Origin of the sequence: Prevotella sp. tf2-5, assembly GCF_900115435.1 — a bacterium.
Lineage (GTDB): Bacteria > Bacteroidota > Bacteroidia > Bacteroidales > Bacteroidaceae > Prevotella.
On the sequence record NZ_FOWK01000016.1, the window covers coordinates 1 to 56,395 of the forward strand.

General features: G+C 43.6%; 50 protein-coding genes and 1 rRNA gene. 8 read left to right on the top strand and 43 right to left on the bottom strand.

What is annotated here, in order from left to right:
• The 7 genes from BM257_RS13770 to BM257_RS13800 form a co-directional block, all read right to left on the bottom strand.
• A 16S ribosomal RNA gene (locus tag BM257_RS13770) occupies positions 1–155 on the bottom strand; the annotation flags it as partial.
• A 406-nt stretch (positions 156–561) separates the two neighbouring features.
• Positions 562–855 (bottom strand): nucleotidyltransferase family protein, encoded by a 294-nt coding sequence (locus tag BM257_RS13775; RefSeq protein ID WP_369821332.1) that lies wholly within the window; start codon positions 853–855, stop codon positions 562–564.
• Positions 856–1,106: 251 nt separating this feature from the next.
• Positions 1,107–1,550, bottom strand: coding sequence for a hypothetical protein (locus BM257_RS13780; protein ID WP_092073877.1), 444 nt, complete (start codon positions 1,548–1,550; stop codon positions 1,107–1,109).
• Positions 1,551–1,600: 50 nt separating this feature from the next.
• Positions 1,601–7,594, bottom strand: a complete 5,994-nt coding sequence (locus BM257_RS13785) for an FG-GAP-like repeat-containing protein (protein ID WP_177216136.1) — start codon at positions 7,592–7,594, stop codon at positions 1,601–1,603.
• Between the two features lie 7 nt (positions 7,595–7,601).
• Positions 7,602–8,000: a T9SS type A sorting domain-containing protein gene (locus BM257_RS13790; protein ID WP_092073881.1), complete on the bottom strand. Its 399-nt coding sequence runs from the start codon at positions 7,998–8,000 to the stop codon at positions 7,602–7,604.
• A 19-nt stretch (positions 8,001–8,019) separates the two neighbouring features.
• On the bottom strand, positions 8,020–8,373 hold the full coding sequence (locus BM257_RS13795) for a hypothetical protein (protein ID WP_092073883.1): 354 nt from the start codon (positions 8,371–8,373) through the stop codon (positions 8,020–8,022).
• Positions 8,374–8,507: 134 nt separating this feature from the next.
• A complete protein-coding gene (locus BM257_RS13800; protein ID WP_092073885.1) occupies positions 8,508–10,235 on the bottom strand; it encodes a hypothetical protein in 1,728 nt (575 codons plus the stop codon).
• Between the two features lie 1,091 nt (positions 10,236–11,326).
• Between BM257_RS13800 and BM257_RS13810 the strand changes: the two genes are divergently transcribed.
• Both BM257_RS13810 and BM257_RS13815 read left to right on the top strand, forming a co-directional pair.
• Complete coding sequence (locus BM257_RS13810) at positions 11,327–12,319, top strand: malate dehydrogenase (RefSeq protein ID WP_092073889.1); 993 nt, start codon at positions 11,327–11,329, stop codon at positions 12,317–12,319.
• A 146-nt stretch (positions 12,320–12,465) separates the two neighbouring features.
• Positions 12,466–13,560 (top strand): metallophosphoesterase, encoded by a 1,095-nt coding sequence (locus BM257_RS13815; protein ID WP_092073891.1) that lies wholly within the window; start codon positions 12,466–12,468, stop codon positions 13,558–13,560.
• Here the strand turns inward: BM257_RS13815 and BM257_RS13820 are convergent.
• Genes BM257_RS13820 through gltX form a run of 3 tightly spaced genes read right to left on the bottom strand, consistent with a single transcriptional unit; the run spans position 13,544 to position 16,829 of the window.
• Positions 13,544–14,077: a gamma carbonic anhydrase family protein gene (locus BM257_RS13820; protein ID WP_092073893.1), complete on the bottom strand. Its 534-nt coding sequence runs from the start codon at positions 14,075–14,077 to the stop codon at positions 13,544–13,546. The two genes, BM257_RS13815 and BM257_RS13820, sit on opposite strands and share 17 nt — an antisense overlap.
• Positions 14,078–14,083: 6 nt before the next feature.
• Positions 14,084–15,307, bottom strand: coding sequence for a 3-deoxy-D-manno-octulosonic acid transferase (locus BM257_RS13825; protein WP_092073895.1), 1,224 nt, complete (start codon positions 15,305–15,307; stop codon positions 14,084–14,086).
• A 4-nt stretch (positions 15,308–15,311) separates the two neighbouring features.
• Positions 15,312–16,829 (bottom strand): glutamate--tRNA ligase, encoded by a 1,518-nt coding sequence (gene gltX / locus BM257_RS13830; protein ID WP_092073970.1) that lies wholly within the window; start codon positions 16,827–16,829, stop codon positions 15,312–15,314.
• Between the two features lie 209 nt (positions 16,830–17,038).
• On the opposite strand from gltX, the gene BM257_RS13835 reads away from it, so the two are divergent.
• Entirely contained in the window at positions 17,039–19,090 is a 2,052-nt protein-coding gene (locus tag BM257_RS13835; protein ID WP_092073897.1) for an HD family phosphohydrolase, read from the top strand.
• 199 nt (positions 19,091–19,289) lie between these two features.
• Positions 19,290–20,669 (top strand): OmpP1/FadL family transporter, encoded by a 1,380-nt coding sequence (locus BM257_RS13840; RefSeq protein ID WP_092073899.1) that lies wholly within the window; start codon positions 19,290–19,292, stop codon positions 20,667–20,669.
• A 76-nt stretch (positions 20,670–20,745) separates the two neighbouring features.
• Here the strand turns inward: BM257_RS13840 and BM257_RS13845 are convergent, their stop codons facing one another.
• The 18 genes from BM257_RS13845 to BM257_RS13935 all read right to left on the bottom strand — a co-directional run bounded on the left by BM257_RS13845 (position 20,746) and on the right by BM257_RS13935 (position 38,570).
• Positions 20,746–21,933: a GH3 family acyl-acid amido synthetase gene (locus tag BM257_RS13845; protein WP_092073901.1), complete on the bottom strand. Its 1,188-nt coding sequence runs from the start codon at positions 21,931–21,933 to the stop codon at positions 20,746–20,748.
• Between the two features lie 17 nt (positions 21,934–21,950).
• The gene (locus BM257_RS13850; protein WP_092073903.1) at positions 21,951–22,919 is read right to left on the bottom strand and encodes a S66 peptidase family protein; all 969 of its coding nucleotides are present in this window, start codon (positions 22,917–22,919) and stop codon (positions 21,951–21,953) included.
• Positions 22,906–24,072, bottom strand: a complete 1,167-nt coding sequence (locus BM257_RS13855; RefSeq protein WP_092073905.1) for a helix-turn-helix domain-containing protein — start codon at positions 24,070–24,072, stop codon at positions 22,906–22,908. Before BM257_RS13855 ends, BM257_RS13850 begins: the two co-directional genes overlap by 14 nt.
• Before the next feature lie 258 nt (positions 24,073–24,330).
• The gene (locus tag BM257_RS13860; RefSeq protein WP_092073907.1) at positions 24,331–25,227 is read right to left on the bottom strand and encodes a hypothetical protein; all 897 of its coding nucleotides are present in this window, start codon (positions 25,225–25,227) and stop codon (positions 24,331–24,333) included.
• 144 nt (positions 25,228–25,371) lie between these two features.
• Complete coding sequence (gene priA / locus BM257_RS13865) at positions 25,372–27,639, bottom strand: replication restart helicase PriA (protein WP_092073909.1); 2,268 nt, start codon at positions 27,637–27,639, stop codon at positions 25,372–25,374.
• Between the two features lie 82 nt (positions 27,640–27,721).
• The gene (locus BM257_RS13870) at positions 27,722–28,324 is read right to left on the bottom strand and encodes a porin family protein (protein ID WP_092073911.1); all 603 of its coding nucleotides are present in this window, start codon (positions 28,322–28,324) and stop codon (positions 27,722–27,724) included.
• 76 nt (positions 28,325–28,400) lie between these two features.
• Positions 28,401–29,477: a type IX secretion system ring subunit PorN/GldN gene (gene gldN, locus BM257_RS13875; protein WP_092073913.1), complete on the bottom strand. Its 1,077-nt coding sequence runs from the start codon at positions 29,475–29,477 to the stop codon at positions 28,401–28,403.
• A gap of 15 nt (positions 29,478–29,492) precedes the next feature.
• The gene (gene gldM / locus BM257_RS13880; protein WP_092073915.1) at positions 29,493–31,055 is read right to left on the bottom strand and encodes a type IX secretion system motor protein PorM/GldM; all 1,563 of its coding nucleotides are present in this window, start codon (positions 31,053–31,055) and stop codon (positions 29,493–29,495) included.
• Positions 31,056–31,057: 2 nt separating this feature from the next.
• The gene (gene gldL / locus BM257_RS13885; protein WP_092073917.1) at positions 31,058–31,876 is read right to left on the bottom strand and encodes a type IX secretion system motor protein PorL/GldL; all 819 of its coding nucleotides are present in this window, start codon (positions 31,874–31,876) and stop codon (positions 31,058–31,060) included.
• A complete protein-coding gene (locus tag BM257_RS13890) occupies positions 31,873–33,330 on the bottom strand; it encodes a T9SS ring complex lipoprotein PorK/GldK (protein ID WP_092073919.1) in 1,458 nt (485 codons plus the stop codon). Before BM257_RS13890 ends, gldL begins: the two co-directional genes overlap by 4 nt.
• Before the next feature lie 9 nt (positions 33,331–33,339).
• Positions 33,340–34,272, bottom strand: coding sequence for a PorP/SprF family type IX secretion system membrane protein (locus BM257_RS13895; RefSeq protein ID WP_092073921.1), 933 nt, complete (start codon positions 34,270–34,272; stop codon positions 33,340–33,342).
• Positions 34,273–34,398: 126 nt separating this feature from the next.
• Positions 34,399–35,127 carry a peptidylprolyl isomerase gene (locus BM257_RS13900; RefSeq protein WP_092073923.1) on the bottom strand — a complete coding sequence of 243 codons (729 nt, stop codon included), beginning with the start codon at positions 35,125–35,127 and terminating at the stop codon, positions 34,399–34,401.
• Between the two features lie 69 nt (positions 35,128–35,196).
• The gene (locus tag BM257_RS13905; protein ID WP_255405845.1) at positions 35,197–35,979 is read right to left on the bottom strand and encodes an SGNH/GDSL hydrolase family protein; all 783 of its coding nucleotides are present in this window, start codon (positions 35,977–35,979) and stop codon (positions 35,197–35,199) included.
• An 84-nt stretch (positions 35,980–36,063) separates the two neighbouring features.
• Positions 36,064–36,513, bottom strand: coding sequence for a GatB/YqeY domain-containing protein (locus BM257_RS13910; RefSeq protein WP_092073925.1), 450 nt, complete (start codon positions 36,511–36,513; stop codon positions 36,064–36,066).
• Between the two features lie 120 nt (positions 36,514–36,633).
• Positions 36,634–36,909, bottom strand: coding sequence for a hypothetical protein (locus BM257_RS13915; RefSeq protein WP_218154516.1), 276 nt, complete (start codon positions 36,907–36,909; stop codon positions 36,634–36,636).
• Between the two features lie 338 nt (positions 36,910–37,247).
• On the bottom strand, positions 37,248–37,745 hold the full coding sequence (locus BM257_RS13925) for a nitroreductase family protein (RefSeq protein ID WP_092073931.1): 498 nt from the start codon (positions 37,743–37,745) through the stop codon (positions 37,248–37,250).
• Positions 37,746–37,760: 15 nt separating this feature from the next.
• The gene (locus tag BM257_RS13930) at positions 37,761–38,384 is read right to left on the bottom strand and encodes a nitroreductase family protein (protein ID WP_218154517.1); all 624 of its coding nucleotides are present in this window, start codon (positions 38,382–38,384) and stop codon (positions 37,761–37,763) included.
• 3 nt (positions 38,385–38,387) lie between these two features.
• Positions 38,388–38,570, bottom strand: a complete 183-nt coding sequence (locus BM257_RS13935) for a hypothetical protein (protein ID WP_092073933.1) — start codon at positions 38,568–38,570, stop codon at positions 38,388–38,390.
• 115 nt (positions 38,571–38,685) lie between these two features.
• On the opposite strand from BM257_RS13935, the gene BM257_RS13940 reads away from it, so the two are divergent.
• Positions 38,686–38,913: a LexA family protein gene (locus BM257_RS13940; RefSeq protein ID WP_177216137.1), complete on the top strand. Its 228-nt coding sequence runs from the start codon at positions 38,686–38,688 to the stop codon at positions 38,911–38,913.
• A 308-nt stretch (positions 38,914–39,221) separates the two neighbouring features.
• On the opposite strand, the gene BM257_RS13945 is transcribed toward BM257_RS13940, so the two are convergent.
• The 5 genes from BM257_RS13945 to BM257_RS13965 form a co-directional block, all read right to left on the bottom strand.
• The gene (locus tag BM257_RS13945; RefSeq protein ID WP_092073937.1) at positions 39,222–40,487 is read right to left on the bottom strand and encodes a hypothetical protein; all 1,266 of its coding nucleotides are present in this window, start codon (positions 40,485–40,487) and stop codon (positions 39,222–39,224) included.
• Between the two features lie 12 nt (positions 40,488–40,499).
• The gene (locus BM257_RS13950; RefSeq protein WP_092073939.1) at positions 40,500–41,468 is read right to left on the bottom strand and encodes a zinc ribbon domain-containing protein; all 969 of its coding nucleotides are present in this window, start codon (positions 41,466–41,468) and stop codon (positions 40,500–40,502) included.
• 77 nt (positions 41,469–41,545) lie between these two features.
• Entirely contained in the window at positions 41,546–42,148 is a 603-nt protein-coding gene (locus BM257_RS15045) for a double zinc ribbon domain-containing protein (protein WP_092073941.1), read from the bottom strand.
• A 446-nt stretch (positions 42,149–42,594) separates the two neighbouring features.
• The gene (locus tag BM257_RS13960) at positions 42,595–44,019 is read right to left on the bottom strand and encodes a hypothetical protein (RefSeq protein ID WP_092073943.1); all 1,425 of its coding nucleotides are present in this window, start codon (positions 44,017–44,019) and stop codon (positions 42,595–42,597) included.
• A 503-nt stretch (positions 44,020–44,522) separates the two neighbouring features.
• Positions 44,523–45,179, bottom strand: a complete 657-nt coding sequence (locus BM257_RS13965; RefSeq protein WP_092073945.1) for a recombinase family protein — start codon at positions 45,177–45,179, stop codon at positions 44,523–44,525.
• Positions 45,180–45,781: 602 nt separating this feature from the next.
• Here BM257_RS13965 and BM257_RS13970 point away from each other — a divergent pair.
• Positions 45,782–46,330 carry a leucine-rich repeat domain-containing protein gene (locus BM257_RS13970; protein ID WP_092073947.1) on the top strand — a complete coding sequence of 183 codons (549 nt, stop codon included), beginning with the start codon at positions 45,782–45,784 and terminating at the stop codon, positions 46,328–46,330.
• A gap of 201 nt (positions 46,331–46,531) precedes the next feature.
• Positions 46,532–47,047, top strand: coding sequence for a leucine-rich repeat domain-containing protein (locus BM257_RS13975; protein WP_092073949.1), 516 nt, complete (start codon positions 46,532–46,534; stop codon positions 47,045–47,047).
• A 267-nt stretch (positions 47,048–47,314) separates the two neighbouring features.
• On the opposite strand, the gene BM257_RS13980 is transcribed toward BM257_RS13975, so the two are convergent.
• The 9 genes from BM257_RS13980 to BM257_RS14015 form a co-directional block, all read right to left on the bottom strand.
• On the bottom strand, positions 47,315–47,599 hold the full coding sequence (locus BM257_RS13980) for a MerR family transcriptional regulator (RefSeq protein ID WP_092073951.1): 285 nt from the start codon (positions 47,597–47,599) through the stop codon (positions 47,315–47,317).
• 85 nt (positions 47,600–47,684) lie between these two features.
• A complete protein-coding gene (locus BM257_RS13985; protein ID WP_092073953.1) occupies positions 47,685–48,485 on the bottom strand; it encodes a hypothetical protein in 801 nt (266 codons plus the stop codon).
• Between the two features lie 193 nt (positions 48,486–48,678).
• The gene (locus BM257_RS13990; protein ID WP_092073955.1) at positions 48,679–49,989 is read right to left on the bottom strand and encodes a site-specific integrase; all 1,311 of its coding nucleotides are present in this window, start codon (positions 49,987–49,989) and stop codon (positions 48,679–48,681) included.
• Between the two features lie 432 nt (positions 49,990–50,421).
• Positions 50,422–51,513, bottom strand: coding sequence for a HigA family addiction module antitoxin (locus BM257_RS13995; RefSeq protein ID WP_092073957.1), 1,092 nt, complete (start codon positions 51,511–51,513; stop codon positions 50,422–50,424).
• A complete protein-coding gene (locus BM257_RS14000; protein ID WP_092073959.1) occupies positions 51,497–51,820 on the bottom strand; it encodes a hypothetical protein in 324 nt (107 codons plus the stop codon). Before BM257_RS14000 ends, BM257_RS13995 begins: the two co-directional genes overlap by 17 nt.
• A gap of 305 nt (positions 51,821–52,125) precedes the next feature.
• Positions 52,126–52,290 (bottom strand): hypothetical protein, encoded by a 165-nt coding sequence (locus BM257_RS14990; RefSeq protein WP_177216138.1) that lies wholly within the window; start codon positions 52,288–52,290, stop codon positions 52,126–52,128.
• 126 nt (positions 52,291–52,416) lie between these two features.
• Positions 52,417–52,713: a helix-turn-helix domain-containing protein gene (locus tag BM257_RS14005; protein WP_092073961.1), complete on the bottom strand. Its 297-nt coding sequence runs from the start codon at positions 52,711–52,713 to the stop codon at positions 52,417–52,419.
• 64 nt (positions 52,714–52,777) lie between these two features.
• A complete protein-coding gene (locus tag BM257_RS14010) occupies positions 52,778–53,062 on the bottom strand; it encodes a helix-turn-helix domain-containing protein (protein WP_092073962.1) in 285 nt (94 codons plus the stop codon).
• Between the two features lie 882 nt (positions 53,063–53,944).
• Positions 53,945–55,210: a hypothetical protein gene (locus tag BM257_RS14015; RefSeq protein ID WP_092073964.1), complete on the bottom strand. Its 1,266-nt coding sequence runs from the start codon at positions 55,208–55,210 to the stop codon at positions 53,945–53,947.
• A gap of 356 nt (positions 55,211–55,566) precedes the next feature.
• On the opposite strand from BM257_RS14015, the gene BM257_RS14020 reads away from it, so the two are divergent.
• A complete protein-coding gene (locus tag BM257_RS14020; RefSeq protein WP_143096876.1) occupies positions 55,567–56,061 on the top strand; it encodes a hypothetical protein in 495 nt (164 codons plus the stop codon).
• Here the strand turns inward: BM257_RS14020 and BM257_RS14025 are convergent.
• The coding region (locus BM257_RS14025; protein WP_143096762.1) for a transposase at positions 56,058–56,395 on the bottom strand (338 nt) is incomplete at its 5' end. The genes BM257_RS14020 and BM257_RS14025 overlap by 4 nt on opposite strands.

Sequence of the window (56,395 nt, forward strand, 5' to 3'; positions counted from 1 at the left end):
CTGTGCCCTACTACGGGGAAGGTTGGATACGCGTTACTCACCCGTGCGCCGGTCGCCATCTGGAATAGCAAGCTATCCCAATGCTGCCCCTCGACTTGCATGTGTTAAGCCTGTAGCTAGCGTTCATCCTGAGCCAGGATCAAACTCTCCACTGTATAAATATCTTTCTATCCAATAAAGGATTGTCTCTGTCACAGAACGCTGTCATTATCCGGTAGTCAAGATGGATCTTATAAAGCACCTGTCATCTTCTTGACGGTTCGTAATTTTGTCTTACCCGAGTACCCGTAAAGGTACTCGCTTCTTGTACTACTACTTCTCTGTTTTATGCAAATCTTATCAAAGAACTCTTTCTCCAAACCAACGGGTCTCCCCGAAAGCGGATGCAAAGGTACGAACTTTTTCCGAATAAACAAATATTTTCCCGATATTTTTTCAGAAAACAGCGAAAAAAAACACGTCGGGTTGATTTATGTCAACCCGCCGACAGGGCTACACCTTATTATATTATATAAGGGAGAGGTTTGCCTGCCAAATATATGCTCTAAGCGCGTCTTGTCTCTAAGAGGTTCTCTCATAAATTAGGATTTTGTCACGATCGGCACTCTTACGGGCAAACGGTAGTAAGCCCTTTACTGTTACTAAATCGACATCAATGTGTAGTAGGTCTTGAAGATCGAGGTGCATGCCACTCAATTTAAACAGACCTACGGATTGTTCAGGTTGTATCAGTATGTCTATGTCCGAGTTTTCTGTCTGTTCGCCTCGTGCATAGGAGCCAAAAATCCAAGCCTTCACGACGGGTTGAGTCTTGAAGTAATCAACGATTTGCTGGGTTATTGCTTGGTAACTCATCGTACTATTTTTGTCTTATTCATTTGCAAAAATACGAAAAGATTTCAATAATGAGTCGTTTTTCCCTGTTTTTCTTTGAAAAAAGCACCTAAATTTCTATGTTTATGGGATTTTGATAACCTTTGCATGATGCATTTGGAATAACGGGGTCGGTTCTCAGTGATCCACCACAAAGGTACAACATTTCTTTCAAAAGACATAATATTTGGACATTCAGTGGATCAATGAGTCCCCGTTTTTTTGTCTTTGTTTTAAAATATAGGGAAGATTTTCATACCTAATATAAAAAACGCTATTCCTAAAATAAAAGCAAATGCACCAATAACCATCCATTTAATCTTTATTGAGTGCGGTTCCTGATCAAATTGTTCAAAATATGCCAAGCCCTTATTGCCTTCTAAAGAAGTAATTTGTGAGAAAAGGAAATATATACAGAGTAGTAATATTATATATATAATCTTATATATAAAATTACTTTTAATTAAATAAGCAAATTGTTCTCCTACCAAAAACACTATAATAGACAAAAATCCACTCGCATAAAGCATTATCATAAGGCAACATATCTTGAATCCTAATTGCCCTCTATAATAGTCTTTTCTTCCCACGTAGTATGTTGGGATATCCAATTCCCTTGTATAAAGGTAGATTCCAAAATATATTCTATTTATGTATTTTATAAGTTTCTCTTTCATGCAGCAAATATACAATTTTATTTTGATAAGTCAAATTTATTATAAATAAATTAATACGGGGATTGTATTTGCATAGGATAGAGTATGCGGTTGTTGTCTTGCATATCCTTCAATTGCTTCTTTAAATTCAACAATACCTGAATCTCGTAATAGCAACCACCAATATATCCAAACGCAACTCGTCCTATTTGTGCTCCCATAACAGCACCCCAAACAGCAGGTCCTGTTGTAAAAGCTCCTGTTTCAACAAATAATCCTCCCATTAAAGTTCCCCCGACATAAGCACCGACATACGCTCCTGTGTCACCCATGGCATTTTCATAAAAATTTTTTATGTCGTCCTCTTTGTAGGAGTTGTTAAATACCTTCATGGATAATTCTCCATAGTTAAGGACAATATTTACACCATTTGAAAACTTATTTATAGGTGTGGCAAATTCTCTAAACAGAGGAGGTCCATAGTTCTTAAATCCATTAGAGATATCTCCTATCATATTATTGTAATCATTGAACCATTGCTGATGCTCAAAATACTCTTCACGTGCTTTATTTATTGCCTTTTCTACATTTTTATCTGGAGAATCTGTATTAGAAATACAACCTCCGTTGCCTCCAACAGTCGTCCAATGGAATCCATATTTCATACCTGAGGTAGCGGTTGCTCCAACAGTTACACCTGCTGCTAAATAGGCATTCCCAGCCGTAAAGGTAAAACCAAAGGCTGTAGATCCAGCGATGGTAGATCCTGCAATACCACCGGCTAAACCTCCAAATACCACTCCAATATAAGTTAATGGTTCGCTATAATCCCAACTAAGGGGATTTAGTTCTCCTTGATTCATTGCTACACCACCAAGATATCCGCCAACCAATGCTCCAGCAATAATCAGCACATCGTCCCATCCAAAGATTTCCCCACTAGGATCATTATATTTCAGCGGATTATTGATGCAGTAACTGTATCTGTTGAAACTCTGCGAGAAGTCGGGCATCTGCACGTAGTTGTCGGGGGAGAGGAAACGTCCCAGCACGGGGTCGTAGAGGCGGCCGTTCATGTTGATGAGTCCGAACTCTGGCAGCATCTCATGACCCGTGTAGCCACGGTGGAAGCCGATGGTGTTGGTGGTGACGGTCTGCTTTCCCCATGCGTCATACTCCGCCTCGAAGACGGAGGTTCCTGACTCACTGAAGATGCGGGTGACACTGCCCAGATGGTCGGTGAAGGCACAGTAGAAACTGCCTGCGGGCTGGCTGCCCTCTATCACGTAGACACTGCCGTTGTCCAAGTAGTAGAAATGGCGGGTGGTGCCGTTCTCCGTGACACGCTCATAGTCGCCGGCGTAGAACGTACTCCTTATAACGGTGCCGTTCTGCCTGAGTACCGTCTTCCACCGCTCCTCGTCGGGACCGTATGTGAATGTCATGCCATAGGCTCCCTCCGTCAGCGACTCCACCTTGCCGAACGCCGTATAGGTCGCCTGCTGACTGGTGGAGGGGATATATCCTGCGGTATTGTCGGCAGCCGACACGGCATGGGGCTGCTGTCCTTCGTAATACAGGGCACCTACCCCCGTCTTGCCCTCGATGTTGCCGTTGTCTGCGTATTCCAGCTCCTGTACGGTGACGTTGTTCCTCCGAACCCTCACCAGACGGTCGAGGTCGTCGTACTCGAAGGTCTCCTGCTGGTCTGTCATCCCCGTACGGCTGAGCAGGTTGCCCGTGGCGCCGTCGAAGTTGAACGACATGCCGTGCAGGGAGCCGCCACCCGTAATCCTGGAGAGGTTCCTCACCGATATGTAGCCCCTGTTGTCATAAACGTTGTTAGATACCAGGGCGGGACTTGACTGCATGCTGCCGTCAGCGACAGTCCCCCCGTAGGTGACGGTCCTGGTCTGTCCCTCACTGCAGACCCGGCTCGCACAATGCCCGCCGATGTCGCTGCTCACCGGGTTGCCGTTGCCGTCGTATCCATAGTTCACCGTTACCCCCTGCGGGTAGTCCTTTGACGAGAGCCTTCCGTAACCGTCGTAGTGGTAGGTGAAGGTGACAGGTGTCTCACCTGTCATGCTCCGTGTCTCTGATGAAAGAAGCCCCTTGTTGTTATAGGCATAGCTGATGAGGCGGTCAGCGGTCTGTTCCCTGACGAGCCGCTCCTTGTCGTAGCCAGCCGTTCCGTAGGTGTAGGACGTGACGACTCCGCCACAGCTCCTTGCCGTCAGCCTGCCCACAGCGTCATACGTGTAGGAGGTCTCATTGCCCCTTGCGTCGGTCTGGCGGATGACACGTCCCATCGCGTCATACTCATAGGTACAGATACCAGCGTCCGGGTCGTCCAGCTCCGTCTGGTTGCCCGCCGCGTCATACTCCATGTACACGGTGGCGTCCCCGGAGGATGCGCTGGAGGGCTTGCCGTTGGAGTGGTAGGTGTACGACACGGAGGACACAGGATCGGTGGATGTCCTCACATTGCCCCATGCGTCATAGGTCCTCACATACTGCCTGTCATGGTCGGTGACGGTCGTCGTGCGGTTGCCGTAAGCGTAGGACACGCTCTCCCCGCTTGTGGAGGTACGGCTCACCATGCGCCCCAGTGCGTCATAACCCATTGACTCAGTAATGGTGAGTCCTCCTCTCTGTTTTGCCCTCGTAGTCAGTAATCCCTTGTTGTTATAGGTGTTTGTGGTCTTGATGACCGCGCCGCCGACACCCACGGTCTCACTGCTCAGCTCGTTATCAAGGGCGTCATACTGCGTCGTGACGGTACCGCCGCCTGCCTTGGTCTCCGTAATGATATAGCCGCTGTTGTTGACCGTGCGGCTGAAAGTGGTCTCCTCACCGGACGGTTTCGTCTCCCTGGTCACCATCCCGAAGCCGTTGAGGACATAGTTGGTGATCAGGGGCTGTGATGAGGGACCGGCATAAGTCAAGTCGAGAAGAGCCATCAACTCACCGAAGGCGTTCCTCCCGTAGTAGATAGTCGTTGAGGCGGGTGTCGTTGCTTTTTGTGTGAGGAACTTGTTGCCGGAGTACTGGTAGTTTGTCACCATCGGCGTGGTGATCCCTGCCCCGCTGACCGTCTCTTTCGTGACGTTACCGTAGGAGTCATAGACGTAGTCCGTGGTGAGTGCCAGCGGTGTTCCGTCATACTTGACTACCCTGGTGGGCAGCCCGTTACTGTTATAAGTGTATCTTGTCGTGGTGATGTACGGCTGCGAGGAGTCACTGTGCCTCTGTGTCTCTGTGACTGTCAAGGGTCTGTATGCCTTGCCTATCTTGCTGCCGGAATAGGTATACGCGGTCTGGCGGTACATGTTGCTTCCGCCGAACTCCGTCCGCTTCGTGTTGAGGTAGCCGAGCGTGGTGTTGTAGTTGTAGGTGGTGGAGGTCGTGTTGCCGTAGATGTCCGTCTCTGTCAGGGACGACGGATAGGACATGTGGTTGTAGCCGTAGCCGACGACGGTGCCCGTCGATGCTGACGTGGTGGTGAGTCCTCCCTGGGTGGTTGTCGTCAACGTGCTGACGGGGACATAGTACTGTGTGTTCCAGCCTGTCACCCTTGACGTGGTGCTTAATCCCGTATAGCTCTCGCTTGCCGTCTGCTCCGTGAATCCGAGGACTCCCCTTCCCTTCAGGTGGGCACGGAGTCCCTTGTAGGTGTAACCGGTCTGGCGGATGACAGAGGAGGCACCAGACTCCTTCATCTGTGAGACCACACACAATGGTGCCGCCACGTCAATGACGGGATAGACACTGCCCGTCCCCTTGGTATAGAGTTGGGTGGAGGTCATGGAGCCGTAGGTGAGGGAGGTCATACGTCCGTCACTGTTCCTGACGGACTTGACCCTGCCGTCGGAGATACTCTGGGTGGAACAGCTGTAGAGATGCATGGAGGGGGCGACATTGGCATTGACACCGTTGTAGCAGTCATAGCCGTAGTTCATCACGTCAAGCCATCCCTGACCCTTGAAGTCACCGACACAGATATGTCCTGCCTTTGCGTCGCTCTCACGGTTGGAGGTGGCGGTTTTCTTATGTATCAGCCTCGTGCCGTCGGAAAGGAACCAGTGGGTATAGGCTTTCGTGAATATCGGGAGGTATGACGCGGCGTTGATGACGACATCGGATTTCCCGTCATGGTCAAGGTCCGCCACGAGGAACATCCACGTGCCACGGTCTGTGTTGCTGGGCATTACCGTATAAGGCAGGGTGTAGGCAAGCCTTCTTGTGAAGGTGCCGTCACCGTTGCCCAGGGAGAAGTATATCCTGTTGCTGCCATGGTCGTTCCAGATAAAGTCCGGGATGCCGTCACCGTTGAAGTCCCCCTGCTCTATGCGGTGGTGGACATCCGACAGGCTGACGAGGGTGCTGCTGTCCGTAAAGCTGTTGGCTGAGACAACGCCTCCCTGCCCGTAGAAAACCCGGTACCCGTCGTCGCAGATGACGAGCAGGTCGGCAATCCCGTCCCCGTTGTAGTCGCCCGTGAAGAGCTTGCGGGGCTTGCCGGTCAGGGTCAAACTGATGTTGTGGATATTTTCCTGGGCATTAATATGGGCGATGTGGCATAAGTATCTGCCGTTTGCATGCTGCTTCTCCAATACGATCAGGTCGCTCTTGCCGTCACAATCGATGTCTGTGATAGAATAGAGGGGCAGTTCATAGGAATTTGTCAACGTGAATCCCATCTGACTGATGAGGGCACTGCCTGTGGCGATGTTCTTGCCCAATGCATAATGGAAGTAGAAGGCGTGATTTCCTGAGGGGGTCGCGTTGGTGCTGCCTGGAAGTATCAGGTCATTAATCCCGTCCCCGTCAATATCAGCAACACACATGCCACCCTTTTGGAAAGTCCAGTCTCCGATTGAAATGCCCTCAGGAAAGCGGAGAAGTATCGGACTTTGAAGGCTTGCAGCCCCACCGCTCACAGCAGAGCGGTAGATATGGGCATAGGTGTATAGGCTCCAACTGCTGGCATTGGCATAGTGGTATGCATATTCCTTGACAGGAGACAGATGAACCAGGTCACTGACACCGTCCCCGTTGAAATCAGCGGCTATAAGGAACCGCTCTCCATACTCATGAAGGTTGTCGTCCTCGGGTATGGTGATTCCCGGCGATGAGGATGCGGGGGTAAGGGACGGAAGGTAGTTCCAGTCCAGCGTGATCCTCCTGCTGCCGTTGCCGTTCTCTCCCGTCTCTGTGATATAGGTCAGGCGGGAGTATTTGGTGGTGGAGGCGTCGGAGGTTGAGTTGTAGGTCATCGTATAGGTGCGGTAGACGCTGTTGCCCGCCTTTGAGGCGATGCTCCGCAGCCGTCTTCCCACGTATCCTCTTTGTCCGTTCAGGGCGAACGCTATGGTGTCCGTACGGCTCTCATACTCAAAAGTGACACTGTTGCCGCTGCCATAGCTGATGGTCTGGGGATACAGGTACCTGTCAACGGTCTGGTACTGATAGGTGATAGTCTGTCCAAGTGTGTTGGTACCCTTGCTGATAAACCATGCGTACGGGACCTGCGAGGAGGACACGGTGGTCGTCTGCTGGGTTCCTGAGGCATGCCCGAACTCATAGGTCATCCCGTCGTTGGTGTCAGCAGAGAACCAGCTGCTTGTTGAGACGGTCGACCCATGGAGGGTCAGTGTCGTGAAAGGCTCTCCCTCAGGGGAATAGACGGCGCCGTCAGTACCTTCCGTGCCGGAGACCTTTATCAGCCGCTTGCCGTCCAGGTAAAGGGCGTCGGATGTGGTGTACTTGATACCCTTAGGCGTCTCATTGTACAAATAGCTCTTAACGCCGCGGGTGATGACGGAGATGCCCGTGATGCTGCACCCGTAACCCACGACGCCGTTTCCGGACTGGCTGTTGTATGAAAGGGCGATGGACGGCTGAAGGTCGCCGACACCCTTCGGTGTCTGTATCTGTACTGTGTACGACGCTCCTCCTGTCGCGGTCACCGCTGCTGTCCCGTCCAGGCGGTCCTGGCTGAGAACCGCAATGGGGAATGCCATCATCAATGAGAGCATTCCTGATATATACTTACCTTTCATAGTATGGTTATTTCTTGATAATCTTAATACTCTGTTCTTTCTCCTTATATATAATATGGAGGATATAGACGCCCTGGGGCAGACCACTGACATCCACCTTGCAAGCCGGTGTGTTGGAGACTCCCGTTACCGCCGTGTCGCCGAAAACACCCTGTAAGGTGTATTTGAACTCACCTGAGAAACCGGCATCTTCCTCATAGGTTATCTGGAGGATGTCTGAAACAGGATTGGGAGCGGCGGAAAAGGACAAGGCATCATCCGTCGCCGCCGCCCTCCGGGACACCGTCATCAGCGACCTGCCGGTACGGTTGCCAGAGGCGTCATAGTCATACGCCACTTGCTGGGCATGTCCCAGCAGTGGCAGCATGACTGAAATCAGGATTAAAATCCAACGTGTGTTGTTCATGACTATAATGTTTATGAAATTACAATTCTATCTCTCCTGAGAACACCCAATTACCTTTGAATAATTGCAGGGTATATTCACCAGATAATGTACTTGGCAAAATAACAGAGGTTGATCCGGCTGGGATATCCACCTCATATACCACCTCACCTTCATCCAGCAGTTTTATAACACAATCCTCTTCAAAAGCACTGAAAGTGAGGGTGTAATCCTCTAAATAGACAGCAGGTGGCTGAATTGGGGTACGTTGTCTCCCTGTGCCTATGGGATTGGGATTATTGTAATTTACTTGAAAATTAATCCACCCATTTGCATTGGTGGTCAGTGTTACTGCGAAGAAGCAGCATAAAAGAAATAACTTTTTCATCATCATTTGTAGTGTTTAAATTGATGATGCAAAAGTAAGCCAACAAAATCAATGTGACAAATTAATTGATTACACTTTTTACACAGGGGCCCCAAGATGTACTAGTAACAAGCTGTATATTAACAACTTAATGTCTTTATTTATATGCGTCTCAGATTCGCCTCTAATCCTTGCGCACCTTTTTCTTGGAACAATTTCACATTTATCCTGCTGCGGATATTAGTAATACGCTGAGAGGTTAACCCCATAATAACAACCATTTCTGATGGGATAAACCTTAATTTGCAAAGAATACAGACAAGAATCTCTTTGTCAGTAAGATTATTGTTAGTGGTAATAAACTGATAGAAGTCCGGAAGGTGCTCTGAAACAGTTCTCATCAAATCGTTCAACTCCGCGCTGCTGGCAAGTTTTGCTTTGCTTGCCAGCTGATGCAAGTGATTTATAATCTCACTATTCAGTAATGCCTGCTCAATATTCCATTTATCCGGACTGGACTTATCCGACTGATAGACGGACAGCGTCTGCTTCAGACCCTCTATCTCCTTTTGCTTCTCTAACTGATACGTTTCAAAACCGCCTTTCAAGGATTCCAACTCCGCAAGTGACTTGTTGTATTGGTATAATATCGAAGTATATCTGGAATTAGTCTCTGCTATTTCCTTGATTCTCCTCTTCCTTTGCAACAGGATATATTTATAAATAAGGTAGGCGACCAAACATATTATGATGCCAATTATGTAGAGGAAAGTCTTTAGCCGTTCAGCCTCCTTTTCTTTCTCTGCGGCAAGACGCAGATTCTCATTGTAATCATACAATGCCTGCATCTTGACTATCTCTTGCGAGGAACTCTTTAGACTGACTGAGTCGTTGGCTTGAGTAAATAGAAAGGCATATTTCATCACAGAGTCAGCTTGTCCTATTGCTTTATAGGTTCTCGTTAATCCCTCATAGGCTGCTTGTAGATTCTCGATTTTCGGGAAATCTGCCAATTTCTTATAAAAGTATAACGCAGAGTCATTTCTTCCTTTTCCCTCATAGTATAAGGCTTTATAATAATAGTAGAACTCATGTCCAGTCTCAATGCTGTCTCCTTTCATCCAACCTGAATTATGTTCTAAAAAGTCCATTGCAATTTTTGCCTGTTCAAACCTTTTCTGACGGAGTAAGATGTCTATAGCGGTAGGCAATACTGTTGCTGCCAAATCCTGATGCCCCATCCTCACATACTCCTTGGCTGATGTTTGGCTAATAAGTAATGCGGAATCCATCTTATTCAGCATATGATATGAACCAGAGAGGTAATAGTAATATCCGATTGCCACTAAAGAATCTTTTGCTTTCAATGCTAAACGATATGCTTCGCGATTTGCTTCCAGAGCCAGTTGGGGAGTGCGTTGCTTATTGAAAAGCTCAGCCATTTGGGCATATATACGGCTTAGTGTTCGGACTTCTGTCAAATCTGTAGTATCTGCATATCCAGACGCTTTTCTAAAATACGCCAAGGCAACAGGTGAATTGCCCCGATCCCTATGGATGCAACCCATCATATAGTTCGCCATCATCTTATCCGCATGGTTGCCATGTAACTCATAATAATCTACGACGGTATCTATAACAGTGATGGAGTCTAAAGGAATGAAAGCCTTGTTTAATGCCTGTACTCTCAGGAGTTCATACCTCATCCGATATTTCTTTGGCATTTCATCTTTTGATGCTTTCATTCTGTCTAAGAGACGCAAAGCGGAGTCTGGCATATCATTCTCTATCAACTCACCGATGACAGAGAATTGACTGTACTTCCCATGCTCAGTGCATGAGGGAAGCAGAAAGACGAACAATATGAGAAGATACCCCAAATGTTTCATGTCTGCAAAGGTACGTCTTTTATCTCTTTCTACAAAACATTTGGACAGGAATGTGGAGCTTTCAGAGTACCACTATTTCCCTACACGTAATTTTTAAAACCCTTGTCACCGTTGCCGCCTTGCAAAAGTATTTGATTGTCAAGGGATTGCGGGTAACAACATAGCGGCAACGGTGACAACGATATCTCCTATGAAAGTAAATTCAGTGTGTTTATTCAGTAAATTCAGTGAATTTACTCACCAAATTCAGTGAATTTACTGAGATAGGAGATATCGGAATAAAAAGCAACTAACAGGGGTGTTTTACGAAGGCGGCACCTCCTGCCTGCGAAGGTGCCGCTTCCTCGGGTCGAAGGCGGCACATTCGACCCTTGAAGGTGCCGCCTTCATAGGGGAAGGGTTCAGGGTGAAGGGTTCATGGTTCACGGTTCACGGTTCAGGGTTCACGGTTCATGGTTAAGGGTTCAGGGTTAGGGGTTAAGGTGATTAGCAAATGAAGGCTTTAATTGGGTCGAATAAAGCCTTTAATCGGTATGAAAGTGGGCTTTAGTCGGTAACAAAACAACAGTTAGTCGGTAGGAAAAGGGGCTTCAGTCGGTAACTGATTTTTATGAATTTTCGAAAAACATATAACCTTATAACATGATGTGGCTCAAATACCGATAAACAGGGGCTTTGCGGTATGTTAGATGTTCTAACAACATATAACATACATATAACATGGATATATCTTTTTTGGTGAGATGTATGTTAGATGTATGTTACATGTTTGAGCAACATATAACATGCTTCAAACCCTTTGTACAAGGGCGTTTGAAGGGGGTCATGTTATATGGTTATATGTTTTTGAGACATCTCCCCCCCCAAGGGAGGCTTTTGCGGCTGCAGCGATGCTACTTGCCGCATTCATAGTTTGGGGTGTGCTGGGTAGTGTTAGTGACAAAGCACATAATATTTGTCATACGGACATTACAAAGGAGGTCATTTTCAGAATAAATAACATATTTAATTAGGAATTGAGAACGGAGAATTGAAAAATATTTGTAACTTTGCAACCATTCAAGAACAATTAAAACGTAAAGAATAGAACTATGGCATTTTTAACAAACGACAAATTGACCATCGTCGGCGCAGCCGGTATGATTGGTTCAAACATGGCACAGTCAGCCCTGATGATGGGTCTGACAAGTGAGATCTGTCTTTATGACGTTTTCTCTCCAGAAGGTGTGGCAGAGGAAATGCGCCAGAGTGGTTTTGATGATGTGAACATCGTTGCCACCACTGATGCAGAGGAAGCTTTCAAGAACGCTAAGTACATCATCTCATCCGGTGGTGCACCCCGTAAAGCCGGTATGACCCGTGAGGATCTGCTTGCCGGCAACTGTAAGATTGCCGAGGAGTTAGGACAGAATATCAAGAAGTACTGTCCAGACGTAAAGCACGTAGTGATTATCTTCAACCCCGCTGACCTGACTGGTCTGGTAACCCTGTTGTACTCTGGTTTGAAACCAGGACAGGTAACAACGCTTGCCGGTCTGGACACCACACGTCTGCAGAGCGCCCTCGCCAAGAAGTTTGGTGTGATGCAGAACCAGATTACCGGATGTGCCACCTATGGTGGACATGGTGAGCAGATGGCAGTATTCGGCAGCCATGTAGAGATCGCCGGTCGCAAGCTGACCGACATCATCGGCACCGCAGAGTTCCCTGCAGAGGAGTGGGAGCAGATGAAGATTGACGTGACGAAGGGTGGCGCGAAGATCATCGAGCTTCGTGGACGCAGCTCCTTCCAGAGCCCCTCATACCTGAGTGTTGAGATGATTCGTGCAGCCATGGGCGGTGAGCCCTTCCGTTTCCCCGTTGGTACCTATGTGAAGACAGACAAGTACGACCACATCATGATGGCTATGAAGACTACCATGACCGCCGAGGGTGCCAAGTTTGAGGTTCCACAGGGCACTGCTGAGGAGAATGCCAAGCTCGACCAGAGCTATGAGCACCTCTGCAAGATGCGCGACGAGCTGGTAACCCTGAACATCGTACCACCTATCGCAGAGTGGAGCAAGATTAACCCGAATCTGTAATCGAGTATTTTTTAAAAATAGAAAGAAAGGCGTTCGCTATCATGCGAACGCCTTTCTTCTTTCAACCGATAAAAAAGTATAAAAGATAGAACGGTCCTCCCTATAGTCAGCAACAAATATCGTATCTTTGCAGGCAAAATCATAACATGAAAGCTATGTGGATGTTACTTTTCATGGGACTGCCCCTTCTTGCCATTGGCTATATAGGCTGGCACCTCTGGTGCTTGTTGCCCTTGTCTGCTATCTGGAAGACAGTGGTCATTATCGTGATGGCAGGTTGTTTCCTGCTCACCTTCGCCAACTTCTCACGTTCGACAGACGGTATGCCGATGCCTGTTGCCATCACCTGCTACGAAGTGGCGAACTCAAGCCTCATCATCCTGCTCTATCTGTTCATGCTCTTCCTGGTGCTAGACCTGGGAAGACTCGTCCGTCTTCTTCCCCGCACCATATTATATAACAACTGGGGCACCACTATTGGTATTGTCGTCCTGATGACGGTTATCTTCACCTACGGCTACTTCCACTATAAGCATAAGTATCGTGAGGATATCCGGCTCACCACAGAGAAGTCAATGGCAAAACCCATCAAATTAGTGATGATGAGCGACTTACACTTAGGCTATCACAATCGCAGGGAGGAGTTGCGGCGCTGGGTGGATATGATGAACGAGGAGCATGCCGATGCTATCCTGATAGCAGGCGACATCATTGACATGAGTATACGTCCTTTGAAAGAGGAGAAGATGTATGAGGAGTTCAAACGGTTGAACGCTCCCGTATATGCTTGTCTGGGCAATCACGAATACTACAGTGGGGAGCCTGATGCCCAGAAATTCTACGAGCAAGCAGGTATTCATCTCTTGCGAGACAGTTGCGCAGTGGTCGGCGACCTCTGTGTTATTGGGCGTGACGACCGTACCAACCAGCATCGTAAGACCTTGGCGGATATCATGAAACAAGCGGACCGTTCGAAATTCACGATCCTCCTCGACCACCAGCCCTACCATCTAGAGCAGGCAGAGCGACAGAAGATTGATTTTCAGTTTAGCGGTCATACCCATCACGGACAGGTATGGCCAATCTCCTGGATTACGGAAAACATCTACGAATGTGCGTTTGGCGCCCACCAAAGAAGCGGCACACGATATTATGTCAGTTCGGGAATAGGTATCTGGGGAGGTAAGTTCCGTATAGGGACACGCTCAGAATATATCGTGGCGACTATTTCTCACCAGTAAAACGGCACTCAGGATTCTCATCCATATAGTATTTTGAGTATGCCACATAGTGCTCCGCATTATCCGTCTGCCCCGGACGGGTGGGTTTGATATATTTAGCCGGTACGCCACCCCATATCTCATGAGGTCCGATCTTCGTGTTCTGCAGTACCAAAGCACCTGCTGCGACAATAGCGCCCTCACCGATCTCACAACCGTCAAGCAACGTAGCACCCATCCCGATTAAGGCATGGTCGTGGATGGTACAGGCATGAACAGTTACGTTATGCCCGATCGTCACATAGTTGCCGATATGCGTCGGACCCGTCTCATGAGTCACATGAACACAAGAGCCGTCCTGCACATTGGTACAATTACCTATCGTAATAGGAGCCACATCACCACGCACCACCGCATTAAACCACACAGAGCACTCGTCACCCATCGTCACGTCACCTACGATGGTAGCGTTCTCACTAAAATAGCAATCCTTTCCCCATTTAGGAGTCAGACCACGATATGATTTGATTAAAGCCATCTTTCCTTACAATTTTACCTCTGAGAGAATCTTCGCTGTGGCACCAGTCATCTGCTCCACATAGGCGCCCGCTTTCTTACCAGCCTCAGCAATAGCGTCTGTATTATTGATAAAACGTTGCATGACAGACTCGAAATCCGCAGCATCCTTTATCTCAAGACCTCCGCCACAAGCCTTCAGTCCCTGTGCCTCCTGGAAACGCTGGTTGTTAGGTCCGAAGATAACAGGCATATCCCATACTGCAGCCTCCAGCGTGTTATGGATACCAACGCCAAAACCTCCTCCGATATAAGCGACATCCCCATAATGATAGATGCTGGAGAGCAGACCGAAGCAGTCGATGATCAACACCTCTGCCTCTTGAAGAGGAGCGTTCTCGGAGAGTTCAGAATAGCGAACCACCTTGCGACCCTCCAATTTCCTCATGATCTGCTGCAGGTGCTCCTCACCAATCACATGAGGGGCGATAATCATCTTCCAGTCAGGATGGGCATTGAGATAAGGGATGAAGATATCCTCGTCTGGTTGCCAACTGCTACCAGCCACAAAAGTCTTACCCTTCTTCACAAACGACTCCACGACAGGCAGGTGCTTGGCAGCCTCCTTAATCTGCAACACGCGGTCAAAACGAGTATCACCTACGATAGAGACATCCGTAATACCTATCTTGGCAAGCAAGTCCTTACTTATCTGGTTCTGGACATAGAAATGGGTGAAACATCTCAACACATGAGCATATTGTCTGCCATACCACTTGAAGAACACCTGGTCAGGCCGGAAAATACTGCTCACGCTATATACTGGCACCTGCCGGTGTTTCAGGATATGCAAATAGTTATACCAGAACTCATACTTGATGAAGAAAGCCATCACCGGACGAATGGTACGAAGGAAACGACGCGCATTGGTTATCGTGTCCAGAGGCAGATAACAGATAATATCGGCGCCTCCGTAATTCTTACGAACCTCATAACCCGAGGGAGAGAAAAAAGTCAAGAGGATCTTATATTCCGGATGCTCCTTGCGCAATTGCTCCATTAACGGTCTACCCTGCTCAAACTCTCCCAGTGAAGCCGCATGAAACCACACATACTTCGCCTGTGGGTCGACCTTCTCCTGTAGTATGCGGATAGCATCACGCTCCCCCTGCCACATTTTGCGCACCTTCTCTTTGAAAAGGCTGACAAGGACAACACCAAGTTGATAGATATATATAATGAGGTTATACATATGCTTAGCCTAACACTGCAATAGCCCGTTTCATTCGCTGGATAGTCTCTTCCTTACCCAAGAAGGCAGAGATGTCGAACATACCCGGTCCCTTACCTTCGCCGACCAGCGTCAGTCGCCAGGCATTCATGATGTTCCCAAGCTTGTACTCTTTCTGTTCTATCCACTGGTGTACGATTTGCTCCTGGTTCTCCAAGGAGAAATCATCAATGCCTTCCAACACACCCACCAACTCGGTCAACTGCTGGGCGCTGTCTTCCTTCCACCGCTTCTTAGCCGTCTTCTCATCATACGTCGTGGGAGCCTCGAAGAAGAAAGAACAGAGAGGCCATAGCTCCTTGACGAAAGACACACGGTCTTTCATCATGGCAACGACCTGCAGGATACGCTCGGAAGAGTCCTTTACCCCATGCTCACGACAGATGGGCTCAAACAAAGAGGCGATCTCCTCTGGTGATTTCTTCAGGATATACTCATGGTTAAACCATATCCCTTTGTCGTATGCGAACTTGGCACCAGCTTTCGAGCACTTCGAAATGTCAAACAACGGAACCAGCTCCTCCAAGGTAAACAACTCCTGCTCAGTACCAGGATTCCACCCTAACAGAGCGAGGAAATTAATCACAGCCTCTGGGAAATAACCATCTTCACGATAGCCACGTGATATCTCACCTGTCTTAGGATCTTTCCATTGCAAAGGGAATACGGGGAATCCCAAACGATCACCATCACGTTTCGACAGCTTTCCCTTTCCATCCGGTTTCAACAACAATGGCAGATGGGCAAACTGCGGCATGCTATCCTCCCAGCCAAAGGCACGGTAGAGCATCACATGCAAAGGAGCAGAAGGCAGCCACTCCTCACCACGGATGACATGCGAGATCTCCATCAGATGGTCATCAACGATATTGGCAAGGTGATAGGTGGGCAGCTCGTCAGCACTCTTATACAGCACCTTATCGTCAACGATATCACTCTTCACACGCACCTCACCACGGATGAGGTCGTTGACCAGGATCTCCTCTCCCGCCTCTACCTTGAAGCGAACCACATACTGCTTGCCATCAGCAATCCGCTGCTCCACCTCCTCTTTCGACAAGGTCAGCGAGTTACACATCTGCTGACGGGTATGGCAGTCGTATTGGAAATTCTGCACTTCCGCACGTTTCGCCTCCAGTTCCGCAGGAGTATCGAAGGCAATATATGCCTTACCAGCGTCCAGCAGCTGCTGGACATATTTCTTGTAAATGTCACGACGCTCACTCTGACGATATGGTCCTTTGTCTCCTCCGAAGGACACTCCCTCATCAAACTTGATACCCAGCCATTTGAATGACTCGATGATATATTCCTCTGCACCAGGTACAAAACGAGTGGAGTCGGTATCCTCGATACGGAACACCAGGTCACCACCATGCTGACGTGCGAACAAATAATTATACAGTGCCGTACGCACTCCTCCTATATGCAAAGCACCCGTGGGACTGGGGGCAAAACGCACCCTAACTCTTCTATCTGTCATCATATCTATATGGTATCATTTATAAAATTGGTGCAAATTTACACATTTTTTTTGATATATAAGGCTTTTTCCTTTTTTTTCCGTATCTTTGAGACAAGTCTCGAAGATACTCACGCATTCCCGAACTTCGTTCGCCTACCCGTAGCCTTTCAAAAAAACTCAAGATTCTCTTGGTTTTTTGCTCACTTAATCGTATCTTTGCAAATAGAATGAACACGAATTTCAATTTCAAAGAAGAACAGACATGGCGCAACTACGTGATGCGTGCCGTGCTGATTGTCTTGTCCATCGGACTGATTGTATGGGCAATGCCTCACGACAATCAAACTTATTTCCATATCGAGAAAGGCAAACCATGGAAATATGCTGATTTCACGGCTCCTTTTGACTTTCCCGTTTATAAGTCTGATGAAGTCATCCGTGCTGAGAAGGACAGCCTGATGAAATCCTATGAGCCCTATTACCAATTCAATCAGGAAAAGGAGGCGCAGATGGTCAGCAGGTTCAACAAGGATTATGCCGAAGGGATTCCCGGACTGGAAATGGAGTACCTCAAAATCATCTCCAACCGGTTACACAGCTTGTATCAGCAAGGGATTATGACGCCAGGCGACTATTCCGAGTTACGCACAGATACCACAAAGATGATTCGTGTGGTAAACGGGAAACAAGCTAACAGCGTCTCTATCTTGGAGGTCTATTCCACCAAGACAGCCTACGAGCAGCTGTTCCAAGATGAAATCCTTGCCCTACAACGTCCTGTTCTCCAGAAATGTAACCTCAACGACTATATCGCACCCAATCTCATTTATGACAAGGTTCGCAGTGAGAGCAGCATCAACGACCTGATGTCAAGCATTGCTCTTGCGACAGGTGTCATTCAGAAAGGACAGAAGATCGTTGGACGAGGAGAGATCGTTACAGACAAGACCTATCGTGCAATGGAGTCGTTTATGAAAGAGAACGAGAGACTGCATCAGGACGACACCCAGAACCAGTTTGCACTCCTCGGACAGATCCTCTATGTATCGATCCTGTTCATCGCCTTCACATTCTATCTCAGACTGTACCGGAAAGACTATCTCGTCAAGTCGAGGAAGATCATGATGGCTTATGCGCTGATCGCCCTCTTCTCCATCATGACGGCATTGTTCATGCGCAACACCTTTATCCATGTGTATATCCTACCCTATGCCATGGTACCTATTTTCATCCGCGTGTTCATGGACTCCCGTACTGCCTTCATGGCACATTGCGTCATGGTACTTATCTGCGCCGTTATGCTCGCCCACTCCTTTGAGTTCATCGTCGTGGAAACGATAGGCGGTCTGGCTGCCATCACTTCTTTGAGGGAACTCTCCCAACGCTCACAGTTGTTCAAGACTGCCATCTTCATCACATTAGCCATGATGGCTGTCAACCTGTCGTTCGACTGGATGCGGACAGACTCGTTATCGAAGATCGACTACAGCACATACAACTTCCTCATCATCAACGGTATCGCATTGTTATTTGCCTATCCACTCCTTTATTTGATAGAGAAGGCATTTGGCTTTACGAGCGACATCACCCTGATAGAACTGTCGAACACCAATAATCCGCTGATACGACAGATGAGCGAGATAGCCCCAGGCACCTTCAACCACTCTATCCAAGTGGCAAACCTTGCCGGCGAGATTGCCAACAAGATAGGGGCAGAGGCACAACTGGTACGTACAGGGGCTTTGTATCACGATATCGGCAAACTGACAAACCCTATTTACTTTACAGAAAACCAGTCGGGTATCAATCCGCATGAGATGCTGACAGAGATAGAGAGCGCACAGATGATTATCAGTCATGTGACGGAAGGACAGAAAATGGCAGATAAATACAACCTGCCCAAAGAAATCCGTGACTTCATCTCCACACACCACGGACAGGGCAAGGCGAAGTTCTTCTATATCAAGTATCATAACGAGCATCCCGACGAGCCTGTCGACGACCTGCTGTTTACCTACCCAGGTCCCAATCCGTTCACCCGTGAACAGGCTATCCTGATGATGGCGGATACCGTAGAGGCAGCCTCACGCTCTTTACAGGAGTATACCGAGCAGAATATCCGGGAGCTCGTCAACCGCCTGATCGACACACAGGTCAGTGAGGGTTATTTCCGTGAGTGCCCGATTACCTTCCGTGATATCCAGTATGCTAAGACGGTGGCTATCGAGAAACTGAAAACCATCTATCATACACGCATCAGCTATCCTTCTGAGAAATAATCAAAACACATTGCGCATTTTGTGACGTTTTGTGCATCGTTTTTATGCACAAAATGCACACTTTGTGCAACAAATGTGCCATTTTTAGTTAATAAACCTTAATCTGTGCACGTTTACAAAAGAACAAATAAACATTTATTATACCTTTGCAGCCGATTTAAGAAAATTTAATTTAAAACATCCGTAATAGAGAAAGACAATGAGAAAAAGTTTAATAGCATTTGCTGTTTTCATGATGACTACAGGAAGCGCCTGGGCTGGTGGTATCCTGACTAACACGAACCAGAGTGTAGATTTCCTTAGAAACCCTGCTCGTGATGCTGCCATCGGACTGGATGGTGTCTATAGCAACCCTGCTGGTGTTGTGTTTATGCCAGAGGGTTTTCACCTTGGTATCAACTGGCAGTATGCACACCAGACTCGTACCATCACATCGACAAACCCAGTGTTTCAGATGGGTCGTAAGAACAATGCCAACAGCCCCACTAAGATTTTCGAGGGTGTGGCAAACGCACCTATCATCCCTTCCATTCAGATTGCTTATAACATGGAGCACTGGAGTCTTCAGGCTAACCTGTCTGTACCTGGAGGTGGCGGTGCCTGTGAGTTTGAGGACGGACTGGGTTCCTTTGAGAGTGTAGTAGGTAATATCGCAGCGATGCTGGCACCATTAGGTGCTCAAGGCTACGACATGGACGGCTATATGAAAGGACGCCAATATTACTATGGTGTACAGATTGGTGCTGCCTGCAAGGTAATCCCCAACCTCTCCCTCTATGGTGGTCTGCGTATGATCTACGGTGATGCCACCTATAAGGCAAAGATTAGTAACATAGAGGTAAAGACCGCCCAAGGATATGTCGATTTCGGAAGCTACCTCCAGGCTGTCACTGCTGCCGGCTATGGTGAGCAGGTGGCTCCCCTGCAGAAATACGCAGAAGGTGTTAACTTGCTGTGTAATCAGGATGGTATTGGTTTTGCCCCTATCGTCGGTGTCGACTATAAGACGGGCAGATTCAATTTTGCCGCTAAGTATGAGTTCCGCACCCAGATTCGCATGAAGAACGAGTCTACTGTCAACGAGGCGAGTGAGATTGAGGCTGTCAACAAGTTCCGTGATGGTGAGAAAGTCAACGAGGACATGCCTGCCCTGCTGACCGTCGGTGTTCAGTACAGTCCCATTGATGCAGTACGTATCAATGCGGGCTGGCACCACTTCTTCGACAAGGATGCCTCTTGGTATAACCACTCACAGGAACTGCTGAGCCATAATACCAACGAGTTCCTGCTGGGTGCAGAATGGGACACCACAGAGAAACTGACCTTCTCTGCGGGTGGACAGCTGACACGCTATGGTATGACAGATGAGTACATCAGCGATATGTCTTTCGTAGTCAACAGCTACAGCATCGGTTTCGGTTTCAGCTACCAGCTGTCTAAGAGAGTGGCTGTCAAGGCTGCCTACTTCCAGACCTACTATGGTGACTACGACCGCACGAATGCTGACAATCCTCAGATTAAGGACTCCTTCACCCGCACCAACCGTGTCTTCGGTGTCGGTTGCCAGTTAGACTTCTAAAGAGAAGAGTTGATTAAACAAAAAGACCTGCACTCGCCACAGCGAATGCAGGTCTTTTTGTATGCTTTGTGCTACATTATTTATCTATAATAATGGTGGGGGTATCGTGATAACGTCCGACGACAGAGATCATCTTACGCGTCTTATAACGATAGAGCCCAGACAGGTTGGTGATGACCATCTCATAGCTTCTGCCTATCTCAAGCTGGTCGAGTGTCAGTAAGTAATTATAGTTCTTGTCCTCCTTTTTCTTGAACTCATAGAAAACGCCATCAGGAATCAACACCGTCTGAGGGTCATTCAGGTTTATCGCTGTTGAGAAGGTTCCCTCTGGAGAACTGATACCTGTGAATATAAACTGGACGTTTTTACCACAATAAGTACGCAACAATTCAAAACTGGTATTCAGACGGTCTACATCGAAGACCATGATACAATGCAGTCCGGACCATAGCTCGGATATCAGCTGCGTCCCGATATGGTGCGACTCCATGATGTCACGAACCGCCTGTGCCCTTTTAGCGTCAGGAGCAATATAAGGAGTACCCTTATCGATATCCTCAGCCAACCGGGGCCAGTGTTTCTCCACATAACGGAGTAAGTCCAGCATATTGGAGTAATGCTCGCACATCGCCATCGACACATTTTCCTGTTTGACGGCGAAGAGTGCCTGCAGGTAACGGATATCGTCTCTCTCCGGCGGGTTAGCCACCTCCACAGGTATCACATAAATCTGATCATTGTCAAACTTACGTTTTACCAACAGTCGTCCAAGCAAGTTACCGACAGTGATATCTGTAGGAAGGCGGTCGACACTATTGTCAACCAGATTCAGTGTCATACCATCGGCTAACAATCCATGACAGCCTGCCAAATAGAAATTGGAACTGAATTGGTAGTCGTATGCCGTCTGGGCATCCCACCTGGACACGGGAAGTTTCTTATACCCGGAAATCAAGGAAAAATGCTCTGTCAGATAGGCTGTGAGCACATTCCTATCTCCCCTTGCGATACGCTCGATATAATTAGAGTAATCCTCATAAACACTCAGCGGGACGCGCTCCCTGAATTCTTGTAAGCTACCAATACTGCTGAAATCATTATCCTTGCCAAAGGCGGTATTGGCATTCTCGCGGACAAGTCGCATAACGAACTCCTCCTGACTCCGCATGGGGTCGTAGGTGACTTCGTTAAGTCTGTTGTTGACCATCAGACCATCCATCCATCTGGCTTCATTGACAATTTTTATGATTTGCTTACTCATTACTGGTATTTTCCTCGTTATCGCATTAACTGTGCTTCTGGCCTTTCTATGTGGAATGGTTGCTGCGCACCGTTGATATTGAATGTCAGCATCGCCTTGTCTATGGATACGTCGAGCGAGCACGGCGCACCTTCGATGAGGGGCAGACAACTATTGCTGCCGACAGGGAAGCCACAACAGACAGGGATGTCCAGATCAGCCAGATGAGCCGTCAGCATCTGCTCTACACATCCGAACTGAAGATCGAACTTAATGGAGCTGAACGAACCGAGAATGACACCTCTCACCCTCTCAAAATCGAGGCGCAGGCGTAGCATATAGAACAATCGGTCAACGGCATGTAACGACTCCTCCACCTCTTCCACAAACAAGATGATGTCCCGCTTGGGAGAGACATGATACTCGGTGCCTGCTATGGGTGAGTAACTGGAGAGGTTTCCTCCTACCAGGATACCCTCAGCATGGCCACATCGGTTGTAGGGATTGGAAGGAATCTCATATCTCGGCAACGTGCCGAAAAGGATATTACGCGCAACAGAGACAGAAGGCTCCTGTTCTGCGGCAATCTGAAACGCCATCGGTCCATGGACACACATGACTCCTGCTGCGACCATCAAATTCAACAGCACAGTGATGTCGCCATGCCCCATTAGCCATTTAGGATGTTGCTGGATACTTTCTTTGGAGAGACGTTTCAACAGGTGAATAGAGCCATAGCCTCCACGTGAGCAAAAGATCGCCTTGATATCGTCATCCTCGAACGCCCACTCCAAGTCGGCAGCTCTTTCATCTGCTGTTCCTGAATAAGCATCGACATTCAAACTATTAGTACGTTCTCCGATAACAGGACAGAGCCCCCAGCCTCTGAAGACCTCCGAAGCTTGTATCAATGCTTCATGTGCCACCCAATATGCAGGGGCGACAAGAGCCACCTTGTCACCAGCTTTCAGATATGGTGGTTGGATAATCTTTTTACCTGGATTCATTATTATCAATTGAATTTTCTTCGTTAATACTCTTGATCCATTGTGTTACGGGCATTCCCATGTATTGTTTGAATGCGACACCAAAGGTACTGTAACTGTGGTAGCCACTCTCTACGGCTAACTCCTTAGCTGTCGCTGTATCACCATTGGAAAGCTTCTGCCGGTAGAGCTGCGTAAAGTGCTCGATACGCAGACGGTTGATATAGGAGTTATAGGTTTCACCGCGTTCGGCAAAGTAAGTACCTAGATAAGTACGGTTCGTACCAATAGCAGTAGCCAACTGCTGTAGCGTCATATCGTGTTGCCGGTAGAGCTGTTTCTTCTCACAATACTCACGCAGCAGTTTGTCCATTTTCTGATATGCACTCGTATCAATGTTGCTGACTTCCGATTCCACTATCTCCGTCGGTGGCACCACGTTGCCGTCGTCTCTGTCATCTTTATCGTCTGCATCGGTTATCTCAAGAGTCTGGAGCGTCTCGACACGCCAGACGATATAGATGATGATAATGATGGACACAAACTGCGTAAGATATTCCCGATAGAGCTCACCTCCATGATAGACATAGAGATAGAAGACGGGTAGCAGGCATAACGGTGCCAACAGGCTCTGCCATACCTCTTTATGTTCCAAATCGGCGAAATTGTCTTTCAGCCATCGTCCATATTGTCTAACCGCCACGACCATATAGACGAAAAAGATGACACCTACGACGAAAACATAGCCTTGCATTACCCATTCGATGACTCGTTGGCGTGTCGTGACACCTATTATCACCAAGACTGCCGTTGGAAGGACTGAGGCGAAGAAGAGCCAAAGGGGACGACGGCGGTCCTGCAACAGTCGCAACAGAGTTGCCATGATGAGTGGTACCAGCGTCATGTTGTCGAGGGCAATCAATATAAGGATGCGGACGAGCTGGTCATCGGTCAGCCATACCTGTCCCAACAATATCCACCAGACATGACTCCCTGCCATGGTGGCAAGGAATGCTGCCGCCCACAGTCTCAGCTCACGTGGAGACTGGACATTCTTCACAATAACGTTAACAGGTCTGAGGAGAAGATATACACACGACATGATAGCCATCATTGCGACGCCGCCATAAAGCATCATAAAATACATGTCCAATTGTCCTTGGTTGCCGTACATATTCCTTCTTGATGAAAAATCCCTGCAAAATTAGCATTTTTTTCGGGATAACCGTTATTTCCCAACCGAGCTCACGTTCTTTTTGTAAATTCTACAATTAATTTTGTAAATTCTATAAATGCGATTCAGCTGTTTTCCCGTCAGGCATAGAAATGCCTGGCATACCTCTTCGGAATGCCTTGTATCCTCCCATAACGATGCCTGCCATCACTCTAAGGAAGCATCGGAATAACCCATGGGAGGTATCGAAGATGTAACTTACTTACAAGTAATGACAGTATGTGACTTTGCCGTCTGTCCCATCGTATCCGTCGTGGTGTCGACAGTGACAGACTTTACCCAGCCATCATCAAGCAAGTCGTAGGTAGCTGTCTCCTTCATATCCATCTTCAGCATCCCGCTTTCAATCACTGTGTCGATGTTCTGCTTAATCATATCTGCCTGGGCTGGTGCCAACTTCTCGACCTGGGCAATGAGGAGTGCTTTAAGCTCATCCTTACTCATGTTCATGGATGAGTTCGTCACAATATTCTTTCCATTGACAAAATACAGACGTTTCATCTTCATACCCTGCTCATTGACATACTCCTCCTGGGCTCCCGTCATGACTGTCTTGCCGTTCAGGGTCATCACACTGGTGGCGTTCTGCATACTCTTGAGCAACTTCTCCTCTGTCAGACTCTCCATCAACTGCTGTCGCAACGGCTCTTTGGGGACAAGCTGGGACATTTGCGGGATAGCCTGGTACATTTTCTTTATCAGTTTGTCACACATATCGTCCATCTTCGGCCTTAGCTCCGCATAATTGACAATCTTCTCTGCCCGACCGTCATTGTTGGTGGCAACACGGACATTCAAGCCCTTCAGCAACTCTGCGGCACCACTCAACAACTGACCTGCGATATTGTCAGAGGTGGCATCAGAAGTAAACGTCGTCGTCAATACATCCACCACATAGCCGTCAGCATTAGCCTCGGTCACCGTATACTTCATGTCTGTGGTGATATTCACCTCCTTCTGACCAGGGATATTCGTGGTTGCCACTACGTTATACACTTTAGTCAACCCCTTCTGCATCTTGGGGGCAATCTTTAATTGAGCACTTACAGCCATCGCTGCTGTTAGCATCACACTCAGAAAAAATAATTTCTTCATTGTTCTATTAATAATTAATAATGTTAAAGATCAAGGTTTTTAATTCTCATGTGCAAAGGTAAGACTATTATCGTTAGTTCGCAAGAAAAAGGGTTCTCTTTTGTGTGCATCCATACATTGAAAACTATTGAGAACCTATCATAATTACAACGGATCGACATCGTAGTAGATCTGGAGGGAGTTATAACGCTTGTCGGAGAGCATCTGGGACTGTGCCATCAGCAGATACTCACGGACTCGTTTCATGTCAATGCTGTTCTCCAGTTTGAGGACGAGTTTACGGATGTTCTGGGACTTCACTTTTGCCACAGCTGGTTTGTCTGGACCAAGGACACGACCGGCGAACCACTGGCGCAGACGAGAACCTAGTTCAATACTTGCTGTGTTCACCACCTCGTCATAACGATGTTTCAAGAAAACATACACCAAGTGGTAGTAAGGTGGATAGTGGAATGCCTGACGCTCAGTGATGAGGTCTTTATAAAGGGCGAGATAGTCGTTACGCACAACCTGTTGGATGACAGGCACCTCCTTGCTCTTGGTCTGCAGGATAACCAGTCCGCGCTTCCCTTTACGACCAGCACGACCACTGACCTGTGCCATCATCATAAAAGCATGCTCGTAGGCACGGAAGTCGGGATAGTTCAGCATCGAGTCGGCATTGAGGATACCTACCACACTGACCTTGTCGAAGTCCAGCCCCTTTGAGATCATCTGTGTCCCTATCAGGATATTCGTGCGCCCTGCCCCGAAGTCGGTGATGATACGCTCATAGGCATTACGGGTACGAGTAGTATCTAAGTCCATACGTGCCACTCGCGCCTCTGGGAACACCTCCCTTACCTGTTCCTCTATCTTCTCCGTGCCATAGCCACGTGTCTTTAACTCCGTGGAGCCACAACATGGACACTCGGTGGGTATCCGATACGTATAACCACAATAGTGACACGTCAACTGGTTCATCTGCCGATGATACGTCAGTGATACATCACAGTGCTGACAATGGGGCACCCACCCACATTGCTTACACTCTATCATGGGAGCGAAACCACGTCGGTTCTGGAAGAGGATTGCCTGTTCCCCACGCTCCAATGCCTCACGTACCTTATTCAATAATAAAGGGGAGAAGGGACCCGCCATCATCTTCCGATGCTGGAGGTCCGCAATATCCACGACCTGTATCTCCGGCAATTCGATACCTTGATAACGCTCCTTCAACTCTACCAGCCCATACTTCCCTGTCTTAGCATTATGATAACTCTCCATGGAGGGCGTTGCAGTACCTAACAGGGTACGAGCCTTATACATCTGTGCCAGCATGATAGCGGCAGAACGGGCATGATAACGAGGAGCGGGGTCTTGTTGTTTATACGATGTCTCATGTTCCTCGTCAACAATAACGAGTCCCAGTTTTTGGAAAGGCAGGAATACTGCAGAACGAGCACCAAGGATGACATCATAGGGATTCTTCGAGAGTTGTTTCTGCCATATCTCCACCCGTTCCGCATCCGAATATTTCGAATGGTAAATTCCCAGACGGTTGCCGAATATTCGTTGCAGGCGTTGCATGATCTGAACCGTCAGAGCTATCTCCGGTAAGAGATAGAGCACCTGTTCCTTACGTTCCAATGCCTGCTGAATCAGATGGATATATATCTCCGTCTTACCACTGCTCGTCACACCGTGCAACAAGGTGACGGGCTTCCGCATCATCGACATCAGAATCTGGTTATAGGCTTGCTGCTGGGCTATGTTAAGTTGCTTGATGTATTCAGGATGATACTCACCCCCATGGTTCAGTCGTCCTACCTCCACCTCATAGGTCTCCAGCATGCCACGCTTCTCTAGCTGCTGCAACGTAGTGGCAGAGGCATGACTGGCATTCAATAGTTCCTCACGGGTGATTTCGTTTAGCTTACAATCTTCTCTCTCTATTTGGTCCCATCCAGACAATTCCAGATAGGCAATGAAAGCCTCCAATTGCTTGGGGGCACGTCCCAGGATGTTCAAGGCGACATGTAAGGCCGCTTCGTTTTGGTAGGCAGGTGTCAGTCGGATATAGGTCTCCATTTTGGGATGATAGCCGTCTTCCGCTTTCAGTCCCGCTGGCAGTGCCGCCTTATAGACTTCACCAATGGGAGCCAGATAGTAATCGGCAATCCATTGCCATAGCTTCAACTGCTGGTCAGTGACAATGGGTTCTGTATCCATCAACTGAGTCACATTCTTGACCTCATACCCTTGCGGCTGTACTTCATGCAGTCGTGCCACAATACCCAGATAGGTCTTGTTACGTCCAAAAGGGACCAGGACACGCATACCCACCTGTACTGTCGACTGCATGGCAAGTGGCAGTGCATAAGTAAAGGTGCCCTGCAAAGGCAATGGTAATATCAGGTCGGCGTATCTCATCAGATGCAAAAGTCTTTGAAGGAAAAAGGCACCCTTTGCCTCAGCAAGAGTGCCTTTCTATCTTGAAGTAGGATTTCTCTTTTTAGAAATAATAGCCCAGACCCAGTTGCCAGGAGTTGAACTTCATCTTACCAGTAGTTCCATCTTCTAGCTCCACCTCACCAGACTTGCTCAACTGGAAGTTATAGTTGGCAGTAATCTGCAACTTGCTGAATACGGTAGCACCTATACCTACGTTACCACTGATATTACTACTCTTCAGCGACCATCCTTTCACATTATTCAAAATAGCATTGAAGGTATTACTCTTGTCACCGATGTTGAAGCCGAACTGGGGACCTGCGAAGGCAAATACATTCACAGCACTGCTTAATCCGAAGCCATAGCGTACATTGACAGGAATCTGGAATGACTGTAACTTGACTGTCTCATCGGTACCTTTGATTTTCGCATTACGCTGGTCATAGAGGGCAGAGGCGTCAAGACTCAAGCCTACTACAGGAAGCGTGAATTTCACTGTAGGACCCACATAGAAACCAGACTTATTGGAAATGGCATTACTGATATTATCTACAGATATCGTCGTCAGGTTCAAGCCTCCCTTGAGACCGAACTTTACCTGTGCTTGTGAAGGCATTGCGAAGGCAATGCAAGCAATAGCTATAATTGTCAGTATCTTTTTCATATAATCCTTCTATTAATTATCCTGCTGCAAAGATAAACAAATTCCGTGAAATTAACAAACTTTTTAACATTTTTCTTTAGTGACGCTGACGACGTACGGTAATACGGGGGGATGAAGAGGAACCTCCCTCAGAAGAACCTTTGCTCTTCTTACTTTTCACACTACGGCTTCGACTTCTGTTACGGGATGCCTTTTTCTTGGAGACCTTCTCGTTCTCTGGTTGAACTTTTGCGATAGAGTCCAGAGAGTCACGCTGTGGGGTATGTCCAAACATACCACGCTCAAAAGCCAGCAACTCCTTCTCAATCTTCTCCTGCTCCTTCTTAGCAGCAGCGTCTGCACTGGCAGCGTTGAAATCACCAAACTGTGGACGAGCGGCAGCTTGCCCCATCCTATTACCAGCCTTATATATCTTACCTTGATAGCTGTTCATCGTGAAGTAATCCTCTAACGTCATCGTAGCAGCGTTATTGAGATTCGATGCCTGTACGCTCTGTCGACTCAGGAATGGTTCCAAGTCTGTATACTTTACCCAGAACAAAGGATATTTCGCAGCTTCGCCACCAAAGTCGTCCTCACGCATCATCACAGGACAAATCGCCATCACCTTACGACGGAACTGGGCATTCGACTGATCGTAATAGGCAGATTCCTTGAGGTAATACATCTTCACTTCGGCAGAAGGGATGTCGCTATTCTCCACCCGCAACTTACCATCTCGTGTCTCATAGAAGATATGATAGTTGTCAAGAAGGGTCTTCATCGCCACCTTCGATGAATCACTAAACGACTCATTACCGTCCAAGCGGTATTCATAGACGGGAATATAGTTATTCAACGCCAACTTGAAGATGTAGGTAAAGAGGTTCATCTGCTTGTCAATAGGCTCTACAGGATAATAAAGCCCTGAGTTCGCCTCGTCATTTAGGTTGATCTCACGATAAAGGTCACGACGCCACACCACATTCTCCGGCATATCCAACGAAGTGGGATACATTAGGCGGGCACGCTGGCTGAGACCTTGATTCTGAGTGGTCACCTGCTGTTTCTGTGCCTGCTGTTTCTGTGCCTGCTGTTGGCGACGAGCCTTTGGCTGTGCCATAACGGCACCAGCCATCAGCGTTATCATCAATAAGAATAATACTCTCTTCATATCTTCTAATCTTTTTTATTTCACTATTACTTCCATCGACGCATTCAACTTACGTGCCGATCCGTCAGGACCTGTTGCCGTCACTCTCGAGATATAGAAGCGACGGTTACGCTGTAACTTACGGAAGGTCTCCTTCTGACGGGCAGAGAAACGAGCACCGTCACTAACCATCGGTACAGCATTACCCATATTGTCAAAGAACACGGTCTCGAAACTCTGTACATGGAAAGGAACGTCGAGGATACCATCATCGATGGCGGCACCAATACCATCTGCCGCTGTCAACTGCGCCTTCGACAAACCACCTCCCTTGAAACGGTCAGCACCGCTCTCGTCTTTCACGACAATATAGGGAGTCGGGTCAGGCAAGCGACGGACACGGAACGTGAACGTTCCCATCTGTTGGGCACGCCCTGTATTGGTAGAAGTCACTGTGATAGTGACGTTCTGCCCTGGAGTGGAAGGACGAGCAATATATTTTCCGGGACCGACAGGCTGAAGGGTTCCCCCACTCATTGATGCCTGTATCTTCGTCACAGGAACACCAGGAACACTGATGCTCAACGGGTTGCTATATCCTGCGTAGAGCACGTTCATCAGGTCGGCACTCACTGTAGCAGAGGGATCTACCACACTATATTTCTGTGAGAAATCACGTCTGATCAGTTCGCCGTTACCATTCTCAACTTGTATATAACCTTCCAAGGTAAAGTCACCTGTACGCCCTGCAATAGTCTCATATAGTCCACCTGGCAAATCCATCTCCTTACCGCCAATGAATATCTGTGGAACTTGTGTAGTATCCACTGCCGCCATCACGATACGAGCTGAGAACTTGTCGCCGCGTACCACAGTCTGCGCATTAGGAATCACATAGGCATTTAGGGCATTCACGCGAATATCCTTTACGTCAATATTAGACACCAGCGTATGCAAGACGGCACCCTCCGCATAACGTACATCATTCTGTAATTTACTCAACAGAGTTACTGCAGCTACTGTGGGCATGGACTCGAACATATATTCCTGCCAGTTCTTACCCATCGCCATGGCATCCTTTGGAATCTCCGTCGTGAGATTAGAGGCAATTACTTTCTTCTGCTTATAGTCTGTCACCATGCCTAGCATTGAGTTACGATAGGCATTGATGGCGTCATACAGTTCTTTGCCACGACCACGCCCCGGGGCAAGCATTACCTGTGTGGCAGCTTCAAGGTCTTCCTTATTACGGATATTACGCACATCACCGTCTTTACCGTCAGCCTCCTGCACAATGGCGAGTTTCAACTCATCAGCCAGGTTATAGAGATTATTACTCATCTCCTTGACCTTCTGTGATTTGTCATACCATTGTTTGACCTTTTGAGGATTCTTCTTCATCTGCACGGCAAAATCGTCGTAGATAGCGATATTCTCCATCGTCGCATTGAGCGTAGTGCGCTTCAGGCTATCCTCTACCAAGGAGAAACCGTTGAGCACCTCTGTCGAGACGTTCAATGCCAACAACGCCATAAGGACGACATACATCAGGTTGATCATCTTCTGGCGGGGAGATACCGGGCGTTTCTTGATTGCCATGTTTATTGTCTATTTACGTTCTGCACAGACATCGCCTCTATCATTCGAGCATAGATGGCGTTCAACTCTGCAATTTGCTGAGCCATATGACGGGTCTGCTCATTTATCTCATCGATGGTACCCATCTGTGAGCTGGCACTCTTCAATTGCATCTCATAGACACGGCTGATACCTGTCAGTGTACGGTTCAGGTTCTCCATCTCCTCAGAGTCAGCAGTTAGTCGCTTGCTCTGCTCGCTCACCTTCTTGAGTACCTCCGTCAATTCATTCAGTTCATCGATATAATTTCCTGTTGCCTCGGCGACTCCTGCAGGAGCACCAGTAGACAAAGCCACAGCACCACGCTGCTGTCCTCCTGTCGGTATATCGACCTGTGCAGCAAGGTTGTCGCTACCCTTAGTAGCGCCTACGGAACCACCTATCATTCCACCACCATTGATAATGATAGTGCCACCACCGCCGCTGACAGTACCGCTGCTGACTGTGCCACTACCACTGATAGCCGCACGATGTTCTGGCTCTCCATTCACGATAGTAGCAGCCTCTCCTTCCACATCTGGATGGATATCCAGATTCATACCATCCGCCGTCTTGTCGAAAGGACGGTCAAAAGCGGAAAGGAAGAACACGATAACCTCTGTGCCCATACCTAAATATAGGAAGAAATTGGCTCCAGGCAAATGGGTCAGTTTAAACAGGGTACCCAAGATAACGATAGAGGCGCCCCAACTATAGGCATAGTTCAGAAATGTCTGTCCAGGCACGCTGTCCATCCATTTCTGTAACTTATAAATCATATTCAGTTTACTATATACTGTCATTTTTTGCTACGTTTAGAATTCTTACTCTTCACCTTATCACTGGTAGTATTTGCCATACTACGCACACAGCGGAATCCGATGTAACTGCGGGGTTGGTTCTGATACTCATAAGAACGCCATGCAGAACGGATAAACGACTCGGGGTCTTTCCAAGAACCACCTCTCACACTCTTCTTCTTCAGGCGATAGGGATCTTCCAGGGCGGCATTATACTTCAACTGTGGATTGATATCGTTCATCGACTCCACACCTGCTTCCGTAAAGATGGTACTGGTCCATTCTGCGACGTTACCAGCCATGTCATACAAGCCATTTGTATTCGAGGAATAGATACCGACTCTGCTGGTAATCAAGTTGCCATCTTTGGTATAGTTTCCCTTATCAGGCTTGAAATTAGCATAGAAGCAACCGTTACCAGAAACCACGTCCTGGTTCTCCCATGGGAACTCATTCTGGTCTTTGCCACGAGCAGCATACTCCCATTCCGCCTCTGTCGGGAGACGATAACGCTGTACGTAACGGGCAGCACCACCCAAGCCTTTCAGCAGGTACTCTGTACGCCAGGCACAGAAGGCGTTTGCCTGCTCCCATGTAACACCCACTACTGGATAGTCGTTATAAGAAGCACTGGAGAAATAGTAACGCATATAACCCTCGTTCTCAGCATTGGGGAAGTCGTTGACCCAACACGTTGTGTCGGGATAGACATTCACGATATAGGTATTCAGGAAATCCCAAGGTCCTGTATACTGGCGGTTGATGGTCTGGCGGACAATCTTTCCCTCATCATCAATATAGGCGGTGTCCTTGGATATCCATATTTGCTCATTGGCATTGGCACGGAGATCAGTATTGAGGATACGCTCTTGCGGATTTATGCGATATTTACGCTTGGCAGCCTCCGTATAATCATAAATCTCATAACGATAGTTCAACTGACGCCAGTCAATCATCTTTTCACCCGTCACGGGGTTATAAGTGTAAAGACTCTCAAAGGCACGCTGCTCATCCTCATTGGGCTTGCGAGGCAAGGGCTTCTTCCAGTTCAGATGAGGAGTAACAGGCTCACCATATTTGTCCTCCTCAATCTTGTAACTCTCGTCACCACCATAATTAGGATCGGCAAGACGCTCACGAAGAATGGAGTCACGGACATAATTAACAAACTGACGATACATGGAGTTAGTCACTTCATGCTCATCCATCCAGAAGCTCTCGACAGAGATATCACGGACAGGCATGGGTTTACCCCACAAGCTGTCTTGTTGCTCGATTCCCATTTTCACATGACCACGCTTAATCATCGTCATGCCATAAGGGGTCGGCTCACTGAATGCACGACCACTGGCACCTGTCACCTCACCACCTTTCATAGAAGCGAGTTTCGAGCCAAAACAACCCGAAAGCAAAATCATTGTGCAGATGCAACCTATGATACTAATGATCTTCTTCATATACTATTTTTATAATATTCTCACACTCTGATGACGATTACGACCTTTCTTGTAAAGATTCAGTTCCGTCTGATAACCCACAAACAACTCATGACAGCCATTACCGAGTCCAACACCTCCTGTAAACATCTCGTAACTATAACCCAGACAGATGCCATGGAAATTGCCGCCTATCATCGCTGTGACGGAATTGGTGGGACTATAGCCCACACCCCCATAGATCATCTTGCGATCATGTGTATATTTCACCCTGATTGTCATGTCTGCACGATATGCAGAGCCGTCAGTACGCCCCAACACTGTGGGGTGTATTGTAAAAAACGGATTTCTTAGTCGAATATTGTATCCACCCGTCAAATAAAAAACCCTACTCATCTCAAAAATAGAGCGATCACCTATCTCTATAGCTGGTGCTGTGGCATGCAAAACAGAAAAACCAACATACCAATTCTTGCGCTGATAATAGAGCCCCGCACTGACATCCATGGCGGTTCCATTAGCATCTGTCTGGGTAAAAACAGGGTCATCGGGCTGCTCCACATCTATCTCAGAGCCCTTAAAGCCCTCGCTCAGCATACCGCCTTGGACACCGATACTCAATGTACCACCGAACAACCGTTGTTTGAAGGCATATTGCAGGAGAATACGTTTATGAGTAAACAGACCGATCTCGTCGTTCATCAACTGAATTCCGACACCATGATAAGCCCCCAGGAAACGCAAGGGCATGTCAGCGGCGATATACATCGTACGAGGATTATGCTCATAACCCACAAAACTCATGTTATAAACACCCACAGCATTGATCTTTGATTCCTTACCAACAGCTGCTGGATTAAAAGAAGGCTCCATCGCCCAATAATGGGCAAAAGAGGCTTCCTGCTGAGCCATCATTCCAACGGCAAACCCTTGCAGCGCTACTATCAGAAACCATTTTTTCACGAATATATAACGCTCATATACCCGAATTATTGTAATAAGGAAAAACGGCAAGAAGGGTACTGATTATTTCGTCCCCTCGATCCATACGGACATAATATGTCTCGCAAATCTTCCTGTATTCCATAATCACTCAATAACAGTCATTCTCATTTCAATGTCATCAACAGGTCTGTCAGCGCGTCCAGTAGCAGTTCCTTGAATCATTTCAACCACGTCAAGACCTTCTTCGACCTCACCGAACACTGTATATTGACCATCAAGATGGGGTGTGCCGCCAATGGTAGAGTATATCTTCAACTGGTCATCGGTTAATCCTGATTTTCCCACCTTATTTTCTGCTTGAGCTGCAAGTTTATCTTGAAGTTCCTGGAGTCCTTCACGATTCCTGTCACGACGCATCTGCATAATCTCAGCACGATACTCGCCAGCAAGAGCATTAAACTCTGCTTGAACTCTCTGCATCCTCAACTGTTTGGAGAACTGACGCAGTTGTCCTTCATTGTAAACTTGCCCCCAGACAATATAAAACTGAGAACCACTACTGCGACGCTCTGGATTAACTTCGTCACCCTGCCTCGCAGCAGCCAATGCGCCACGCTTATGGAAGAGTCCGTCCTTTATTTCGGCATTAAGTGTATAGTCCGGACCTCCTACACCAAGCATCTTTCCGGCAGGTGCACCCTTAGAATCAGGATCACCACCCTGAATCATAAAGTCCTTTATCACTCGATGGAACAGTGTACCATCGTAATAACCCTCCTTTGCCAATTTCAGAAAATTGTCGCGATGTATTGGAGTCTCATCATATAGGCGAACTACAATGTCGCCAAGCATTGTTTGAATCTTTACTTTCATATCCGATTAATTATAGCTAGAATCACAAGAAATCCTCACCAAAGAAGATGGATATCATCTTTCTTACATTTAATCCGAGTTTATTACTGTACTTAGCCACAGATCTGCCATTTTTTGATGTCCTGCCGCTGTTGGATGTATGCCATCCCATATCCAATAAGAGGGATTTTGCTTGGTCATTTCTTCGAACATTTTCTCATAATCGAGCAAGATAGCTGCGTAGTCAACAGCAATTCGTCGAACAACCTTTGCACACGCAGCTATTAATTTCTTTCGCTGTTGGTAATTATCAGCCGATCCTATTCTTCCAACCTTTGCAACAAAAGGCGTTCCAAGAGCTATCTTGACGTTAGGGTTGGCAGAACGAAGTTGATCAAGCAAATCCCGATAGTTACTCTCCCACTGTTTTATATCGAGTGGAGCCTTGCCACTGAGGTACAAATCCACATCGTTGGTTCCGACAAGCAAAGTCATTACATCAGGGTGAAGATCAATGCAATCAGATTGCCAACGCTGCTGAAGCTCATTGAGTGTATTTCCAGAGATACCACGATTGAAAAACAAGGTTTCTTGCTCAGGATAGTCACTTTGAATCCTGGCAGCGCACAGCATCATGTAACTATGACCATAGATGTGGTTCAAGTCCTTCTGGTTCCGTTCCTCTGTCGACATCATTTTTCCTCCACTACGTCCCCAACCGCCATCGGTAATAGAGTCGCCGATAAACAGAAAGCGTACTCCTTTCTTAATGACATTGCAGATAGAGGCAATAGAGTTACTTGCTTCCATGTTTATCCCTATTTTGGGTGAAGCAATGACTAGAATCAACAGTAACAGTAGTTTCTTCATCATCTCGTATTCTTGCGGCTCATATCCATCTTGCATGTCTATCGCGCACACTTATTGTGCCACTAATTCTAGACATAGAATCATAGCTTATGCCAAGAGCTTCTTTACAATCTCAGAGATGACTCGTCCATCAGCTTTTCCTGCCAACTGCTTGCTGGCTGTGCCCATTACCTTTCCCATCTCCTTCATGCTTGTGGCTCCCACTTCAGCAATAATCTTCTTCACCTCTGCCTCTATCTCCTCTTGGGAAAGTTGTTTCGGCAGATAACTCTCAAGTACTTCCACCTGTGCCAACTCAGCATCAGCCAAGTCTTGACGCCCTGCCTGTGTATAGGTTGCTGCTGTCTCCTTACCCTGCTTTGCCAGTTTTGAGATAATCTTCAACGCATCAGCATCAGCCAATGTGTCGTTGGCTCCTGGAGCAGTCTTTGCTTCCAGAAATACTTTCTTAATGTTGCGGAGCGTCTCCAGACGCACCTTGTCGCGAGCCTTCATTGCAGACTTGATGTCCTCGCTAATCTGATCGAATAATGCCATAATATCGCTATTTTTATTAATCAATACATTTCTTTGTGATACAAAATTAATTATTTTCCATCTGAACGACTCACACTTCCATAAAGTTTTAGTTTAATTTAGCGATTAAACTGTCTAATGTCAGTCATAGTATTCTATTTGCAGTTCCTGGCTGACATCAAACTCACAGTCATCATCATAGAAGTAAACCAATCGCAGGCCACGATACACTGATGGAACTTTCAGAACTTCCAACAAATGCCACTTGGGCTTACCGAAGTCATAGGAAGAATGGTCAAGGATGATTCGATTCGAGGTATAATCGAAATGATAGTAGCCACCACCTAAACATGAATCACCAGGCTTCAACAGGTCTTTATGCTGATTAACCATGCCAAGGCGAAAGTAGCCATCCATTGTTATTATAAACTTCGGTAGTGCCATCATCATTTGTTCATAACCCAAGCAAACCCTTTAGCAATTCTCTTTTCTGAATCGATGAAATGATTGCCAGGATTCCAACAGAACACAGTGCCTGAAAGTTCAACAGTTCCATCATCACCAAGCGTTGCATACAAGTTCATGCAGTCAAATAGATAGTCCTCATTGGATGCAGCAGGATAATTGGGACTGACAACACAAGATGTAGTTCTTCCTATTCTCTTGCAATCTTCCAGTTTTGCTATGAGTGAGGAAATCTGCATCCCACAGCACATTCTCATATTAAACAACCAAAGATGACCGTGTGCCATGTATCATTTTACGATTTCTTCAATGGCCTTACGCTTCTTTTCCTTCAGATCATCAGCGGGATAGCCGACAGGAATCAGGACGGCAGCTTCCTCATTCTCACCTAGACCAAAGGACTTCTTACACAGTTCAGCATCAAAGTTACAAACCCAACATGTGCCGAGTCCTTGTTCTGTTGCAGCCAGACAAAGATGCTCTACTGCAATGGCTATGTCTATATCGCCATGATGTTTACCATCGGAGCGTACCCATTCCTCATCATGCAGTATAGATGCAATGATAACAACAGGGGCAGTAGCAAACCATTCACGGTTGTAGCATTGGCTGATTTTCTTCCTATCTTCCTCACTGCTGATGATACGGAACATCCACGGCTGTTTATTCACAGCAGAAGGAGCATACCGAACACACTCCATAATGTAGTCCAGTCTTTCGTTCTCAACACTCTTAGACTTATAACTCCTACAGCTATATCTTCTTTTTATCAATTCCAATAATTCCATATTATCCAAGATTTATCAGAAGAATTTCACGATTTCATCAAGATTCTTTCTCTCAGGGCGGTTAGGCTCTTCTGCTCGATAGCCCAAAGCGATGACAGCCATGATTGTCTCATTCTCAGGAATGGTGAAGAGTTCTCTAAGCTTGTCCGCTTCACGCATTCCCATGATCAGTGTGTCGAAGCCCATAGCCCTGGCTTTCAAGATTAGATAACAGTTACTCAGTCCATTATCATAGGCTCCCCATCCGTCACCCACCTCGTTGGTCTGATTACCTTGGAAGAAGCCAGACTTGCCACGTTCAAAAGTCGAGACGATAAGAACAGGGGCGTTTTTAATACGTTCCTTATTGCCACCAACCATATCCTGCACAGCTGCCAGTTTCTCTTCACTGATGGCAACATAGTATTTCGTAGGTTGCTGGTTTGCCCATGAAGGAGCCTCTTGTGCTGCCTTGATAAGATCACGAACTTCTGCCTCTGTGATTTTCTTCGAGGCATCGTAGTTGCGGACACTTCTGCGTGAGGTTAATACTTCGTCGAAAGACGATGTGGACGTAACGTTTTCGTTACTGTTGCCGTTGTTGCAACTTGTCATTGACAACAGTGCCATAAAAGCACCAAACATAATCTTTTTTGTCATAGTTTAATATTTTGTGAAGTTATACTTTGCTCTAAGTTCAGCCTTCTTCTCTTCACTCTGACTGGTGAAATAACCCTTCCAGCCTGGGCAGTAATTGATATGCCAACGCCAGAACTTACCTAAGAAAGAATTGGGCTTCTTGTCGTAGTGCGCCCGAAAATTGCAGTTTTCACAATTATGTGCCATAATTCTCTTAAAATATTGTAATGTTGGCTGCAAAGATACAAATAATAAAGGGGAAATGAGTTCCTTTGCCATCAATTATTCGGTAGACGAAAAGAATGACACCTTTCAAGACTTAATGACTCGACTCACAGCCAAGCAGAAGGCTTTGTTGCTTGCGTTGGCACATTCAGAAAAGGATGTACAGCCCACCAGCGGACAGTTTATTAGGAAATATCACCTTACCTCTGCAAGTGCCGTACAAAGAAGTTTATCTGCTCTGCAGGAAAAAGACATCGTTACAAGCAATAACGGGCAATACTTTATCTACGATTATTTCCTATACTATTGGTTAAAGCAACAATAAAAAAACAAACGAGACAAACAAACAAAATCTGCTTATCTCGCTGATACTTAATTACTTAGTAAAATTTCTACCGCTTAATACTCATCCTCGTTGAAAGGATTGCGATGGGTTGTATATCAACGTGTTATGTTATTATCTCTCAACTTTGGGGACGGCTATTTTACCATAGAAAGCGTTAAAACGCCATTGGTTTTTCAGCCATTTACCCCTCCGTCATGCTATTACCGCTCTAATTGCGTTGCAAAGATACAACTTTTTTATGAAATATACTCATCTTCCTCAGGAATATTTCCTCAATCCTCTGTTTTTTAGTTAATACGGGACAGTTTCCAATCCCTCATATCCATTCTTTCGCTTTTTGTAACCATATTATTGCCATCAATAATGCATCTCATCTTTATAGAATCACCGCTATAATCATGGGTGGGCATTACTTTAATATATAATGTATTACCATCTTGGCCGAATGTTCCTTTATATGTAAAAACATCTTGTTCGTTAATTCTTATAAAAGCAACATTAGGGGGTGTTAGTTCTATTGTAAATGAATGATTGTCATTGTATTCAGAAAACGTCATTGGTTTTGTTATCTGACCATTTGAATAATCAACCTTACCTAAATCAGTATAATAAGTTATAGTTCGGGTTGTCATCTTGATTTCATCATCAACAGCGAAAGTACGTTCTATCCAATTACCTTGAGAATCTGTTTGTTTTAGCTGAACGTCTATTTTATCTGTTCCTAATGCTTCGCCATGGATATAGCCAAAACTCTCTATACTTATAAGTGTGCCGTTATCGTCATATATATAAATATATGTTTGAGAATTCCCCGTTCTATTAGTATAGGTATGGTTTGCGACATTTCTACAATATGTTCCATCTCCATTGTTGTAGCTATACACAAGTTCATCATACCATCCATACCCTTCTCCCCATTCATATTCTATTATCTGCCCATTATCGTTTCTTTTTATTATCGCAGACGTTATGTTTGTTTCGTCATTATTCCATATCCTATACATCTTGTCAACATTTCCCCATTCGTCAAACTCAACAACAATAGGTGAGTCTAAATTATATCTCACAGATTTGACACTTCCATACAATTCAAAAGTAGCCAAATCATTAGACAGATAAACCAATTCTTGAGGCACAGAGTTTTTGTTTAGCTTTGAATAAAGTAACAAACCAACAAGAATCAGTACCACCAAACAGCAAAAGCCAATAGCAATCTGTTTTTTCTTCACAGTACCTAAAGGGGCTGTCTTTGTTTCAGCGACACTCTCGTCATTAACACTATCACTATATATTTTCCCTTCATGACAAATAGACAAATCCTCTACGCTATCAGTCTCACTCAGAACAGCTATTTCTTCTTTTTCAGCATCCTTGATTTCAATCCCCGTTTCTTCATCATTCATGGGACTTGGCTCTTTCATGCATAACTCCTGCGGTATCTTTGCAATTTGAGACTCAGCCTTTACATCCTCAATAGGGCAACCACATTGAGGACAACATTCTGCAAATTCTGATAACATTTTCCCACAGTCGGGACATTTTATTAGTGCCATACTTATCGTTTGTTAGTTATACATATCACCTGTATTAAGGTCTATTAGCCTTCCATTTCTATTATCAACTTTAAAGCGAACATTCCCACCAAGAAGGGGAGAATAAGCTTCAACAACAGCCTGACTTTCATTATAGCCAACTATATTTATAGCCCCTGTCGCACATACTCCGTTAGTATATAAGCACATATCTTGGAAAGTAATACAATTATTTCCGTTACAAAAGTTGTGACTTGACAAATAGGAAATAACATCCTGCGCACTCTGAAAAGAGTATGAAGATGAAACATGCTGCCTTGGTGAGAAATCACTACTTTCCACCTTGTGCATCCAATGCCCTTCCCCCATATCTATCCTCCGTTCTTTAAAATCTAAGCTGAAAGTTGTCGTATAACTTGCTCCTTGCATTCTTAGAACATTACCATCAATCCTATAACTACATCTTTCTGTATCAAAACCATCTTTATAGGTTATTGTAGATTCCGAAATCTCTATTTGAAGCTTCCCATATTCAGTAGTGCATTCCCATATCCCATATAACCAAGAAATATCATTATTATTTGCTCTTGACTCAGCAGAAAGAGCCGATTCAGACGCGTCTTTACCTATCTCTTCTGTTATTTTTTCAACAGAGCCTCCTTTTGGTACTTCTCTTTTAGTTGAGCATCTTCCAATAAACCCCAAAATAATCAACCCAACCATAAGAACACATACAATTACAGCTATAGAAAAGTACTTCTCATCTTTGCTTGTTTCAGACATCTTAGGTTTTGGGGCAAGATTCCCCTTATTCTTTTCCTCAGCAACAACATGATTGATTCCTTCTTGTTTCTTGGGAAATAACGGATTAGCGCAGGGGACTTGTCTTTCGGAATTCACAAGTTCTGCTTTCGCCTTCTCAACAGAACACCCACATTTCGGGCACCTAAATGCTCTGTCCGATATTTGATGACCACATTTTTTACATTTGACAAGTCCCATACTTTTTCCATCAATTAAGCATTATCCGATAGTAACTCTTTAATAGATTATCCATCTACTCAGGATCTTTTGCAAAGTTAAATCAACCTACTCAAGACAAAGACAAGAATCGCTATGATTATAACCCAAAGCCACCTTTGACTGTCTTTTCCCCGATTCTTGTTTATAGCAAATTGATAATTATCTTTATCAGTAATAGTGGCGTTAAGTGCACCTGTAACTCTGTTAAATGATAACAAGACCCAATCACCCTCTTTTACATAACAAGTTGTTGAACGGAAACTACACTTGAATTCTAATACACAGTTTTCTGTAATACAAACTTGAATTCTTTCATTGTGACCCACTTCACCTATCTGTTCACCTTTGCAAAACACCTTTATAGTAGGGTAAGTCGCAAAAGGTTCTGTATAACCAAGAATTGTAACCCTTGACGTTTTACTATAGGAACTCAATTCATCATCTATTCGGATGTTTGTATCTATAGCATTACTTTCTATTTTTTGACTATCAAGCGGATAGCCACAGTTTTGGCAAATAATGTCAGCTTTAGAGACCTCTATACCGCATTCAGGACACACATTTTTAAAAAACAGTTTAGATGGGCAACCACAATTAGGGCATTTCGCTGCTTTATCTGAAACTTGTTTTCCGCATTCAGGACATGTAATCAGTGCCATAGCCGCATTAATAGTAGCACCCGATGGCTCTATTGGTGCAGTTATTAAGCTATAGACATAAAGGAAAGTGGAGCCTCCATCCTACCTTATTCCTTGATGTAGGGCTTGGACTCCCTTGTAAATTGAATAAGGAGAATAATTGCCCCACTTGGTTGTATATCGTTAAACGCATATACAAGCACAAGAAGAGCGTTATTCCTACTTTATTCCGATTTACATTTTTTGTGAAGTGTCCAAGTTCACATCAACGGAATCAAGCGAAATGCGCTTTCTCAATATGTCTGCAATTCATTATGAACTGCGGTACAAAGGTACGGCTTTTTCTTTAAGAAAGGCTGTTGAGCAATAAATAATTAACAAATAATAATAGATACTCATAGGAAATAACTATCAAATACTCAATAGAGTACCAAAATCATTTTAAAGATAACAGACAATTATCTCAATCAGTTCAAACCATTTTCTGAATACAGACACTTTTCTTCCATCAACTTCTTATTGAGTAATTCAGAAACTTTGTTTTTACCAATCTTGAACCCCATCGCTTTTAACCTCTTCAAGTTCTCGTTTCTTGAAAGAGATGTGTCTATCTTATCATATATTTCATCATAATCCTTATCGGTATTACGGGCCGTCACCTGACCTTTATTTTTGCGCTCTCTGTATAGAGTCATCCTACTTCTTTCCTCTCCAAGCTCCGCTTTCACAAGTGACAATTTGTGCATATAGTCACCAATCCCGTTATAAGTTCCACGTTTGAGTATAATACCACATTTAGGAGCTTTTGATTTTGCAGTCTGAATTATTTTACTATCTTCATAGATGGTCGCTTCATAAGCCATATTAGTAAGTCTTACAAGGTCATTGATGGTAATATCGTCATGCTCTACAAAACGGTTATAGTCACAAACCATATTAACAAATAAAGCATTAATGTCTATATCTTTCTTTATGTAACGTCTCAATAAAGCCTGTTTGTATAAGAAATTTTTGCGGCCTCCGCCATCCTTCAATTTCTTAACAAGATATGTTGTTCTTATATAATCTTTGTCTATGAATTGGTACAAGCCATCAATCCATTCAGGTTTTTCTGTCCTATTAATGCAACAATTGCCATGCCTATATAAAAACTCCTTATAACTTAAGTATCTTGCATCGTTAATGATGCTCTCGTCAATTAAGTGGTTCTGTGTATCATTATTACTACTACGTATGGAGTGATTTTTATTAGTATCTTTGTTACAGAGAGCCACCTTGCTCTTATTATCTGATTGGGTATTGGAAATAGCCTGTAGTTGTTCCTCAGACAAGAAAGAAGAGAAAGAGAAAACCTTGTTATACAGCTTGCTATTAAAATACTCTCCTGCCTTATTTGTACCATGCATCATCTGACAAGCCGACCTACCACAATTATCAGTAATCTCAATACCCAATCTTAGAGCTATTGCATTATACAGAGCAGCATACAGTTCAAAAGAATATATAGGCTCATCAAAAACATACAACAGTCTATACCTGTTACCAAGATACTCGCCTTTCTCGTCATACTGTCTATGTCTGAAAGTTGTGTACATCATTGTAGGTTGAACAGGAATAACAACAACCTTAATCTCATCCCAACAATACAGAATATCATCAAGGTCAACAGAAACAATGTTTGTCTGCTTAAATCTACCCTTTTTATCAAACCCCTTGTAGATTTGATATTCACCTTCAATGCCAAAACAACACTGTATTGAATGTCCGCTTATTATTAGTTCATAAAGGGCATTAACATCAATGTCCTGCTCTATGAATTTCATTTTAGAGTAATCCCCTTTTGTTTTGTTAGGCTTTCTTCCAAACCCTTCAACACTTGTACTCACGTACATAATTAATTAGATTGTCCATCCCATTATTTTATAAGAAGAGCGAAACAAACTCTTCCTCCATCCTTATTATTAGAACCTTTTCGTTTGAAAAGGTCTCGGAGGTAATAATACGGATGGAAGAAAGAACCTCCAAGACCTATAAAATAGTTTCTACTATAAATATACAAAAGTATTTTTTTATATCAATGCCCCCCGATACTTTTTTTTATTTTTTCTATCTCAGAAACCTCTCCCTGAGCTTTTTTACATGAAATATGGATTGGGAATATGGTTCTGCCCCATACTATCGGAATTATACGGTTGATCGGTCGGCCATATCATACATAAAAATCGCATAGATAAAGCCACGCCTGTATTTCAGGAACATTAATTATAATATAATTTTTAATCTGACATGGCCAAACGTTTCTCTATGTTTTTTCCGACCGGAGCAAAAAAAAGTACACATCCTCAGATGGTACTCTCACTATAATTTGATTAAATGAAAGAATTATGTCATTTAATCAATTGAAAAACTCCTTTTTTACTCTCTTAATTGTAGAAATTGAACATTTAACACCTTTAGCCTTACATATTGCAAGTGTATTTGCGACACTGTAGCCTTTCTTCAAGCACTTGATTACCTCTTTATATTGTTCCTTCATCTGTTCAGGAGTTTTTACGCTCCCAACCTTGCGCCCCATCTTAACACCTCGCTCAATGGCGAGTTTACGGCCACTATTTAGCCTAAACTTAATATTCTCTCTTTCTTTCTCGGCACAGAACCCAAGGCAACTGATATAGATAGCCATTATGCTATCAACCTCACCCTTGTCATTCAGGATGTGCAAATTCTCTTTCTGAAAGAACACATTGATGTGCCTATCAACGCAATACTTCACAGCCTCCAACACCTCCCATATAGCCCTACCAAAACGGCTTAACTCTGAGCAGAGAATGATGTCAATGCTGTTGGTCTGAGCATATTCAAGGCAAGCAGTTAATACTTCTCTCTCAGCATTCTTCTTTGCGCCCGAAATCTTCTCGTTAAACACCTCTACTACCTCAATTCCATTAGCAGCAGCATAATTCTTTAAATCTGAAATCTGACGGTCATTGTTTTGTCTGTCAGTAACAGAACTTGTACGGGTGTATATAACACCTATACTTTTTTTCTTCATCCCGATGTATAACCCCATAGACCTGAACCAATTTAGAACATTATCTTTTCTCCTGCAAAGATACAAAAATTAAATAACATAACCAAATAAATCAAAGAATTTTTTGAAACTATTTATGATGGCTCAAACAACTTGTTTATAGATTTATTTGAACCACATTTCAATATGGCCTAATTAGAAAATCGGAAGTACCCCTCCCTATGTATGACCTATGCCTTTAGAGGTTCCCTTCCTCCCATATTACCCTCACCCCCTACCCCTCAAAAATATAATGGTCAAATCCTCATAAAAAGTCTATCCCATATTTTCATTATTTGGAGGACATCATCTGCCTGGAACCACATGAGCTAAATAAATCGGGGATAATATAATTATTCCTCTGAATCGGCCAAACAAAACCTTATTAATTTTCGGGAATCCCTTATTTTTTCAACATTCCTGAAATTCCTGTCTGAGAACAGTGAAGGCAGATTATATTAACTGCTCATAATATAATTAAATTCTTGAAATGGCCAAACTTTTAACAAGAAAAGATGCCGATTTCTTTTCCTTTTAACTATTTATAATTGGTAAGGCAATTATACCTGCTACCATAATATAAGATGCTTAGAAACAGTTATAACCTATTGCAATATGATGATTTAGAAAAATGCTTGGAAGTAATCTATACTACCACTGACGGAGCAATCGTTAGTCCACGTCTGCCTGAAAGAGATTACAACAACAAGATTGTCATGAACGCCTACTGTAATGGTGTTGGCAAATTGATTTTCGCAAAAGAGATAACAAGCATTCCTGCATGGTTTTTGTCAGAGTGCGACAATCTTAAATCAATTGTCCTACCTCCAACCTGTAAAGTAATCCATGACCATGCTTTTTTCAACTGTCGGAATTTGGAGAGCGTAAAACTCGGAGGCGTAAGAGTTGTCAAAGAATACGCATTCGCAGGAACAGGACTAAAAAAGATAAAGATACCCCCTACCTGTCTTTACCTTTCATCTTTTGCCTTTTACCACTCAACGCTACAGGTGGTAAAATTAAAGAACCCAACGGCTGCATACCGTTACTTTGATGCTTATGCATTCGGTAAATTAGTAAAAATGCAAGGGATTAGTAAATATGATGATTTCAGTCAAACAGCATTCGGTTAAGATAAATATATGGGAAAAAGAGTAAACAGAAAAGTCAGTGAGATAACACGGCGTAAAATATCGTTAAGTCTAAAGGATTATTACCGTAATCGGTGGTCAAAGGCTGCAAAAGAGCAACGCAGCTTAAAACTTAGTAACAGCCTTAAAGAATATTGGAAGACCATCCCCCAAATATGATAGAAAGATTAGACCCAAACTGCAATGAGTAACATTTTACATTATACATCAACCAACGGAAAAATTGTTCCTATTGGTAACAACTGTGGAGAAATCGGCAATAAGATAATATTACATACATACAGGGAAGGTGTTGGAACCATTGTTTTCAGAGATGAGTTACAGATAATCCCTGTAGGCTATTTCAAGGGTGCAGAGAATCTTGAAACTATCACTATTCCTAAATCAGTCGGAATGATTGAGAAGGGAGCATTTGAGGATTGTCATAACCTAAAGACGGTCAAACTTCAAGAAGGATTGCTTGCAATAGGTGAACGGGCATTCAGCAGGACAAATCTTGATAAGATTGTTATTCCCTCATCAGTGATAATAGTTGGCTCGTATGCGTTCAGCTATTGCTCCAAACTCGTAAAGGTAGATTTCCGTAAACCCAAATCCAACTGTCTTATTGGTTCACGCTGTTTCCATTCAAGCCCCACTGAAATAGAACATGCATGGTTTAACAATTGGTTTAGTCGTACCTCCTTTGATAGATTTTAAACACAGCAAAGTACGGGTCAAATAAATAGCATATAATTGTCACCCCTGCAGATGCGCTAAACAGCCATATACAGGGGCTTTTCAATATATAAACTCACTAATTAATTCGTATAAAATAGACTCATTTGTAGGGATGCAAACCAAGGATTATGTAAAATTCCCACTATTGCAGAATCATTAGAAAGGAGGCTTATTAGGTTTAACAGCTTCAATAGACTAAAAGCAACATTGCATCCTTATTACCAACTCATCATTAAAACATTTTACTTAGACACTAAATGCTTCAACATGAGATGATGCAAGAAATTTGTTTATATCGCTCTGTGAATACCAAAACTTATCTTTGACTTTGGAATAAGACAATAAACCATCATCCCGATATTCTTTGAGAAGTTTATCCTTTATACCAAGTAGTTCCTTTATTTCTGCATTCGTATATACTTGTTTGGTTGATCTGGAAGCAACAGCTTTCAAGTCCTCTCTCAATGCCTTTAGTTCCTCTTTTAGTGACATGAGGTCTTCCATTTGTATCAATACATAGTTATTCTCCATATTTTTATTTTTTGATGCAAAGATACAAACTAAAAACCGATGTTCTCAAAGTAGGTAAACATCGGTAAACATAACTTTATTCTTGCTACTTTAGATATTTCGTACGGAAATCATTTAGCTTCTTATTGTAACCAATGCTCTTTTTAAAACGTGAAGCAGTTGATTTCAATTTATCTGCATCAACCCCAAACGCCTTTTGAGTAACAGTCCATTCCGGGAATCCACGTGAGAGAATCAAGATAAGACATACCAAATCAATAATAGAGCCTTTCCACTGCATTTTATTCTTGGGTTCGTCATACCTTCTCTTTGATGAAAAGAAATATTGAAACTCATCAAAAGAATAGTCAAAATTAATTAAACCTCTTGTCGTTAATTTAACATATATGTCCTTAGCTTTATCAAGCGGTAAGCTAATGTTATAATAATAATTCTTCTTTGTTTCGTGTATCGCCAAAGTGAGCAAATAACCTCGTACTTCTTTCGCATAAGACATGATACTTTCTGCGAGATAAATATGTAATCCTATCTCTGTAGTCACCCATAACCTATAGTTTGCATTTTCCTCCCATGCCTCCCATATAATTTCATCAGTCAAATGCTCAAAATAAAAAGTCGGTTCCTTATTTGTTTGAATCCTTGCTATGTCCGAACGTAAAGAAGAAATAATCTCTTGTTCTTTATTTATAATTGCATCTAACTTCTGTATATATGTCTCAGGAATGAAGTCAGACATCCGCTTACGTATCAAAACATCAAAAAGAGAATCGTCTATTGATTCTTTAAAATACCTATCAAACAAATCGTCCATAGCCTCCTTAACTACCTCAATCCTCTGCTCATCAGACAAGGTAATCATCTCTATAAAATCGTCTAACGTTTTCATCTATATGACCAAATAACTTTTAAAAACACTCACAAAAGTAACGTTTTTAAACTGAAAGAAAGAATAACATCTTCAGATTTATCATTTTTTATATTCTATCGGATTAAGAAATAACATAATAATACCCATAAAACAATTTGTAGTCTTACGGGGGTTATTAACAACATGCACATCAAGCACGCCATTAAAGAATTCATGAAATCAAGTTGAAATTTAGTTTGGATTGCACCTCATGCTCTAAGGTATCAGGCATAAACTTGGCATAGACCTTTTCAGTCACTAAGACACTACTATGCGCCATCAAACGGCTTATTACATGAATATCAACACCTTTATTCAATGCCCACACAGCAAAGGTATGTCTTGCTACATGCATAGTCAGGTTAAACGGCAAGTTCATCTTGTCGCCTAATGTCCGTAAGCTTGTAATAATTGCCCTATTTTTATTAAGGCGTTTGCGTTTCCTCTCCTCTTTGTTCTGCAAGTCAAAGTCATCATCAAGTAGCCCAAAGACAAAGCGGTGTCCACCTGTTCTGATTTTCCATTGTTTCAAGATGTTAATTGCATTGTCATTCAAAGGTATTTCGTGATATTTGTCACCTTTAAATAGCACCTTACGTAAAGAATGCTTTGTAAAGTCAACACTTCGCCATTCAAGTGTAATAAGGTCAGAAATACGCAATCCACATGCATTAAGGGAAAAGAGGAACATATCCATAAAGTCGCGAGTACGTGGATATTTTACAATGTCACGTAAGCCTATAAACTCTTTCACCTGCTGCTCTGTCAGATAATGCACCTCATCCCCTTCATCTTCACCTAACTCTTTCTTAGTTGGTAAGTAGAGGTCACAAATCGCTTCTGCTATACTCGCATCAATCAGTTTATCTATTACAGCTCTCTTTGCAGCCTTCATTATCGGTGTAAGACACTTATTAATGGTACTATTGAGATTCCCCTGCTTTTGCCTCCAAAAGATATATTCCTTCACCATATCTACAGTCAATTCTGAAATGAAGATACTATCCTCACCATAATGCTCTGCTAAGAATTTTCTAAACTTGTTAAACCCACATAATGCATTATCACGCACACTAATACCTATCTTTCCCAACTTATAGCGTTCTTCAATAGTATCAGTTGCATAAGCAACAAAGTCTGTATCAGGCGATTTACCCATCGGCCGACCTTGTACAATAGCTCTTAGAGAGTCTATAGTCAATCGTTTGCTCTTCTGCATATAATCGTAGACTGCATTATCAAGAGATTGTTTCTTCCTTTGAATCTGATTAGTAAAACGTGCGTATTGTGGATGTTGCTTTGATATTTGTCGTTTGTCAGCATTCCAATACTTTTCTTCAATCCATACTCCTGTGTCTGTCTTAGCGTGTTTTGCACCAAGAACATAATCAAGATAGATTGCAAACCTGCCGTTCTTGTCGGCATTACGGTCAGTTCTCAAATAGAACTTACCTTCAATTTTTGGTGTTCTTTTACGTCCCATTTCAGTTAATTATTATTGTTAATACTCATATCTGCAATCGCGCTAATGCTCTGACGGGTGCAAAGATACTAACAATAAATAATGCCGCCATTGAGTAGTAAACATCGGTAAACATCAATCTATACTACCTTAAATCCTGCAAAAACAGTTACTATCCCATTTTTACGGATATGACATCACTATAACGTTGATTTTGGGGACAGCTATTACGCTATAAAATACAAAAAAAGAGGATGACAGAGATTCTCTTTGTCCCCATCATCCTCTTATTTTGCTTGCTTTTAAAAGCTTTTTAGTGCTGAAGATGCTTAATACTCGTCCTCGTTGAAATGTAGCGACGTAGTTGAAAACCAAGCAGTTGTACTACCCACTTCATTTATTGATCGTTGTATTTGGACGTAAAAGTCCGTAAATAGTCATACAGCATCATCGTTACATAATTCTTCGAGTCTTTTGAGGATCTGAGAATGCATATATCCCCGTCTCATATCCGACCCTGCCTAATGCAATCCATTTATTAATACCTTCCACTTCGGACCAAGCAGTAAATTTACGCTGTATGTCTCTTGCACTCATGCGTGCTTCTGGTGAACGTCTCCATACTGCAATTGGTATCAAGATATTATTTGCAAAAGTATCTGCCATACGCTCTTCTGGACTCTCTTTACTATAGTTCTCAACATTTAAGTGTGGCTCTTCTGGGCTTGTTTCAAGATGTCCAAGTTCGTGTAGAACATTAAATGCAAAACTGTCAATTCTGTTATAACGATTTGTTACAATAATACAAGGAATACCATCTTCTATATATGAATATCCATCAATTTTTGTATGCTCAACCTTTGTTTTGCATTCTACAAACTTGATTCCATATTCACTACAGAGTCTTGTCACTCTTTCAATTGTGTTTATATTCTCCGTAAAAACAGAATTCAACTTTTGAGCTAACTCATTATTTAAAGTCGGATTATATGTTCCAGAGACTTTAGTGTTTCGCGCTATATCTCTCGCTAATAGCACCCATGTATTAACCATTCTTTCATCAACATCACTTTTGTCGGATCTACGGAAATTGCCGTTAGCGAAAGCAACTTGCATCTCTGCTGCAGAATTAGACTTGCAATGAGACTTTATTCCTTCTAGTTGTCTTGTAAATGTAAGAGTTATAAGTCCAAATGCCTTTAAAAGTAAATGCAAATCAACAACCTTATTATATTCTTCAAGTTCATTTGCAGCCTTCTGTTCCTCAATTCCACGCTGGCGGATAGACTCCAAATCACATTCATATTGTGACTGAGCTGCCATCAATACCTTTGCAGGCAAACTAATGGCACTCTCAATCTTAACGGCAAGTTCTGCCGTCAATGCACGCTTTCCACCAAGCACTTCGCTCAAGTGAGATGCCTGAACGCCAAGCATCTTAGCGAATTCCTTCTGACTAATTCCGCGTTCTTCAAGTTCTGGCTTAATCATCATTCCTGGATGTACAGCCATGAACGGTACAGGATTCTCATTTCTTGTTGCCATAGTGAGTATTATCTAAACATAAAACTGTAATTCTGATTCCGCCATCAAACTCGCGGAAAAGTATCCGCTCCACCATTCCATTTATAACTCTGATGGAACTAAGGCCATTTGTTCCAGATAGTTGCTCATAGTGGAGGAAAGAGATAGAACGAAGGTCGCAGGCACAATCTACTGTTCGTAAGTAAGTATAAGCAGTGGCGAGGGCTTTCATAAACTTTGCGTTTCGAGTATACTTCTTGTATTTGCTATTGCGACCCGTAGTTATCAATTCTTCTAAATCCTTATCATCGAAGACTATTGTCATCATAATCTTTCATAATTTGGGCGCAAAGGTATAAAATAATTCCCAAATTCGGGAATTATTTGCCACTTTTCTTTTCTTTCTTGACATTTTTTATATTGTGTGGGAGCACAAGAGAATTATTTTTATAGCATTATACTTCCTCATCATAAAAGATGATACTCATCTTCTTTACAATCCTTGGAGGATAAAAAAGGAAAAGCGGCCAGACATGTATGTTGTAACATAATCTAGCCGTGATATACATCTTCCTTAATAAAATATGTCTTCTATACTTTAGAAAAGACTCTCAGAAACTGGAGACTCGTCTATTATCTCTTTTTATTGTTTCTGTATTTGACTTTTGCATACTCCAATGCTTTCACATAAGTTGAGAAACCATATCCTTGCGCATCGTCCAAAATGAAATTCATATCAGCATTCATGATAATAAAACGATTATTATACGCTGGACTTATATCAATTTTTACTTTCATATTTCCAATATTTTTTTCTTTTTATACTATAAAAAACAGGCTTTTGTCTATGGTTGTGAGATGCTAAAACGTAGCAACCACTCTTTTAGATAATGCCATTTCCCCAATATAAAAAGCCTTTGCTGTTTATTTAGCAAAGGCTTCATGTCTGTTTCTGTTTAAGAAGTCCTTAATATCTCCTTGACTATACCAAAACTTATCACCGACTACTATATAGCCAAGAAGTCCCCGATCACGATACTTGCGAATGATTTTGTCATCCACGCCTAACAACTCTCGAACCTCTTTATTATTATAATAATCTGGAGCAGGTTGATGACTCTGCTCATACACACGAATTTTCTGAGAGAGTGCAGCAACTCTACTACAAACACTCTCCCACACATCTTTCTCAATCATTAAATATTCTTTATTATCTCTCATATTTTTAAAATTGTTTGCTATTATATGAGAGAATTCTGTTTTTGTCTATCTTTTGCTTAAAAAATCATGCAAATGGTTTGCGATGATACTTAGCCATGAACTCATCTATATCATTTTGTGTATACCAATAGTGGTCTCCTACTTTTGTATATGACAGTTTTCCATCATAGCGGTACCGCCTCAATAGTTTTTCATTTACTCCAAGCACAGAATTAATCTCTGTCTTATTATACACTTTTATTTCACCAGGAGCAGAGACTTTTTCAAGACAAGTCTCAATAGTATCCAGCTCACCCAAAAGCGTATTCATTTCTACGCTTTCCACTTTTTTATAATACTTCTTCACCATATAATCAACTATTCTTTTTCAGATTATATGCGAGTTTCCCCCTTTTGTTTGTAACATGACCCAACAGCTAATCTAAATTATTATGGCAATGTCCGCTTTCCGATTGATTATATATCTCTTCTATTCTGTCTGCATGTTCCTTGCAATAAATTGGCAATAACCGGCCGTGAGACTCTATATAACAAATAGGACATACCGAACGCTTATAAGCAAGCTATAGTTTTCTTGTACCCCCCATCTGTTCTATAGCTTCTGAGTCGTTGAAAACTTCAAGTAACCCCCAAACTGGGGTAGCAATAATACCTGCAGTATCCATGAAGACAGATAATAACTATATCAAGACTTCTTTGCTGTTTGTTTCTGTTCCTATTGAGCAACACCCATATTCGACCATTATACCCGTTGTATATTCTCTAAGAGTCAGACACTTGAAATATCGAGGTCGTTCAAAAACAATAATATAGTCATCAAAGGACAACTATCCGTTAAACCTTATAATCCTTCTTTTAAACGCATCAAATAGCATATCACTTACAGGCAAAGTCCCTTCCTGATATTTGATTAGCGAGTCTATCAGCACCCTTATTTTAGAGATAACGAGCTCATTCCCGTGCTCTAAATACATTATCGACTTCTTTAGTTCGTCCATATCATTTCTTTGATTTTAAGTATTTATCCCCGGTTCCGGACCACTACCGAAACCGGGGATGCATATCAATGAGTCCCTTTGGAATCAATACCATTAATCCTACAATATTTGTATAACTTATTTCCAGAGACTTTTATTCCTTGCGATATGGCATTTTGCAGGTTGGCTTTTACCGATATTGCAGGATTATACCAGGTCTCTATAGGCTTATTATGTGGATTACTATCTATGCCCTAATCTTTGCAAAACCTTCTGAGTGTTGATATACATACTTTGATGTCATTCTGCTTGGCATACTCATAATTCTCAGATATAGTCTTATTTAAGTCATACCACTCACCGATACTTTGGTAATTCAAGTCTTTCTGAATTATACGTGCATAACTTTTTCTCTTCAAATTGTGTTCAATACAATACTCTTTGCTGGTCGTAAACTTCCCATGCTTTGTCGGTTCTAGATCATCCAAGTCGCTCAAAGGTAAATCCAAGACATACTTAGCTTTCTCTATCAGCACCTTATTTGTAAGTACTTCATCTCTGTTGTCATAGTATCGCATTCTACGATAGACAAGATTATAGAGCAACTTTTCGAATGTTATATCAGGCTCAATCTTCCGAATAAGACAGGCATCAACAAACAATCTTTTACGCCTACCCTCTCCATCCTTAAACTTACTGATACGCGCTTGCTTATTAGTCCAAACAATTCTATTAAAGACTTTCATGAAGGTATCTGGAATCAAACAGTAACCATCTTCATTATAGTCTAACTTTGTTTGTTCAACAATACCTAAACGAACATATTTTGCTAGGAACACAGGTAATTCAAGTCTATTGAGATCAGTAATAATCGTATTATTGATAATATTATTAATACTATTATTACTATTGGATTCTTTTTTACAATTTAGTTCTTTAGAATTATATTTTTTTCTCTCTCTACAATATAATTGTAAAGAACTTTTTTGTGCAAAATCTGAAACATCATAGACCCTGTTAGACAAATAGTACTCCATGTCTGGTAGAGAGTTTCCGTTCATCAATTGAGCTAATACACGGCCACAGTCATCTTTTGTTTTTTCCAACCCTACATATGAACATATGATCCTATACAATGGCTCATATATTTGAGCATCAATCTGCTCCGAGAAGCAATAAATAAGCCTATACGAGTATAACCCATTCTTTTTGTTGGAGAATGTCGTATAAGCAAGAGTTGGCTTCATGTACGGTTTATTAAGGTAATCAGCAAGTGAAACCTTACTGTCATCAACATCAATGTTGACGAAATAGGTATACAAGAAGTCTGCATTGGAACGATGATTATTCTTGTACACATGACAGTAAGAGTATCCCAATCTGATATACTCCATAAACTTACTTGGATTGACCACAACTTTGTGGAACTTCATGCCTTTATAGTCTTCTCTATTCGGCTTGGCGCTATACGCCTTCTCTGAGATACTAATCTCAAATCCATAATAATAATTTTCTATCATATTTTTTGATCAATTTTAATTTTATAATTATAGCACAAATCTATTCAATTGCCTGATAATTGTGCCGTATGTCATATTTGTCTTTCTTTATGTAATTAACCTGAAAGACTTGATTGAGATTTGTAGAGTTAAGTCTCAGACTTAAGACACAATAATATCCCTGGGGGAAATAAAAATTTTAAAAATTTTAAAATTACACAAAATATTGATTTTTAGATATTTACAAATACTATCAGTTAGAATTGCCAACCAAAAACCTGATTATTTACTGCAAAATCTAAACTTTTTTTTCAAAGTATCATATAACAGAGCAGATAATAAAATAAAATGAAATGATAATTATAAAAAAAAAAATTATGAGAAAAATTAAAATTAAAAATGGGGTAAAAGAGAGTAGATTGTTTGGATTCAAAAAAGGTAATGTAATCCTCACCACAAAAAGTATGCTCTTCAACGATCTGACCGTTACAGTCCGTGGTGGGAAAGTCCTGGTGTACAATATCAAGACTAAAAAGTTTCTTCGCCCACAGAAGTCCAATTATTACACAAAGACTTCCAAGACTTATCAGTTAATTTACGGAAATGATAGCACATCTAACAAAGAATGTGCTGCCAAGGAGACCATGCAGGACAGCAAAACGAAAGAGTCCACTAATACAAAAAAGCTAGGACTCAAAAAATCGACATACAAAAAAACTAATTCAAAAAGACAAACTATAACAAAACAAAAGGGTGAAGTACGCCCTAATAAAGATATTCAAAAGAACATCCAGGTACAAGTGTGCCAGGGGTTAGAGACATCCCCCTCGTTGCGTGTCTCACAATATATCCATATCATTAGTGTCCACTAAATAAAATTAAGAGTCAATTGACCATCATCAGCAACATACTCAGGTTCCTTGGTAAAAAGTTCCTTGATTGGAGTCTTATCCAACAGCGAAGCGCTCAAAATTCTCAACACTTCGTAGGTGCTCCTGTGCAGTTTGAGGTCGTGCTCAACGATAGCCACCATGCAATATGCGGTGATGGCAGAGTATATCTGGATTCTGACAGCAGTCTCTGTCGTACCCCAAAAGGACTTAATCTTAAGATGCTGCTTAATCCATTTAAAGAAGAGTTCTACACGCCAACGATATTTGTAGAGAAGAGCGACCTGCGTGGCAGGCATCTCCATATTGTTGGTCA

Coding starts and splice junctions, on each gene's coding strand:
- BM257_RS13925 (WP_092073931.1), bottom strand. CDS start 37,745: ATGGAATTATTGGAATTGATAAAAAGAAGATATAGCTGTAGGAGTTAT.
- BM257_RS13800 (WP_092073885.1), bottom strand. CDS start 10,235: ATGAAACATTTGGGGTATCTTCTCATATTGTTCGTCTTTCTGCTTCCC.
- BM257_RS13975 (WP_092073949.1), top strand. CDS start 46,532: ATGAGTAACATTTTACATTATACATCAACCAACGGAAAAATTGTTCCT.
- BM257_RS13905 (WP_255405845.1), bottom strand. CDS start 35,979: ATGATGAAGAAACTACTGTTACTGTTGATTCTAGTCATTGCTTCACCC.
- BM257_RS14020 (WP_143096876.1), top strand. CDS start 55,567: ATGAGAAAAATTAAAATTAAAAATGGGGTAAAAGAGAGTAGATTGTTT.
- BM257_RS14000 (WP_092073959.1), bottom strand. CDS start 51,820: ATGATGACAATAGTCTTCGATGATAAGGATTTAGAAGAATTGATAACT.
- BM257_RS13795 (WP_092073883.1), bottom strand. CDS start 8,373: ATGATGATGAAAAAGTTATTTCTTTTATGCTGCTTCTTCGCAGTAACA.
- BM257_RS13850 (WP_092073903.1), bottom strand. CDS start 22,919: ATGAATCCAGGTAAAAAGATTATCCAACCACCATATCTGAAAGCTGGT.
- BM257_RS13995 (WP_092073957.1), bottom strand. CDS start 51,513: ATGGCAACAAGAAATGAGAATCCTGTACCGTTCATGGCTGTACATCCA.
- BM257_RS13985 (WP_092073953.1), bottom strand. CDS start 48,485: ATGAAAACGTTAGACGATTTTATAGAGATGATTACCTTGTCTGATGAG.
- BM257_RS14010 (WP_092073962.1), bottom strand. CDS start 53,062: ATGGTGAAGAAGTATTATAAAAAAGTGGAAAGCGTAGAAATGAATACG.
- BM257_RS13970 (WP_092073947.1), top strand. CDS start 45,782: ATGCTTAGAAACAGTTATAACCTATTGCAATATGATGATTTAGAAAAA.
- BM257_RS13775 (WP_369821332.1), bottom strand. CDS start 855: ATGAGTTACCAAGCAATAACCCAGCAAATCGTTGATTACTTCAAGACT.
- BM257_RS13785 (WP_177216136.1), bottom strand. CDS start 7,594: ATGAAAGGTAAGTATATATCAGGAATGCTCTCATTGATGATGGCATTC.
- BM257_RS13835 (WP_092073897.1), top strand. CDS start 17,039: ATGAACACGAATTTCAATTTCAAAGAAGAACAGACATGGCGCAACTAC.
- BM257_RS13870 (WP_092073911.1), bottom strand. CDS start 28,324: ATGAAAAAGATACTGACAATTATAGCTATTGCTTGCATTGCCTTCGCA.
- priA (WP_092073909.1), bottom strand. CDS start 27,639: ATGAGATACGCCGACCTGATATTACCATTGCCTTTGCAGGGCACCTTT.
- gldN (WP_092073913.1), bottom strand. CDS start 29,477: ATGAAGAGAGTATTATTCTTATTGATGATAACGCTGATGGCTGGTGCC.
- gldM (WP_092073915.1), bottom strand. CDS start 31,055: ATGGCAATCAAGAAACGCCCGGTATCTCCCCGCCAGAAGATGATCAAC.
- BM257_RS13790 (WP_092073881.1), bottom strand. CDS start 8,000: ATGAACAACACACGTTGGATTTTAATCCTGATTTCAGTCATGCTGCCA.
- BM257_RS14990 (WP_177216138.1), bottom strand. CDS start 52,290: ATGAAAGTAAAAATTGATATAAGTCCAGCGTATAATAATCGTTTTATT.
- gltX (WP_092073970.1), bottom strand. CDS start 16,829: ATGACAGATAGAAGAGTTAGGGTGCGTTTTGCCCCCAGTCCCACGGGT.
- BM257_RS13965 (WP_092073945.1), bottom strand. CDS start 45,179: ATGAAGAAAAAAAGTATAGGTGTTATATACACCCGTACAAGTTCTGTT.
- BM257_RS14005 (WP_092073961.1), bottom strand. CDS start 52,713: ATGAGAGATAATAAAGAATATTTAATGATTGAGAAAGATGTGTGGGAG.
- BM257_RS13845 (WP_092073901.1), bottom strand. CDS start 21,933: ATGAGTAAGCAAATCATAAAAATTGTCAATGAAGCCAGATGGATGGAT.
- BM257_RS13855 (WP_092073905.1), bottom strand. CDS start 24,072: ATGTACGGCAACCAAGGACAATTGGACATGTATTTTATGATGCTTTAT.
- BM257_RS13945 (WP_092073937.1), bottom strand. CDS start 40,487: ATGGCACTAATAAAATGTCCCGACTGTGGGAAAATGTTATCAGAATTT.
- BM257_RS13930 (WP_218154517.1), bottom strand. CDS start 38,384: ATGACAAAAAAGATTATGTTTGGTGCTTTTATGGCACTGTTGTCAATG.
- BM257_RS13960 (WP_092073943.1), bottom strand. CDS start 44,019: ATGTACGTGAGTACAAGTGTTGAAGGGTTTGGAAGAAAGCCTAACAAA.
- BM257_RS13935 (WP_092073933.1), bottom strand. CDS start 38,570: ATGGCACATAATTGTGAAAACTGCAATTTTCGGGCGCACTACGACAAG.
- BM257_RS13950 (WP_092073939.1), bottom strand. CDS start 41,468: ATGGGACTTGTCAAATGTAAAAAATGTGGTCATCAAATATCGGACAGA.
- BM257_RS13890 (WP_092073919.1), bottom strand. CDS start 33,330: ATGAAGAAGATCATTAGTATCATAGGTTGCATCTGCACAATGATTTTG.
- BM257_RS13940 (WP_177216137.1), top strand. CDS start 38,686: ATGACTCGACTCACAGCCAAGCAGAAGGCTTTGTTGCTTGCGTTGGCA.
- BM257_RS15045 (WP_092073941.1), bottom strand. CDS start 42,148: ATGGCACTGATTACATGTCCTGAATGCGGAAAACAAGTTTCAGATAAA.
- BM257_RS13915 (WP_218154516.1), bottom strand. CDS start 36,909: ATGGATGGCTACTTTCGCCTTGGCATGGTTAATCAGCATAAAGACCTG.
- BM257_RS13910 (WP_092073925.1), bottom strand. CDS start 36,513: ATGGCATTATTCGATCAGATTAGCGAGGACATCAAGTCTGCAATGAAG.
- gldL (WP_092073917.1), bottom strand. CDS start 31,876: ATGACAGTATATAGTAAACTGAATATGATTTATAAGTTACAGAAATGG.
- BM257_RS13860 (WP_092073907.1), bottom strand. CDS start 25,227: ATGAAGAAATTATTTTTTCTGAGTGTGATGCTAACAGCAGCGATGGCT.
- BM257_RS13825 (WP_092073895.1), bottom strand. CDS start 15,307: ATGTATAACCTCATTATATATATCTATCAACTTGGTGTTGTCCTTGTC.
- BM257_RS13840 (WP_092073899.1), top strand. CDS start 19,290: ATGAGAAAAAGTTTAATAGCATTTGCTGTTTTCATGATGACTACAGGA.
- BM257_RS13780 (WP_092073877.1), bottom strand. CDS start 1,550: ATGAAAGAGAAACTTATAAAATACATAAATAGAATATATTTTGGAATC.
- BM257_RS13990 (WP_092073955.1), bottom strand. CDS start 49,989: ATGGGACGTAAAAGAACACCAAAAATTGAAGGTAAGTTCTATTTGAGA.
- BM257_RS13810 (WP_092073889.1), top strand. CDS start 11,327: ATGGCATTTTTAACAAACGACAAATTGACCATCGTCGGCGCAGCCGGT.
- BM257_RS13820 (WP_092073893.1), bottom strand. CDS start 14,077: ATGGCTTTAATCAAATCATATCGTGGTCTGACTCCTAAATGGGGAAAG.
- BM257_RS13980 (WP_092073951.1), bottom strand. CDS start 47,599: ATGGAGAATAACTATGTATTGATACAAATGGAAGACCTCATGTCACTA.
- BM257_RS13815 (WP_092073891.1), top strand. CDS start 12,466: ATGAAAGCTATGTGGATGTTACTTTTCATGGGACTGCCCCTTCTTGCC.
- BM257_RS14015 (WP_092073964.1), bottom strand. CDS start 55,210: ATGATAGAAAATTATTATTATGGATTTGAGATTAGTATCTCAGAGAAG.
- BM257_RS13900 (WP_092073923.1), bottom strand. CDS start 35,127: ATGAAAGTAAAGATTCAAACAATGCTTGGCGACATTGTAGTTCGCCTA.